The following is a 55,807-nucleotide window of genomic DNA, read 5'->3' as shown; positions in this document are numbered from 1 at the left end:
CGTCGTGGACCGCGTCAAGGAACTGATCAAATACAAGGGTTACCAGGTCGCACCGGCCGATCTCGAAGCGGTGCTGCTCGCCCACGACGGCATCGCGGACGCCGCGGTCATCGGCGTCACCGACGCGGACGGCAACGAGATCCCCAAGGCCTACGTCGTACGGCAGCGCGGCGAGGCGGGGGCCCGGCTCACCGAGGACGACGTCGTCGCGTACGTTGCCGGGCAGGTCGCCCCGTACAAGAAAGTGCGGCGGGTGGAGTTCACGGACGCCGTGCCACGCGCCGCCACCGGCAAGATCCTGCGGCGCGAACTGCGCGCCAGGGAAAGGAGTTCCACGGCCTCATGACCGACGCGACACCGGACCCCGCTCCGGACGCCCCGCTGGTACGGCACGCCCACGAGCGGGGCGTCACCACCCTCACCCTGGACTCCCCGCACAACCGCAACGCGCTCTCCCGGCGTCTGGTGGCCGAACTCCACGCGGCGCTGGCGGCCGCGGCCGCCGACGACGGCACGCGGGCCGTGCTGCTCACGCACACCGGGACGACGTTCTGCGCGGGGGCCGACCTCTCGGAGGCGGCGCAGGAAGCGGCCGCGGGGACCGACGCGCCCACCTCGGGACCGCTCGGCCTCGCCCGCCTCCTGCGCGTCGTCATCGAACTCCCCAAACCCGTCGTCGCCAAGGTCACCGGACACGTACGGGCCGGCGGCCTCGGCCTCCTCGGCGCCTGCGACCTCTCCGCGGCAGGGCCCGGCGCCACCTTCGCCTTCACCGAAGCGCGCCTCGGCCTCGCGCCGGCCGTCGTCTCCATGCCGCTGCTGCCCCGCATGGACCCGCGCGCCGCGGCCCGCTACTACCTCACCGGCGAACGCTTCGACGCCGCCGAAGCGGCCCGCACCGGCCTGGTCACCCTCGCCGCCGACGACCCGGACACCGCGCTGGAACCCGTCCTCGCCGGTCTGCGCAAAGGCTCCCCCCAGGGCCTGGCGGCGTGCAAAGCACTCGTCACGGCGGACGTCCTGCGGGCCTTCGACCGCGACACGGCGGCCCTCGCCGACACCTCCGCCCGCCTCTTCGCCTCCGAGGAGGCCCGCGAAGGCATGACCGCCTTCCTCCAGCGCAGGGAACCGTCATGGGTACGGTGACCCCGGCCCGCGCCCCCAAGGAACCGCAGCAGGAACGCAGCCGCGCCACCCGCCGCGCCCTCCTGGAGGCGGCCGTCTCCTGCCTCGCCGAACGCGGCTGGGGCGGCAGCACGGTCGCGGTCGTCGCGGAACGCGCGGGCGTCTCCCGGGGCGCGGCCCAGCACCACTTCCGCACCCGGGAGGACTTGTTCACGGCGGCCGTCGAACACGTCGCGGAAATGCGGCAGGGCGCGCTCCAGGCCGTCGCCCACGACCTGCCGCCCACCGGCTCCGCCGCCCGCACCCGGATCATCGTCGAGGAGATCGTCGGCCTCTACACGGGCCCGCTGTTCCGCGCCGCCCTCCACCTGTGGGTCGCCGCGTCGGACGAGGACCAGCTGCGCGACCGCGTCACGGCGCTGGAGGCCCGCGTGGGCCGCGAGGCCCACCGCACCGCCGTCGCCCTCCTCGGCGCCGACGAGTCCGTGCCCGGCGTCCGCGAGACCGTCCAGGGCCTCCTGGACATGTCCCGGGGCCTCGGCCTCGCCAACCTCCTGACCGACGACAAACCCCGCCGCGACCGCGTCGTCACCCAGTGGGCCCACATCCTCGACACGGTGCTGAACGGGGGACGGCAGTAGGGGGCGGCAGCAGGGACGAACGCCCCGCCACCGCCCCCCCCCGGCGGCCACTACGCAGGCAGCGTGTAGCCCTCCACCGCCTCCGGCCCGCGCGGCCCGGGGCCCACGTACTTGGCCGACGGGCGGACCAGGCGCCCCGTCCGCTTCTGTTCGAGGATGTGGGCGCTCCACCCGGCCGTACGGGCACACGTGAACATCGACGTGAACATGTGCGCCGGCACCTCGGCGAAGTCCAGCACGATCGCCGCCCAGAACTCCACGTTCGTGGCCAGGACCCGGTCGGGACGCCGGTTGTGCAGCTCTTCCAGGGCCGCCTTCTCCAGCGCCTCGGCGATCTCGAAGCGCGGCGCGCCCAGCTCGCGCGCGGTGCGCCGCAGGACGCGCGCCCGCGGGTCCTCGGCCCGGTAGACGCGGTGGCCGAAGCCCATCAGCCGCTCGCCGCGGTCGAGCGCCCCCTTGACGTACGCCGTCGCGTCGCCCGTCCGCTCGATCTCCTCGATCATGCCGAGGACCCGGGAGGGCGCCCCGCCGTGCAGCGGCCCCGACATCGCGCCGACCGCGCCCGACAGCGCGGCCGCCACGTCGGCACCGGTCGAGGCGATCACCCGCGCCGTGAACGTGGACGCGTTCATGCCGTGCTCGGCCGCCGAGGTCCAGTACGCGTCCACGGCCGCCACGTGCTTCGGGTCCGGCTCGCCCCGCCACCGCTTCATGAAGCGCTCGACGACGGTCCCGGCCTTGTCGATCTCCTTCTGCGGCACCATCGGCAGGCCCTGGCCGCGCGCCGACTGGGCGACGTACGACAGCGCCATGACCGCGGCGCGCGCCAGTTCGTCACGGGCGGTCTGCTCGTCGGTGTCCAGCAGCGGCTTCAGGCCCCACACCGGCGCGAGCATCGCCAGCGCGGACTGCACGTCCACCCGGATGTCGCCGGAGTGGACCGGGATCGGGAACGGCTCGGCCGGCGGCAGCCCGGGGTTGAACGACCCGTCGACCAGCAGTCCCCACACGTTGCCGAAGGAGACCTTCCCGACGAGGTCCTCGATGTCGACACCGCGGTACCGGAGCGCGCCGCCCTCCTTGTCCGGTTCGGCGATCTCCGTCTCGAACGCGACGACTCCTTCGAGTCCGGGTACGAAGTCGGACATCAGGCGGCTCCTCAAGATGTGGACGACATGCGGCTCATGACCAAGATGCCGTGCGTTCGAGATCTGTCAGGTGGATCCGGCCGGGCCGGGCCCGTGCGGCCCGCCCGTCTCCCGGTCCGGTTACGCGGCCGAGGGGCTCGCGGTCCGTACCGGTCACTGGCGTCATGCCCCGCGCGGGCGTTGGTCACCCGACCGTCACCCGTGGCGTCCCGCCCGGGGCACGTCACTTCGATCACTTCAGGGCGGACACGATATCCCGCGCTGTCGTGGGGCCGCAGTGGCTCGCGGGACGATTTTGGCCGGTCCGGCACGTGCCGTGAAGCGTGACGTCCGGCACACTGGTCGATCCGCTTACGGGAGGGTTACGCCCGGCCGTCAAGGGGCAGACTTCCCTGCCGACGGCTGCCCCAACGGGCCCGCATGCTGCAAGATGTGGCCGTGCACCCCGCCGACACGCCCACCCCGGACCCACTCGACCCTTCCGCCATGCGGGCGCAGTACCGCGCCGAGGGACTCGACGAGACAGAGCTCGCCCCGAGCCCCTACGACCAGTTCGCGCGCTGGTTCAAGGAAGCGGCCGCGAGCGGCCTGCACGAGCCGAACGCGATGGTCGTCTCGACGGCCGACGCGGCGGGCCGGCCCAGCTCTAGGACCGTGCTGCTCAAGCGCTTCGACGAGCACGGCTTCGTCTTCTTCACCAACTACACCAGCCGCAAGGGCCGCGACCTGGCGGAGAACGCGTACGTCTCGCTGCTCTTCCCCTGGCACCCGCTCGCCCGCCAGGTGATCGTGTCGGGCACCGCCGAGCGCATCGGGCGCGACGAGACGGCCGCGTACTTCCGTACCCGCCCGCACGGCTCGCAGCTGGGCGCCTGGGCCAGCGACCAGTCGGCGCCGGTCGCCTCCCGCGCCGAACTGGAGGAGGCGTACGGCTCCTTGGCGGCCCGCTACCCCGAAGGCGAGCAGGTCCCGGCGCCGCCGCACTGGGGCGGCATCCGGGTGACCGCGCGGTCCGTGGAGTTCTGGCAAGGCCGCGAGAACCGCCTGCACGACCGGCTGCGCTACGACCGGGACGGGGACGGCTGGTCCGTCGTACGGCTCGCGCCCTGAGCGCGGGCGGCCCGCGAACGCAGACGACCCGCGGGCCACACTCCGCGCGCCGTGGGCGCGCGGAGGCCGGTCGGACGAACCGGCAGCCCGCGGGTCGGGTGACTGCTGGGGATTGGCCGGCTGCGCGGTTGTTTCCCGCGCTGGTCCGGCGCTGCACACTGAGTGCGACGACGGGCCGCTAGCCCGCAGTCACCTCACGCGTCCGGTGCGAAATCATCTGCCGAACCACCTCCCTTCTCGTGTGCCGCACACCCTAGGAACCGGCCCCGCGGCCACACAACCGAATTTCCGGGGGCAGCGATTTCCGCGAATGGGGTGTGGGCTGCGTCACGTTCCAGTTGAATGATCCGGCATGCAGCACGTGCGGCCGCGTTCGTAGGGGGTGCCAGTGGCTGCTTCGTCTTCGTCGTCCTCGTCGCACCGCTCCGAGGCCGTACCGCCCGGGCGCCGGGGCCGGCCGGCGGACCGGGACCCATCGCCGGAGGACGCGCACGCGAACGAGACCTCCGGTGCCGAACCCGGGTCCCCGCCGGACCACGAGGACTCCGGCCTGCTCGCCGCCCTGCTGGACGGCATGGACGCCGCGCTGTGCGCCTTCGGGGCGGACGGCACGGTCACGCACTGGAACCGCGAGGCCGAGCGGATCCTCGGCTGGCCGGCGGCCGAGGCGGTCGGCAGGCCCGGACTGACCGGCTGGGCGGTACGCAAGGAGGACGCGGACGAGGTGGAGGCCGGGCTGCTGGCGGCGGCACGGTCCCCGGGCCGCCAGGTCCACGAGTTCGCGCTGCTGACCAAGGACGGGCGCCGGGTCCTGGTCCGCACCCAGTCCTCCGCCGTCCTCGGCCCCGACGGCCGCCCCGCCGGCGTCTACTGCGCGTTCAGCGAGGCGCACACCCAGATCGACCTGGAACGCTCCATCGCCCTGAGCGAAGCGCTGTTCGTGGACGCTTCCTGGGGCGTCGTGCTGGTCGACGCCGACCTGCGGCCCGCCGTCGTCAACGCGCACGCGGCCCGCGCCCTCGGGATGGGCCGCACGGCCGTGCTGGGGCGCCCGCTGGGCGACCTGCTGACGCAGGGCGTGGAGGAGCTGGAGGGCGCCCTGACGCACGTCCTGGCGGAGGGCACCCCGCCGGCCGCCGCCGAGCTGTGGGTGACGCTGCGGTCCGACGAGGCCGAGCCGACCCGCCGGTGCTGGCGCAGCGGCTTCCTGCGGCTCGCCTCGCCGCTGGCGGAGGAGCCGGTGCCGCTGGGCGTGGGCTGGCTCTTCCAGGACGTCACGGAGGCCAAGCGGGCGGAGCAGGAAGGCTCGCTGCTGCGCTTCCGCGCCCAGCAGCTGCACCGCGCCGGCCGGGCGGCGGGGGAGTGCGAGGACCCGATGGAGGCGGCGGCGGTCCACCTCGACTTCGCGCTGGCCGGATTCGCCGACCACGGGCTGATCGACGTGGTGGCGGGCGGCGGCGAGCGGCCGGACGGTGCCGTCGGCGCCTCCACTGAGGGCCCGCCGTCACTCGTACGGGCCATCGCCTCGCCGGCGGGCGCGCCGGGGCCCTCCGAGGCCGTACCGGCGACCGGAATCCCGGTGGCCTACGCGGCGGGCCACCCGGCCGGGCAGGCGCTGGAGCGGTGCGGCTCGGTGCGGGCCGGCGCGGGCCCCGGGGCCGCCGAGGGCTGGGCCGCGGCCCGCAAGTGGCCGGACGGCACGGTGCACGGCCTGTGCGTGGTGCTGCGCAGCCGGGGCCGGACGCTGGGCGTGGCGACGTTCCTGCGCGGGCCCTCGCGCCGCCCCTTCGACCGGGCGGACGCGGCGTACGCGGAAGACGTCGCCTCCCGGATCGCCGCGGCCCTCGACCTGGCGGGGCGGCCGGCGCCACGGTGACGCGGCGGGCCCGGGAGGCCGGTCGCCCTACTGCCGGTAGTAGATCCGGTCCGCGTACTCCCGCATCACCCGGCCGTTCCAGTCGTGGCCGCCGTCCACGTTCCCGGAGCGCAGCAGCGGCGGGTCGATACCGCGGTCGGCGAGCACCCCCGCGGCGGTCGCGACGACGGACTGCATGATCGCGCTGGTGACGACCGTCGAGGCGGGCGCGAACGGCGCCTCGATCCCGGGCAGCGTCAACTCCGCGTCACCCACCGGAATCTTGCTGTCCAGGACGATGTCGCAGTGGTCCCTCAGGTGGGTGCCGGACACGTGCCGGGACTTGGTCAGGTCCGCGTACGCCACCGACGTCACACCGATGACTTTCAGGCCGAGTGCCCGCGCGTTCACGGCCATTTCCACGGGCAGGGAGTTGCGCCCGGAGAGCGAGATGACGATCAGCACGTCACCGGCCTCCAGAGGGCTGGTGTCCAGCACGGCGCCGGCCAGCCCGTCCACCCGCTCCAGCGCGCTGCCGAGCGTCGCCGGCCGCACGTCGACACCGACGACGCCCGGCACGGTCAGCAGGTTCATGATGGCGAGCCCGCCGGCCCGGTAGACGGTGTCCTGCGCGGGGAGGGAGGAGTGCCCGGCGCCGAAGGCGAAGACCCGGCCGCCGGCCTCGACGGTGTCGGCGATCAGCGTCCCGGCCGCGCCGATCCGCTCGTCCTCCTCGTCGCGCACCCGGCGCAGCAGGTCGATCGCGGCGTCGAAGTACTGCCCGGCCAACCGGTTGCTCTCGCCCATCGCCGCGGGGCCCCTCTCGTCGCTGACCAACGATCTTGTACGTTGGTTCTCGTACTTCTCTGTACTTCTCCGTGGCGCGGATCACGTTGCGGTCTGGACCAGTGCCCTGTCAATACGGTGAACGCGCCGGACGGCGACCGGGTGGACACCTGCCGGCCGCCCGGATGCCGCCCGGGTGCCATCCGGCCGCCGGGCCGGGGGCGCCGCGGCGGGACTCCGGCGGGCGCGGCGGGAGCCGACGCGGGACCGTTGTCGGTGCGATGCGTCAGAATTGAGGTCAGGGCCACCGCACGACACATCAAGGGGCACGCATGTCCGGACTGATCGACACCACGGAGATGTATCTCCGCACCATCCTCGAGCTGGAAGAGGAAGGCGTGGTCCCGATGCGCGCCCGGATCGCCGAGCGGCTCGAACAGAGCGGCCCGACGGTCAGCCAGACCGTGGCGCGCATGGAGCGGGACGGCCTGCTCACGGTCGCGGGCGACCGCCATCTGGAGCTCACCGAGGAGGGCCGCCGGCTGGCGACCCGCGTCATGCGCAAGCACCGGCTCGCCGAGTGCCTGCTCGTCGACGTGATCGGGCTGGAGTGGGAGCAGGTGCACGCCGAGGCGTGCCGCTGGGAGCACGTGATGAGCGAGGCGGTCGAGCGCCGCGTCGTGGAGCTGCTGCGCCACCCGACGGAGTCGCCGTACGGCAACCCGATCCCGGGCCTGGAGGAGCTGGGCGAGAAGGCCGAGGCCGACCCGTTCCTGGACGCCGGCATGGTCAGCCTGATGGACCTGGAGGCCGGCGCGGACGGCAAGACGGTCGTGGTGCGCCGCATCGGCGAGCCGATCCAGGCCGACGCCCAGCTCATGTACACGCTGCGGCGGGCCGGTGTGCAGCCGGGCGCGGTGGTCAGCGTGACCGATTCGCCGTCGGGTGTCCTCATCGGCAGCAGCGGTGAGGCCGCGGAGCTGGAATCCGAGATCGCCGCGCACGTTTTCGTGGCCAAGCGCTGACCCGCCGCCACCCCCCGCCCCCCGGCTGACCTGGCCCGAAGGCCGGTCTCGCCGGGCCGTCAAGTCCTGCGTTCAACGACGGAGTTGGCGGAACGCGAGCGGTGCGCCCCGAGGCGTGTCACGCTGGCGCTGAGCATGCGCGCGGCCGGTCGCGAAGGCGCCCGGGCGCGTGGGTGCGGGCAGTGGGAACGCGACGTGTGGCGCCGAGACCTGGGACCAGGTGGCCGCGGGCGGCCAGGGCTTACCCGTGCCCGCCGCGGCCTTCCCGGGTCGGGAGGGGGCTCGGGTGAGGGCTTGGGCGGCTCTTGACGACTTCGGCACGTCCCCGGCCCCGGAAACAACCAGGGCCCCGGCGCTGCGAGCAGCCGGGGCCCCGCCTCCCCATGTCCCCCCGCCAAGACCCGGAGCCCCGAGCTCCCAGGGTCTTTCCCCGTGGGCCCCCTTCCCGGTGGGGCCCGCCTCCCGCTACGTGTCTCCCCTCGGCGCAGACCGGCAATCCTTGAGTGTGGTCACCCGTACGAGGGTTATTGGGCGCAGGAACGGTCTATTCGAATAGGGGTTCGATAGTGTGGGGCTGCTCAAGGACCGAATGGGGGTGCCAGGGCCCATGGTGCGGCGCATCGACGTGACAGGGACCGGCGGCGTGCGGCTCGCCGCCTGGGAGTTCACCGATCCCCCGAAGGCCGGCCGGGGCGGCGAGCAGTGCGAGCGGGGCCCCGGGGTGCTCCTCCTGCACGGCCTCATGGGCCGCGCGTCGCACTGGGCCGAGACCGCCCGCTGGCTCGGCTCCCGGTGCCGCCCCGTCGGCCTGGACCAGCGCGGCCACGGCCGCAGCGAGAAGCCCCCGGACGGCCCGTACGACCGCGAGGCGTACGTCGCCGACGGCATCGCCGCCATCGAACAGCTCGGACTGGCACCCGCCGTCCTCATAGGCCACTCCATGGGCGCCCTGACGGCCTGGCAGGTGGCCGCCCGCCGCCCCGACCTCGTCAGCGCACTGGTCGTCTGCGACATGCGGGCCTCGGCCCTGGGCGCGGCCTCGCAGCAGGAATGGGCGGACTGGTTCCGGTCCTGGCCGGTCCCGTTCGCCACGCTCGCCGACGTGCGCAAGTGGTTCGGCGAGGACGACCCGACCCTGGAGCGTCCCAAGCCCGCCCGCGGCGAGTTCTTCGCCGAGGTCATGGCCGAGCGCGCGGACGGCTGGCGCCCGGTCTTCTCCCGCCACCAGATGCTCACCGCCCGCGAGACGTGGGTCCACGACGCGCACTGGGAAGACCTCGCCCTGGTGCGGTGCCCCGCCCTCGTGGTCCGCGGTCTCGACGGCGAACTGGGCCGCGCCGAGGCCCAGGAGATGGTCCGCGTCCTTCCGCACGGCGTCTACGCCGAGATCCCCGACGCGGGCCACTGGCTGCCCTGGGAGGCCCCCGAGGAGTGGCGGGGCGTGCTCGGCCCTTTCCTCGAATCCGTCCTTCCGCCCTGACGCGTCGGTAATGTCCCTTCCATGCGCCTTCTCGTTCTCGGCGGCACGTCCTTCGTCGGCCGCGCCATCGTCGAAGACGCCCTGCGCACGGGCGCCGAGGTGACCTTGTTCGGCCGGGGCCGGACCAATCCGGAGCTGTTCCCCGAGGCGCCCCGGTTCATCGGCGACCGCGACACCGGCGACTACACCGCGCTCGGCGAAGGCGGTTGGGACGCGGTCGTGGACGTCAGCGGCTACGTCCCGCGCCACGTCGGACAGGCGATGGACGCGCTCGGCGACCGCGTCGGCCGGTACCTGTTCATCTCCAGCCACGCGGTCTACGAACGCGCGGGCGTGGGCCCCGGCAGCGACGAGAACACCCCGCGCCGCCCGCCCGTACGCGACACCGAAGAACTCGGCGAGGCCACGTACGGGCCGCTCAAAGTGGCCTGCGAGGACGACGTACTGGCCCGCTACGGATCGCGGGCGACGATCGTACGGCCGGGGAAGGTCGCCGGGCCGCACGACTCGATGGAGACGTTCACGTACTGGGTACGCCGTGCCGCGCGCGGCGGCCGGGTGGCGCTGCCGGGCGACCCCGCGCAACCGGTGCAGGTCGTCGACTCCCGCGACCTCGCGCGCCTGGTGGTGCGGTTGCTCGCCGACGACCGCCCCGGTGCGTTCCACGCGGTCGGCCCGGCCGAGCCGACGACGCTCGGCGGACTGATCGAGACCTGTGCGCGAGCGGCGGGCACCCAGGTGGAGATCGTGCCGGTGCCGCCCGACGGCGCGCCCCCGATGTTCCCGCTCGTCCGCCCGGACTGGTCCACCCAGCAACGCAGCGCGGCCCGCGCCCGGGAGGCCGGCCTCCCGGCAACACCCCTGGAGGTCACGGCCGCCGACGTCCTGGCCTGGGACCGCGCCCGCGGCGAGCCCCCGCTGCCCTTCGGCTACACCCCCGAACAAGAACGCGCGGCCCTCTCCGCCCGCACTTTGTAAGATCACGGCGTGGACTTCATGAGCACCCCGCACTGCTGCTTCCACTGACCGGGAGGCTGTGAGGGGTCGTTCCCCGACCTCCTGCGCTGCCCGACGTGCGGCGCTCGTCTCCGCCTCGACGGCGGCGCGCTGCGCTGCCTGGCGGGCCACGCGTGCCCGGGCGGAGCACCGTCTCCCTACTGGCCACTGCCTACCGGCCTCGGTGACCACACGTCGGAATCCGTCACCCCGGCTGCTGCTGCCGGCGCGGGAGCGGCGGTGCCGGGGTCACCCTTTGCTGACCGCCGTGAGGATCTCCGGCAGCCGCGCCGCCACCCGTGGCGCGGCCACCCGCATGCCCAGGACCGCGATGCCGACCCCGTACGCCGCGCCCACCGGCAGCAGCACCCACAACAGGCCTTGTAGCCCCGCGACGTGCAGCCACACCAGCAGCCCGAGCATCGGCGCGACGAACACGGCGCTGGCCAGCATGCCGCCGAACAGGCTGAACCAGGCGATGGCACCCTGCCCGGGGGCGAAGTTCTTGTTGCCCTCCGAGGGGATCGAGTACGGGAACTGCGCCGAGGCCAGCGCGCCGGTCGCCACCATGGCGCCGAGCAGCGCCAGCGACATTCCGTAGACGTCGCTGAACGCGGACCACGGCCCGAGGTAGGCCGCCGCGCCGACCACGACCACCGTCACGAACGGCACACCGATCAGCGCCAGGCCCAGCGCCCGCGCCCGCAGTTCCACGTACGCGTCGCGCGGCGACGAGATCGTCGAGGCCACCATCCAGAACGCCGAGGTGTCCTGCCCGAACTGGTTGTACATCTGCATGCCCAGCAGGGTCGACGCCGAGAACGCCGTGTAGATGCTGCCGCCGCCCTGCACGGCCGAGACGACCGGGACCAGCAGGCCCACGCCCAGCGCCGTAGCCCAGGCCATCTTGGACTTCGGGTCGCGCCACGCGTAGCGCATCATGCGCAGGACGACCGTGCCCGTACGGCCCTCGGGCAGCAGCCGTTGCAGGCCGCCCTCCGAAGAGCGCTGCTTACGCGCGCTGTCCTTCTCGACGGCCTGGAGGGTGGAGGAGTCGGGCGACGTCATCACCGTCGTCAACGTGCGCTGCCACCACCACAGCAGCAGGACGAGCGCCACCGCCGTCAGCGCCAGGCCGAGTGCGGCACGGCCGTACGAACCCTCGCTCGCCGCGCGTACCGCGTCGATGGCCGAGGCGGGCGGCACCCAGCGCACGATGCCGGCCGCGGGCTCCAGGGCGGACAGCCCGGCCCCCGACCCGAACAGCTTCTGCGCGCCGATGTTCACGCCCTGCGCGCCGATCGCGACGAACAGGCCGCTCAGCACGGCGAGGTCGCGGCCCCGGCGGCTGGTCAGCAGCCGTACGTTGGCGGTGGCCACGGCCCGCGCCAGCGCCACGCACACCAGGACGACCAGGACGGCGGCGAGCACGCCGACGACCGTGGCGGCGGCGCCGTGCGCCAGCATGATCACCGAGCCGACGACGAGCGCCAGGGTGAAGACCGGCCCGATGCCCACGAGTGACGCCAGCAGCAGCGAGACGATCAGCGGCCGGGGCCGCAGCGGCAGCATGACCAGCCGGGTCGGGTCGAGGGTCTCGTCGCCGGACGGGTAGAACAGCGGCATCGCCGCCCAGCCCAGCGCCAGGACCCCGGCGACCAGCACGCCCAGCGCGCCCGCGTGGCCGACGTCCCGCAGCGCGATCAGGCCGGCCAGGATGACCGCGGCGAACAGCAGGGACACCGCCAGTGACGTCACGTACACGGCGGTCCGCCCGGAGGACTGGCGCAGGCCGTTGCGGAGCAGGGAGAGCTTGAGGCGCACCAGAATCGGTGTCAGGGACACGCTGGGCACCGCGGCCGGTGCGCCGGCCGGTGTGCGGGCGGGCGCGGTACGGGGGGTGCTCATCGGGCGCCTCCGCCGCCCAGCCAGTCCAGGTTCTGCCCGGCCGCGCGGCCGCCCGCGCCGACCAGTTCGAGGAACGCGTCCTGAAGGGAGGGCGCGTCACCGCGTACCTCCGCGAGCGGCCCGTCCGACCGGATGCGCCCGCCGGCCATCACCGCGACCCAGTCGCACAGCGACTCCACCAGTTCCATCACATGGCTGGAGAAGACGACGGTGGCGCCGGAGGAGGTGAAGCGCTCCAGGACGCCGCGGATGGTCTGCGCCGACACCGGGTCCACGCCTTCGAACGGCTCGTCGAGGAAGAGCACCTCGGGGTTGTGCAGCAGCGCCGCCGCCAGCCCGATCTTCTTGCGCATGCCGGTCGAGTAGTCGACGACGAGCTTGTTCTGGGCGCCGGACAGGTCCAGCACCTCCAGCAGCTGGTCGGCGCGCTTGTCGACCTCCCCGCCGGGCAGCCCCCGCAGCCGCCCGATGTAGGACAGGAGTTCGCGGCCGGAGAGTCGTTCGAACAGGCGCAGGCCCTCGGGCAGTACGCCGATCCGGGACTTCACCGCGACCGGGTCGTGCCACACGTCGTGGCCGCCGATCTCCACCTGCCCGGCGTCCGGCCTCAGCAGGCCGGTCACCATGGAGAGGGTGGTGGTCTTGCCCGCGCCGTTCGGCCCGACCAGGCCGATGAACCGGCCGGCGGGCAGTGTCAGGTCGATCCCCGCGACGGCGATCTGCTCGCCGTACTTCTTCCAGAGGCCCTGGACGCGGACCGCGGGCGGCGCCGTGCCGTCCCGTATGACGGATCCGGCCGCCTGGTCGGTCTGTTCCGGTTCGTTGGCCACCGGTCCTGCCCTTCAACGTCCCCGCAGGGGCCGGTCGTGCCCCCGTCCGTCGTTCCACGATACGGGTGGGCGCACATCGGGGCCGGGGCGGCCATTCGGACGAGCGGGCGCGGCGGGGCGGGGCGCGTGAACGGACGTACGCGCCCGGGGCACACGCCCAGGCTCTTACCGCCCGCGTGCCGCCGCGGCCTCCCGCCCGCAGGCGTACGCCAGCGGGCTGATCAGCTCCTCCGCGTCCGGCAGCCACCGGTTGGCGGCGGTGGGCTGACGCGCCCACTGCACCGCGCCGTGCGCCCCCACCCGCGTCGGCGGCGCGGCGACGTAGTCGCCCTCGCCCCGTGCGACCAGGTCCAGCGTCGCGGGCGGCCAGCCCAGGTGCCGTACCAGGTCGGGCACCTTGACCGAGGCGCCCGGCAGGACGAAGAAGAGCATCCGGCGGTGCGGGGTGCGGGTCACCGGGCCGAGCGGCAGGTCCATGCGCTCCATACGGGCCAGCGCCAGGCAGCCCGCCGTCTCGGGCACGTCGAGCGCCTCGAACGTACGGCCTGTGGGCAGCAGGATGGAGGCGTGCGGCTGCTTGCCCCACAGGCGGCGGGCGGCCGTCGCGCTGCCCGTGGCCTGGGAGGCCCAACCGGCGGCCGTGGGGTGCGCGCCGGGCGCGGCGCAGCCGGCCGCGCCGCACGAGCAGCGCGGTGTCCCGCCGTCGTCCACGAGCCATGCGCCGGGCAATACGTCCCAATGCCGCTCTTCCGCGTAACGCACCGCAGTTTCGATCAACAGCTCGCCACGCTGCTTGGGGACCTGAGAGGCTCCTGTGACTCCGATGGTGTCTTCCACGTGCTGGACAACTTCCCTTGTCACCAAGGGTTACGGCCGACATGTGCACCACCCCGGCGCATCGTTCCCGCACGTGGGGCGCATGGATGCATGCCCGGGGGCGCGTGCGGGGTAGCGCCGGGAGAACGGGTAGCCACCTGCGTGACGGGCGGAGAGGCCGCCCGGTCCCGGTTTGCCGGTTCCCCGCCATCACCGCTCCACCCGATAGAACGGCGCAGCAGGACCACTGGGAGACCGGAGCGGCAGGACGTGCCGGACACCGCGATCCGGCGGAGCGATCCGCCGGCCGGCCGGCCCGCAGGCTCCGGACGGAAGATGTCAAGCCTTCGGCGGACATCACGCACATCCGAGATATCCCGGATATCCGGCATATGCGCGGGGAATCGATCAACGGGTACGGCGTTCGCTGGTGAACGCGCAGCAGTAATCAGGGGGTGCAGCATGGCCGCCAGGCCACTCGTCGCGCGGCAGCCGAACGAACGGCTGCAGGCGCTCATCCAGGAAGCCGCCTGCTCCAACGCCGGACTCGCCCGCCGCGTCAACATGTGCGGCGCCGAACACGGACTCGACCTGCGCTACGACAAGACCTCCGTCGCCCGCTGGCTGCGCGGCCAGCAGCCGCGCGGCCGTGCCCCCGCCATCATCGCGGAGGCGCTGGGGCGCAAACTGGGGCGCACGGTCACCATCGACGAAATCGGCATGGCCGACGGCAAGAACCTCGCCTCGGGCGTGGGCCTGCAGTTCTCGCCCACGGTCCTCGGCGCGATCGAACAGGTCTGTGAGCTGTGGCGCAGCGACGTCGGCCGGCGCGACTTCCTCAGCGGCTCCACCGTGGCCGCCTCCGCGCTGGTCGAACCGAGCCGCGACTGGCTCATCACCAGCGCCGACCCGCAGGTCGCCCGCAACGCCGGGGCCCGCGTGGGGATCTCGGACGTCGAAGCCGTACGGGCCATGACCTCCGCCCTGAGCGAGCTGGACCACCGCTACGGCAGCGGCCACGTCCGGCCGGTCGTCGTCCACTACCTCAACAGCGTCGTCTCCGGGCTGCTGGCCGGCTCGTACCGGGAGTCGGTCGGCCGCGAACTGTTCGCGGCCGTCGCCCGGCTGACCGAACTGGGCGGCTACATGGCCGTCGACACCGGCCAGCCGGGGCTGGCGCAGCGCTACTACATCCAGGCGCTGCGGCTGGCGCAGGCGGCGGGCGACCGCGGTTACGGGGGCTACGTGCTGGCCGCCAGCATGAGCCACCTCGCCGCGTCGCTGGGCAACCCGCGGGAGATCGCGCAGCTCGCGAAGGCCGCGCAGGAAGGCGCGCGCGGGCACGTCACGCCGCGGGCGGAGGCGATGTTCTTCGCGGCGGAGGCGCGCGGGCACGCCCTGATGGGTGACGCGCGCGCCTTCCAGGTCGTGGCGGGCCGGGCCGTGGGCGCGATGGAACGCGCGGGCGCGGCCTCCGGGCCCGGCGACGACCCGGTGTGGATCGCGCACTTCGACGAGGCGTACCTCGCCGACGAACTCGCCCACTGCCACCGCGACCTGGGCCAGCCGGGCCCGGCGCGCCAGCGGGCGCAGGAGGCGGTGGACGGGCATCCCGAAGGGCGGGCGCGGCGCCGCGCCATCGGGCTCGTCCTGCTGGCCAGCGCGCAGGTCCAGCAGCGCGAGATCGAGCAGGCGTGCCACACCGGCACGCAGGCCGTGGAGTTGCTGAGCGGGCTGCGGTCGAACCGCGGCGCGGAGTACCTGGAGGACTTCCAGCTGCGGCTGGAGCCGTACCGGGACGAGCCGGTGGTGCGGGAGTTCGGTGCCCGGCTGGAATTGCGGGCGGCCGCGTAACGGAACTCGCGGCCCGCGGCAGCCGGGGGGAGGGCTCGCCGGCGCCCGGGCCGCCTCGTCCTCCGGCCGGGCGGGCCGCGTGGGCCCGCCCGGCGCTCAAACTGGGCTCGAACGGGCGGTGACCAGGGGACATGGTCGAACGCGACTGCGACCCGGTAGCGTGAGCGCGCTTCCGTAAGTCAGCAGATCGTAGGAGTCCCGGTGACGCAGAGCGGACAGGGCAACGACCCGCACAATCCTGCGGGCGTGCCCGCGCGAGAGGGCGTTGTGCTGCCCGCGCACGGTGATCCGTGGGCCACCGACCAGCAGGCGGCACCGCCCGCGGGCCAGCCCTGGGGGCAGCCGTGGGGGCCGGACCAGCAGCCGGCACCGGGACAGCAGCCTGCTCCCGGACAGCAGCCTGCGCCTGGGCAGCAGCAGCCGTTTCAGCAGCCTGCGCCCGGACAGCAGCCGCCGTTCCAGCAGCAGTCGTACGGCGGGCAGCAGGCCCCCGGCCAGAACGTTCCCGGACAGCCCTACGCCCAGCAGCCGCAGCCCCCGTTCCAGCAGACCCAACCCCAGCCCCAGCCCCAGCCCCCGGCGCACGGCCCCGCCCCCGTCCCGGATGCGGAAGCGACCGCGCTGATACCTCCGTTCACCGCACAGCAGGGTGGCCAGGCACCGCCCGCGGGAGGACGGCAGGCGCCGCACGGGCAGCTCGTCCGCGCCACGCCGCAGGCCGGCGCGCCGATGCCGCCCGCCGCCGGCGACCCGGAATCGACGACGCTGCTGCGCCCGGTGGGCGGACGGCACGGCCAGGCGGCCAGCCGGCCGGGGCCGATGCCGCCGGCGGCCGGCGGCCGGCCCGAGACGGCCGGCGAGTCCACCACCACGCTCCGCGCGATCAAGCCGGCCACGCCGCCGCCCGGTGCCGACGCCGAGGCCACGCAGTTCCTGCCGCCGGTCGGCGGCGGCGCGCCCGCCGGCGCCGGACCGTCCGCGCCGCCGCCCGCCGCCCCCTTCGGCGGACGCCCCGGCGCGCCCGGTGAGCGCGCGACACCGGCCGAGTTCGACGGCCTGTTCCGCTCCGGGCCCGGTGGCGCCGTGCCGCAGGCGAACCCCGGCGGGGTCCCGGACGCCACCGCGCAGCTGCCCCGCTTCGACGAGCCGGAGCAGCAGCGTCCCGGCGGCCCGTACGGCCAACAGCCCTACGGGCAGCAGCAGTACGACCAATACGCCCCGCAGCCGGGCCACGACGCGGACGGTGGCGGCCGCCGCCGGCGCCTCGCGCCCGCCGTGGTCATCGGCGTCGGCGTGGTCGCCCTCGTGGGTGCCGGGCTGGGCGTCGGCTGGGCCATCAGCGGCAGTGACGACGGCGAGACGAAGCAGCAGCAGAGCACCGGCAGCGGTTCCCAGGGCGCGGACAAGGACGACAAGGGCGCCAAGGGCGGCGGGGAGGGCAAGCCGTCGGCCGCCGACCCGGTGGCGGCGCAGGCCAAGGACCTCGACACGCTCCTGAAGGACAGCAACAACAGCCGCTCCGCCGTGATCGACGCGGTCAACAGCATCAAGTCCTGCGACGACCTCGACGCGGCCGCCAAGAACCTGAGGGACGCCGCCGGGCAGCGCAACCAGATGGTGGACCGCCTCGGCAAGCTCTCCGTGGACAAGCTGCCCGGCAGCGGCGAGCTGACCGCGTCGCTCAACGAGGCGTGGAAGTCCTCGGCGGCGGCCGACAACCACTACGCGGACTGGGCGGGCCAGGTGAAGGGCAAGAAGGGCTGCCCGAAGGGCAAGGCGCGCGGCGGCAAGGAGGCCGCCAAGGGCAACGCGGCGAGCGGGCAGGCCACGAAGGCCAAGCAGCAGGCGGCGAAGCTGTGGAACCCGATCGCCCAGAAGTACGGCCTGACGGAACGCCGGCCGGAACAGCTCTGAGCGCGCCGCCGGGGCCGGGCACGCCCGGCGGCTCAGCTGTCCGCGCGCGGCCGTTCCAGCGTCCCGGCGACGTTCACGAAGCCCTCCTTCGCCGCCACCAACTGCCCTTCGCGTACGGCCTGGTACGTCACCAGGCCGTTGACGATGCGCGGGAAGTCCTGCACCGCGAGCATGTCCTCGGAGCGCCAGCGCAGCCCGGGCGTCAGCCCGCCGGTGTCCACCGCCCGGTCGCCCTGGTCCAGCGCCTGCCGCACGGTGTGGGCCGTGATGTCCTCGACGCCCTCGTCGTCGAGCTGTGCGACGACCGCGCGGAGGGCCGTGTAGGCGATCCACGTCGTCTGCACGCCCGGGTCGGCGGTGTCGATGCGGTTGTCGTTGAAGGCGTGGTCGCGGACGACCTTGCGCATCGGGTTCCACCGCGGGTCGCTGGCGACCGGGTACCAGCCGGTCAGGTACGCGCCCTCCAGCGGCCCGTACCGGCCGCCCGTACGGTCCACCAGCGCCTGCCCGACGCTGCCCAGGACCGAGGCGATGCGTACCTTCGAGCCGCCCGGGGCCAGCCGCCGGAAGGAGTCGAAGAACGTGTCGGTGCGTTCCCCGAGGGCGGCCGTCACGCAGCCGCCCGCGCCCTTCGACGCGCCCGCCGAGGCGCCCACGCCGTCCAGGGCGCGCCGGGCCGCTTCGCCGTAGTCGGTGCCGTCCTCGGGGGCGCGGACGTCCGTGGCGGCGTCGCGGCTGCCGTCGGACAGGCCCGCGCCGAGGAGGGCCGGCATCTGGTCGCCCTGGATGGTGTCGGGGCGTACCAGCGAGACCCGCTCGCAGACGCTCGCCAACTGGCGCCCGTTGCCGGCCAGCAGGGCCGCCGGGCCGCCGTTGACCGGGTACGACAGCGGGCTGGCGAACTCCTCGTCGGAGACGCCGTAACCGCCCAGGTAGGGGATGCCGTTGCGCTCCAGGGGCGAGATGAACGAGCGGCCGAACTGGCTGTACGAGCCGACGACCGCGATCGCCTTGGCGTCGACCGCGCGCTGTGCGCAGCGCGCGGCGGCCACCGAATCGTTGTGCTCGTTGCACGTGAGCACCTTGAGAGGGTGGCCGTTGAGGCCGCCCTGGGCGTTGGCCCAGCGTGCGTACGCCTCCGCCATGGCGGGCATACCCGGCATATTGGTCGCTTTGGTGTCCATCGGCGCCCAGGTCATCACCGTGAGCGGCTCCTTCTCCCCGGAGCCCCCGGAGGCTCCGGGGAGGGAGCCGCAGGCCGAGAGCAGGGACGCCAGGGCCGCCGTGCAGGCCGTGACAGTCGTGGCGGCTGCGGAGGCGCGGGGGAAGGGGCGGGGGGAGGGGCGTCGCCGTCCGGTCATGTGCACGGAGCCTTCCGCTTCGTCCGGAACGCGCGAGTGACGTCCGCGCAACGAACGGTGACGGCGGAGTGAACTCCAGGGGGCCGGCGATGATCATCGGCCGAGAACGTACGATCGAATACTGTGCAAGGTTCGGAGAAGTCTTCCCGTCGCGGCCGTCGCTCGACCACCATGGGCGCCATGCCGCTCAACGACATGCCGTGGTGGCGCTGGCGCAGCAATGTGCGCTCCGCGCTGCACATGCTCTCCGACCCCGGCTTCCAGCAGGAGACCTGGCTGGCCGGCCGCCCGGGGTACGGGGACGTCACCGACGCCGTCTACCGGCTCGTCGAGGACACCTGGCTGGACAACTGGTCCGCCGAGAAGTACGTCGGCACGATCTTCCGGGACTCCCAGGAGGCGTCCCTCGTCGACGTCGCCGTGCTGCGGGTGCTGCGGATCATGCACCAGGTCGGCCCGGACGCGCCGGTGACCGCGTACCTGGAGCACCACGGCTGGCCGGAAGCGGTGCGCGCCGCGCGTGACGCACACGTACGGATGGCGACGGCGGACGGCGAGGACCCGGACGTGCCGCCGCACTCGCTGGAGGTCCTGGCGATCATGACGCGGGGCCGGCGGGCGCCGGTCTAGAACCGGGCGTGCCGGGTGCGGGACGGATCACGGCCGGGAATGTGCGACCCTATGAGGTCATGAGCGACTCGCAGCCCAGTACCCCCGACCAGTACGTCCTCACCCTCTCCTGCCCGGACAAGCAGGGCATCGTGCACGCGGTGTCCAGCTACCTGTTCATGACCGGTTGCAACATCGAGGACAGCCAGCAGTTCGGGGACCACGACACCGGGCTCTTCTTCATGCGGGTGCACTTCGGCGCCGACGCGACCGTCAGCCTGGAGAAGCTGCGCGCCAGCTTCGCCGCGATCGGCGACTCCTTCCAGATGGACTGGCAGATCCACCGCGCCGACGAGAAGATGCGCATCGTCCTGATGGTGTCCAAGTTCGGGCACTGCCTCAACGACCTGCTCTTCCGCTCCCGGATCGGCGCGCTGCCGGTCGAGATCGCGGCCGTGGTCTCCAACCACACCGACTTCGCCGAGCTGGTCGGCTCGTACGACATCCCCTTCCACCACATCCCGGTCACCAAGGACACCAAGGCCGCCGCCGAGGCGCAGCTGCTGGAGCTGGTGCGGGAGGAGAACGTCGAGCTGGTCGTGCTGGCTCGCTACATGCAGGTGCTCTCCGACGACCTGTGCAAGGCGCTGTCCGGGCGGATCATCAACATCCACCACTCCTTCCTGCCGAGCTTCAAGGGCGCCAAGCCCTACCACCAGGCGCACGCGCGCGGTGTGAAGCTCATCGGCGCCACCGCGCACTACGTGACGGCGGACCTCGACGAGGGCCCGATCATCGAGCAGGAGGTCCAGCGCGTCGGGCACGGCGTCACGCCCGACCAGCTCGTGGCCGTCGGCCGGGACGTGGAGTGCCGGGCCCTGGCGCGCGCCGTGCAGTGGCACAGCGAGCGCCGCGTCCTGCTCAACGGCACGCGCACCGTCGTCTTCGCGTAACCCGTCGGGGCGCGGTCACCGATGAGGTCTCCGCGCCCTCACAGGCGCGACAGCGACGCCGTGGCGAACAGCACGTCGCGGATCGCCTCCGGCTCGCCGTGCTGCCCGGCGACCGCCTCCTCGGGCGGTACGTGGCCCGCTGCCAGCTGGCAGAACTCGAAGCTGTCCAGAGCGATGTGCGCGACCGTGCGGTCCGGCGTGCCGAGGGCGGCCGGGGAGTCCAGGGCTATGTACCAGTGGCCGCCGCCGCAGCCCTCGATCTCCAGGTGCAGCGTCCGGCCGGGGGCGCCCGCCGCGACCAGGCGCCGCGGCGGCGTCGCCAGCCCGGCTCTGCGCCGTTCGGCGAGCACGCCGGGCAGCAGCCGGGCCGCCAGGTCGACCAGCAGGCCCAGGTGCCCGGGGGCCGGCGGCTCGTACGGGTAGTCCACGGCGTCGGCGATGTCGCCCGCGTGCACCCAGCACTCGAAGGCGCGGTCCAGGAAGGAGTCGCGCAGCGGCAGCCGGAAATCGCCGTACGGAACGGCCAGTTCGGCGACGCCGCGGCCGGCGAAGGACACCGTGCGGATGAGGGTGTGGCTCTGGTCGCGCCACGGGGAGCGAGTGGCGAACGGGGCGCGCTCGTCGGTGACCGCCTGCCAGCAGGCTTCCGTACGGGCGACGGGTCCGGCCGGCGCGGGCGGTGCCGCTGCGCCCAGCGGGTCGCCGAGGCCCAGCGCCGTGGCGACCAGCCCGTCCACGGCCATCAGGTGCCCGAGGACGCCGGCGACGGTCGTCCGCCGCTCGACCGGCCGGTCGCCTTCGAACCAGCGCAGCCGCACCGGCGCCCGCCACTCCGCCTCGCCCATGTCGCTCAGCAGCGCGTCCAGCTTCGCCGCCTCGGCGTCGTACGGGGCCGCCCAGTCCGGTACGGGGATGCGGGCCGGGCGGCGGCCGAGGCAGCCCTCCAGGACGCGCGAGCGCAGCAGCGGGTCGAGGTCGAGCGGGGCGGTAGGCCGCAGCAGGCCGACGGCCTCGCGCAGGCGCAGCGCCTCGTCGGCGCAGGCCGCGCAGTCGGTGAGGTGCTCTTCGACGGCGGCCGTCTCCTCGGCGGAGCAGGCTGCCAGGGCCCAGGCGCCGAGCAGCGACTTCAGCACGCGGTGCGGGGGAGGGGCGGACGCCGGTGCGGGCTCGCCGGTGCCGTCGGCGGGCGTGTCCGTACCGTTCGCGGGCGTGTCCGTGCCGTCGGCGGGCGGCTGTGGCGCCGGAGGCGGCGCGTCGGGCAGCGACCCGTCGTCCTCGGCGGCGGACCTCGGCGACGGTATGCGCGGACGGCCGCCCGGGTGGGCCGCGCCGCCGGTGTCCGGGCCCGGCGGGGTGCCCGGACCGTGCGGATCTTCCGGGTCGTGGCGGTCCCACTCCTCCGGGCCGTTCACAGCGTCCGTCCGTAGCCGGTCCCGTGCGGCGGGGACGCCTGCGGCCTGGCGGGCGGCAGGGCCTGGTGGTTGTGCGCGGTGGACAGCAGCTGGAGGCCCAGGCGCAGCCTGCGCCGGGCCTCGTCCTCGGTGACACCCAGGTCGGCGGCGGTCTGGCGGTAGTCGCGGCGCTGGAAGTAGGCCAGTTCCAGCGCGGCGCGGAGCGGGGCGGGCATGGACGTGACGATGTAGTCGGCGCGGGCGGCGGTGGACGCCTCGCGGATCTGGCGCTCCACCTCGGCGGGCTCGGGGGCGTCCGCGCCGCGGTCCCTGGCCGAGGCGGTCTCGGACTGGCGCAGCCGGTACACGGACTGGCGGTGGGCGAGCTGGGCCACCCAGGAGCGCAGGGAGCCCTGCTTGGGGTCGTAGGAGTCGGGGTTCTCCCATATGTAGCCGAAGACTTCGCGGGTGATGCGGTCGGCGGCCGTCTCGTCGTCGAGGACCCGGCGGGCGAGGCTGTGCACAAGCGAAGCGAAGCGGTCGTACAGCTCGCCGAGCGCGGCCGCCTCGCCGCGCGCCAGCCGTTGCTGCATCCGCCTGTCCCAGCGCGGTGGTGCGTCATGTCCCATCTGGCCCCCATCCCTCGACGCCGCCGTGCCGCCGGCGCGGCCCCGCTCTCCACCGTGCCATCGAATGTAGTCGGCCGGTCCGACAATGACGTCTCTTTGCGGCAAATCCGCTCTCGTGGGGCTGACGGATGGTATGGAGACGGTCACTTTGTGGTGGTAATGCCCGCGGAGCAACGATCGAAGCGGAGCGTTCGCTTCTGTATCTGCCGATGTGTTACCCGTGTGTGACCGGTTCCAGGGGAAAGTTCACCGCTGAGTGGGCATAGCCTTGGAAGGGAACGGCCCGTTGCGCAAAGAATTCTGAAGAGTTTCAGGGGAGAACGGCCGGGCAGTCGAGGCGGGAAGGGCGCATTCCGGTTGGTTCCGGGGGTGTCCGGTCCGCAAGCGAGCGAAAGGCTTCGAGCGCGTGTCGTTGAAGGTGGCAGAGGGTGAGCAGGGCCGCTGGGCCGTACTACAGGTCTCCGGCGAGATGGACCTGGTCACGTCGCCCGCGGTGCGCCAGCATGTGCACGACGCGGTCGCCGAAGGGCGCCGCAGCCTCGTGCTCGACCTCTCCGAGGTGCGGTTCTGCGACTCCAGCGGCGTCGGCGTGCTGATCGCCGCGCGGCGCCTGATGCGCTCCTGCCAGGGCCGGCTGCGGCTGATCCTGCCCGCGCAGGGCGCGGTGGACGGCTCGCACGTCAACCGGGTGCTCGCGGCGCTCGGCGTGCGCCGCCTCTTCGAGGTCTACCCGGACCTCAGTACGGCCGTCGACGAAGCGGCCGCGCCCCTTTCCGCGTGAACCGCGCACCCCTCCCCGCCGGAAAAGGGCGGCCGCCCGGAACTACGGCTCACTCTGGGTGATTGGCCTATCGCGTACGGGTTCGTCGCCCGCGTCGCGCGGGAATTCGGCCCGTACGAGAAATCCGCCGTCCGCCGTGTGCCCGGCCTCCAGCAGGCCGCCGAGGCTCTGCGCACGCTCCCGCAGGCCGACCAGGCCGTGGCCGCCGCCCGGCAGCGCCGGGGCCGGTGCCGAGGCGTCCGGCGGCCCGTTGCGCACCTCCACCCGCAGCCCGAGCGGCTCCGCCGCCCCGTCCGCTGCCGCGCCGCGCGGCGCGCCCACCGCGGCGACCCGCACCCGGACCCGCGCGCCCGGCGCGTGCTTGCGTACGTTCGTCAGCGCCTCCTGCACGGTCCTGAACGCCGCCCGCTCCACCGCCTTCGCCCCGCACGTACCGGCCGGCACCTCGTCCTCGTAGGTGACGTCCAGCGCGCTCGTCTCGATCAGCCGCGGCAGCTCGGCCAGATCGGGCTGCGGCACCAGGTCCCCGGCGTCCGCCGTGCCGCCGCCGGCCGCCCGCAGGATGCCGACCATGTGCCGCAGCTCCTCCAGGGTCCGCACGGACAGTTCGCGGATCGTGCGGGCCGACTCCCGCGCCGCCTCCTCCTCCGCGCTGACCTGCACCGCCCCGGCCTGCAGGCTGATCAGGCTGACCTGGTGGGCGACCACGTCGTGCATCTCGCGGGCCAGCCGCGCCCGCTCGGTCGCCAGCACCCGGTCCGCGATCAGCCGGTCCTCGCGGCGCAGGCTGCGGGTCAGGTCGTCGACCCGGGCGGCGAGTTCGCGGCGGGTACGCACCAGCAGGCCGAGCGCGATGGGCGCGGCCGAGGTCACCATCGCGTCGATCAGCACCTGGACGTTGTCGCGGTACGCGCCCGGGTCCAGGTCGGAGAGCGGGTACGGGAAGAAGTGCGCGGCGATCAGGAGGCCGGCGCAGACGCCGAGCCGGGCGCGCCCGCGCCGGAGCGCGGCGAGGGTGTAGAGGGCGATCATCGGCGCGAACCAGATGTAGCCGATGTACAGGCCGGGGAGGGTGACCAGGAAGACGGCGAGCGGCAGCCGGCGCCGCAGCAGCAGCGCGCCGGCGGCGACCAGGGAGACGGCCGATTCCAGTCCGAGGTCGAGGCCGTTGACGAGGAAGGCGTCCACCATGGACAGGAGCACCGGCACGACGAGGGCCGCGGCCGTCCGTATGCCGCCGCGCGTCCGTATGCCGCCGCGCGCGCTCACCGGGGCCCGCCCGAGACGAGGCCCGCACGGTCCGCGAGGATCGCCGCCTGGACGCGGTTGAGCCCGCCCAGCTTCCCCAGCAGCGCCCGCACATGGTCCTTGACCGTGCTCGGCGCCAGGCCCATCCGCTCCGCGATACCGGCATTGCCCAGGCCCTCGCCCAGCAGGGCCAGCACCTCGGCCTCCCGGGGCGTCAGCGCCTGTACGGCACGCGCCGCCGCGGCCTGGTCCTCGGCGGTCAGGAAGCCGCCGATCACGGCCCGCGTGACGCCCGGGTCCAGCACGCTGCCGCCCGCGGCCAGCGTGCGTACCGCGCCCACCAGTTGCCCGGGGTCCGAGTCCTTGAGCAGGAACCCGGCCGCGCCCTCGCGCAGCGCCGCCGTCAGGTACTCCTGTGCGTCGAACGTCGTCAGCATGGCGACGGCGGGTGGCGCGGCGGCGGTGCGCAGCCCGCGCAGCACGGTCAGCCCGTCCACGTCGGGCATCCGTATGTCGAGCAGGACGACGTCCGCCGCGCTGCCCAGCACCGTGTCCACGGCCCCGGCGCCGCCGCACTCCGCGACCAGCTCGATGTCCGGGGCGGTGCCCAGGATCATCCGCAGGCCGGATCTGACCAGCCGCTCGTCGTCCACCACCGCGACACGGATCACCGGCCGCCCCTCTCTGCATCGCGCCGTCCCGGTCCTGCCCGCCGCGCGCCGCGGCCGACCCCCGCCGGTCGGCGGGGGTCGGAGCACGACCTGCGGAGGATGCCGAGCAGCGGCGTCCGCGGGCAGAGTGCCTCTCATGCTGCACCACCAACCAGGCCACAAGCCGACCACGCGGTGCAGCTCACAGTGAGAGCCGGTGTCTGGCACAGGTTCTGACGGCCGCCGCGACCCCCACACGCGGCGGCCGTCGCCGGTAGGCCCGCCGGCCCGCTTCGGGGCTCGCTCCCGGGCCCGCTCCGGGCCTCCGTCCGATCCCCCCCCGGACAACTTCTGCCTCACCCGTTGTCTCCCGTCACTGCCGCCTCTAGGTTGTCCGCGATCCGCCGCACGTCCGCCCGTTGGGCGTCGCGCGGGCCACCCCCTCGGAGCACGGCCCCCTCCCGGGGCACGGCTCGGCATCGCTTCGGAAGGCAGCCTCGTGCACAGACCCCGGCGTACCCCCACACCGCCCGGCACTTCCATACGGGCCCGAATACGGCAGCGGTCCGCCGCCCGCGGCCGTACGGCGATCCGCGTGGCCGCCGCCGCGTCCGGCCTCGCGCTCGTCGGCGGCATGGCCGTCACCGCCCCCGCGGCCTCGGCTTCCCCCTCCGCCACACCGCCGCCCTCGCCCTCCCGCACCCAGCAGGTCGAGTACTTCACCGGGCCGCAAGGCCACCCCCGCCACACCACCGTCCCGGCCGCCACGCCCAAGAGCCTGGTGAGCGCCCACCGCGCGCGGTCCGCCGCCGAACTGGCCGCCGACGGCGAGGTGACCTCGCTCGTCCGCAAGGGCCCCACCGCGAAGAAGGTCGACGTCGTCTTCATCGGCGACGGCTACACGCTCGCCCAGCAGAAGGGCTTCCACGCCGACGCGAAGGCGAAGTGGGCGCAGATCTCCGCCGTCCAGCCGTACGCCGCGAACCGCGCCCTGTTCAACGTCTGGACCGTGGACGCCGTCTCCAACCAGTCCGGCGTCTCCGGCGACCCGGCCAAGAACGTGGTCCGGGACACCGCGCTGGACTCCCGCTTCTGGTGCGACGACATCGAGCGCCTGCTCTGCGTGGACACCGGCAAGGTCGAGTCGTACGCCTCAAAGGCCCCGGACGCCGACCTGGTGATCGTCCTGAGCAATTCCGCCAAGTACGGCGGCGCGGGCTACAACGACATCACCTCGCCCGTCGGATACGACGGCATCGCGACCGCCTCCTCCGACCACCGCGACTCCGCGCAGGTGGCGGTGCACGAGACGGGGCACTCCCTCGGGAAGCTGGCCGACGAGTACGTGTACGACACCAACGGCGCGTACAGCGGTCCCGAGCCGGCCGCGCCCAACATCACCAAGATGAGCGCCGCGCAGCTGAAGGCCAAGAAGGCGAAGTGGTACCGCGACCTCGGCAAGGAGTCGCCGGACGGCGGCAAGGTCGGCGCGTACGAGGGCGGCGGCTACTTTCCGCGCGGCCTCAACCGGCCCACCAAGGACTCGATCATGCGCACCCTGGGCCGGGAGTTCAACCTGCCCGGCCGTCAGGCCATGATCGAGGGTTTCCACCGCCATACGGGCCGCTCCGCTGAGCCCCGGGAGCCCCGTACGCACTGAACGAACGGCCGGTCGCCAGGACCACCACCGAGGTCGTGGCGGCCAGTTCGTACGCCGTCGTGACCAGCGAGACCACGCTCTCGCCGGTCACGAACGGGCCCCCGAAGAAGCCGGTGACGGTCAGCAGCACCACCGTGCGCACGGTCAGGTACAGCTCCACGGCGGCGAACACCAGGAGCGCGCCGCGCACGTCCCGGCGGCCGCGGACGGCGAGGACGCCCAGCACCGCCAGGATGATCACCGCCGACAGCGTGGTGAACTCGGTGGAGTTGGAGAGCTGGACGGACGCGTTGCGGGAGGCGTCCACCGCGCGGTGCAGGTAGGGGCCCACGTCGAGGCGGTCCTGGGCCATGCCCCAGACCGTCCAGGCGAGCCGCACCGCGCCCAGGACCAGGAAGAGCACTCCGCAGATACGGGAGAGCCTGCGCCGCCACCAGGAGTCGGCCCCCGGGGCGTCCGCCCGTTCGGCGGCGGGCAGCAGCGACACCACCACGACCAGGGCCGCCACCAGCCCCAGGCCGCGCGTCGCCAGCACCAGGCCGCCGAGGTGCTCCACGGCGTACAGCTGCCGGTAGCCGGCGTGGCACAGGCCGGCGATCTCGCGCGCCGACTGGGCCAGGATCACCCAGCCGAGCAGCAGCGCACCCGTACGCGCCACGCGCCGCCGGGCGAGCGCGCAGCCCGCGACCGCCAGCAGCGCGACGACCAGGGCCCATTCGCCGGGCCCGAGCGTCCACATGAAGAAGGAGGCACGCGGGTTGAAGAGCCCTTCGAAGAAGTCCCAGACGCTGCCGTCGCCCTGGACGATGCCGTACACCGTCCAGGCGGTGAGCGCCGCGCCGTAGAGGCCGAGGGCCGCGCCCGCCGTGCGGTAGGCCCGGTCGTGCTCGGCCGCCGCCCGCCCGGGGCCGGGGCCGGGCCGGACGTCCACCACACCGCCGTCCTGCATCACCATGTCCGACCCCCGATCCGCCGCGCCGTGCCGTGCTCGCCCTCGCCGGCCCGCGTACGGCCGACTGCCCTGTGTCGTGTGCCCGGTTCCTCCTGCCGCCTCACTGTTTCAAGGACGGCGGCGGAGGCGGCGGAGGTTCCCTTCCGTGTGTCGTGGGGCACTGCCGTACACCGGGTGACCGGCGCCCCGCCCGCCACCGGGCACTACACCCTCTGCCCCGGGTCGCGCCGGACAATCTCGTGGCACGCCGGCACCTGTCTCCCGCACGCCGCCCGTCCCCCGTCTGCCGAGGTCGGTTCGGCGGCCGGTGGGGCAAGATGACCCCATGGGGAGCTTCGGGGGCGAGGGCCGGCTGCTGGCCGGCCGCTATCGCCTGGGCGAGCGGCTCGGACACGGCGGTATGGGGACCGTCTGGCGCGCCACCGACGAATTGCTGGGGCGTCAGGTCGCGGTGAAGAAACTGCACTTGGACGACGGCCGGGACGGGCCCGCGCCGACCGTCGGGCCCGAGGCGGCGGACCGGCGCGAGCGGACGATGCGCGAGGCCAGGGCCGTCGCCCGGATCAGGCACCCGAACGTGATCGTCCTCCACGACGTCGTCGAACAGGACGAACGTCCCTGGATCGTCATGGAACTGGTCGACGGCGGCTCCCTCGCCGACCGGCTGGCCGGCGGCGGACCGCTCGCGCCCCGGGAGGCGGCCCGGATCGCGATCGCGCTGCTCGGCGCGTTGCGGGCGGCCCACGCGCGCGGTGTGCTGCACCGCGACATCAAGCCCGCCAACGTCCTGCTGGAGGCGGGCACCGGCCGTGTCGTGCTCACCGACTTCGGCGTCGCCCAGGTACCCGGCGGCCCGACGCTGACCGAGGCCGGCGGCTTCGTCGGCTCGCCCGAATACACCGCGCCCGAGCGGATGTCCGGCCGCGACGCGGGCCCGGCGGCGGACCTGTGGTCGGTCGGCGCGCTGCTGTGCGCGGCGCTCAGCGGCGAGTCGCCGTTCCGGCGCGACTCGTTGGGCGGCGTCATGAACGCGGTCGTGGACGAGGAGATCGAGCTGCCGGAGCCGGCCCGCCCCCTTCTGGCGGTCGTCCGCGGCCTGCTGGAGCGGGACCCGGACCGGCGGCTGGACATCTCCGGGACCGAGCGGCTGCTGCGCGGTTACCTCCAGTCGGGCCGCGCCCCCGGGACGCCGCACGGTACGCCGCCAGGAGCGTCCACGGGCCCCGAGCGGCTGCCGCACGAACCCGCCGCCCCCGGCCGCCCGTACGGTGTCCCGATACCGGACGCCCTGGCGGACCGCGCGCTGGCCGCCGCGGCCCGCCCGCACACCGGCCGCGCGCGCACCGCGTTCCTCACGGGCCTGGCCGTGTGTGTGCTGGCCGGTGCGGGCCTGGGGATCGCGGCGCTGGTCCTCGACGACGGTGGTGCGGACGGCAAGGGCGGCGGCCCCGGCGCCACGCGGACGCAGGAGCACCCGGGCGGGTCCGGCAGCGCGGGCAAGAGCGCCACTGCCCCGCCCGGGTACCTCCTGGTGCGCGACCCCATGGGCTTCGCCCTCGCCGTACCGAACGGCTTCTCGCGCTCGTATGAGAATCCGCGCGTCTACTACTACTCCGCGGGCAAGCGCTACCGGCTCGGCGTCCACGTACAGAAGCAGGTCCCGGCCGGGCCGCTGGGCACGCTGCGCGAGGCCGACGCGAAGGGCCCGGACGACTACCCCGGCTACCGCGACGGCACGGTCACGAAGGCGACGCACCACGGCCTGCCTGCCGCGCTGTGGGAGTTCACCTGGGACGGCGGTCCCGGGGACGGCGGCGCGCGGCACACCTACGAACTCAGCTGGGAGGAGGGCGGGAAGATGTACGACGTGTGGGTCTCGGCACCGCTCGGCGAACGCGCTCAGGCGAAACGGCACTTCACCGTGGCCCTGCGCACTTTCCAGCTGGCGGTACCCGGCCAGGTCGGCTGACCCCGGCCCGCGCCCCGGCCCCGGGAACGGCGGCCGCCGGAGTGCGGGGCAGCCGCAAGGTCCCAGAACAGCGGCCTTGTGGCCAGTGAATACTGGCGCGATTGTGCGCACGGCGTGAAAACTCGTTACCGGTGGGTACCCAAAGCGTCCGACGCGTCATACGCTCGCCCGCATGACGGACTCGCAGGACACCGGAACCAGCCCCTCCGCCACCGCAGCGCAGGACGCGCCCGCCGGCGGCAACCCCGTCGTCCGCGCCGCCGCCGGTACCCGTACCGCGGCCGACGTGGTCACCCCGCACCTGGCCGCCCGCCTCGCCCGCGGCGTGACCGGCAGCGGCCGCACCGCCAACCACACGCCGTTCACCGGCGAGAAGCTGGCGGACCTGCCCGAGTCCACCCCCGAGGACGTCGCCACCGCCTACGAACGCGCCCGCGCCGCCCAGCGCGCCTGGGCCGAAGTCCCCGTCCGGCAGCGCGCCGCCGTCCTGCTGCGCTTCCACGACCTCGTGCTGCGGCGCCAGGCCGAGGTGCTGGACCTGATCCAGCTGGAGACCGGCAAGGCCCGGCTGCACGCCCACGAGGAGATCCAGGCCGTCGCCGTCGCCGCCCGCCACTACGGCCGCAAGGCACCGGCGTACCTGCGGCCCCGGAGCCACACCGGCGTCGTGCCGACCCTCACCAAGGTCACCGAACTGCGCCGGCCGCGCGGCGTCGTGGGGCAGATCGCGCCCTGGAACTACCCCTTCGAGCTGTCCGTCGGCGACGCGCTGCCCGCCTTCGCCGCCGGCAACGCCGTCGTCATGAAGCCCGACACCGAGACCGCGCTGACCGCCCTGTGGGCCCGCGAGCAGCTCATCGAGGCCGGGCTGCCCCCGGAGGTCTGGCAGGTCGTCCTCGGCGACGGCCCGGTCGTCGGCCCCGAGGTCGTCAAGCACGCCGACTACGTCTCCTTCACCGGCTCCACCCGAACCGGACGCGAGGTCGCGCAGGGCGCCGCCGCCCGCCTGGTCGGCGTCTCCCTCGAACTCGGCGGCAAGAACGCCATGCTGGTGCTGCGCGACGCCGACGTGGACAAGGCCGCGGCGGGCGCCGTACGCGGCTGCTTCTCCTCGGCGGGCCAGCTCTGCATCTCCATAGAGCGCCTGTACGTCCACGCCTCCATAGCCGACGCCTTCGTGGAGCGTTTCGCCGCCCGCACGAAGGCGATGCGCCTGGGCAACGCCCTCGCCTACGGCGCCGACATGGGATCACTCGTCGGCGAGCGGCAGTTGGAGACCGTCACCCGGCACGTGGAAGAGGCCGTCGCCAAGGGCGCCAGGCTGGTCGCCGGCGGCCGCGCCCGCCCCGACATCGGTCCGCTGTTCTACGAGCCGACCATCCTCGACGGCGTCGAGCCCCCGATGGCCGTGTGCGAGGAGGAAACCTTCGGCCCGGTCGTCTCGATCTACCGCTTCAGCGACGAGGACGAGGCGATCGCCCGCGCCAACGCCACCGCGTACGGCCTGAACTCCAGCGTCTGGACCAAGGACGGCCGCCGCGGCCGCGCCGTCGCCGCGCGGCTGCGCACCGGCACGGTCAACGTCAACGAGGCGTACGCCGCCGGCTACGGCAGCGTCCAGTCCCCGATGGGCGGCATGGGCGACTCCGGGCTCGGCCGCCGCCACGGCTCCGAGGGCATCCTCAAGTACACCGAGGCGCAGACCGTCGCCCACCAGCGCCTCATGCCGCTCGCCCCGTCGTTCGGCATGGACGACGAGAAGTACGCGGCGTTCATGACCCGCAGCCTGCGCGCGATGAAGGCGTTCCGCCTCCGCTGAGACGCCTCCGCTCAGACGCCTCCACTGAGAGCACGGGCCCGCGAGAGCCCGCCCGAGAACAAGGGAGTGCCAGTGCCCCAGGACCACCCTGCCCAAAAACAGCGCGACACGCCCGAGGACGGGTACGACTACGACGTGCTCGTCATCGGATCGGGCTTCGGCGGCTCCGTCTCCGCGCTCCGCCTGACCGAGAAGGGCTACCGCGTCGGCGTCCTGGAGGCCGGGCGCCGCTTCACCCGCGCGACCCTGCCCAAGAACTCCTGGGACATCAAGAACTATCTGTGGGCGCCCGCCCTCGGCTGCTACGGCATCCAGCGCGTGCACCTGCTCGGCAACGTCATGGTCCTCGCGGGCGCCGGGGTCGGCGGCGGCTCCCTCAACTACGCCAACACCCTGTACGTGCCGCCGAAGCAGTTCTTCGAGGACCGGCAGTGGGGGCACATCACCGACTGGCAGGACGAGCTGCGGCCGTACTACGGGCAGGCGCAGCGGATGCTCGGCGTACGGCTCAACCCGACCACGACCCCCTCGGACGTCCACCTCAAGGCCGCCGCGGAGAAGATGGGCGTCGGCGACTCCTTCCACCTGGCACCGGTCGGCGTCTTCTTCGGAGACGGCAAGGACACCGACGGCACGGCGAAGGCCGCGCCCGGCACCGAGGTCCCGGACCCGTACTTCGGCGGCGCGGGCCCGGCCCGCAGCGCGTGCACCGAATGCGGCGAGTGCATGACCGGCTGCCGGCACGGCGCCAAGAACACCCTCACCGAGAACTACCTCTACCTCGCGGAGCGGGCCGGTGCCGTCATCCACCCGCTGACGTCCGTCGTCACCCTCACCGAGGACTCGCGCGGCGGCTTCGCCGTCGGCACGCTGCCCACCGACGACAAGCGCAAGGGCAAGGGCCGTACCTTCACGGCCCGGCGGGTGGTCGTCGCCGCCGGCACGTACGGCACCCAGACGCTCCTGCACCGCATGAAGGACAGCGGCCTGCTGCCCCGCGTCTCCGCCAGGCTGGGCGAGCTGACCCGCACCAACTCCGAGGCCCTGGTCGGCGCGCAGACCGACGACCGCCGCTACCGCAAGGCGCACGGCGCGCCGAAGGCCGACTTCACCCGCGGCGTCGCGATCACCTCGTCCATCCACCCGAACGCCAGCACCCACATCGAGCCGGTCCGCTACGGCAAGGGCTCCAACGCGATGGGCAGCCTGTCCATCCTCCAGGTCCCGGTCGCCACCCGCGCGCCCCGCGCCCTCGCCTGGGCGGCCAACTGCGTCCGCCACCCGCTGCTGCTCCTGCGCTCGCTGTCCAACCGCCGCTGGTCGGAGCGGACCATCATCGGGCTGGTCATGCAGTCCCTGGACAACTCCCTGACGACGTACCGCAAACCGGGCGGCCTCGGAAAGGGCCTGCTCACCGCCCGCCAGGGGCACGGCGCACCCAACCCGCAGCAGATACCGGAAGCCGCCGAGGCCGCCACCCTGCTCGCCCGGGAGATCAACGGGTTCGCGGGCAGCAACGTCGGCGAGCTGATGGGCACCCCGCTGACCGCGCACTTCCTGGGCGGCTGCCCGATCGGCGAGGACGCCGACCACGGTGTGATCGACCCGTACCACCGGCTCTACGGGCACCCCGGCATCTCGGTGGTCGACGGCTCGGCGGTCTCCGCCAACCTCGGCGTCAACCCGTCGCTGACCATCACCGCGCAGGCGGAACGGGCGATGGCGTTCTGGCCGAACAAGGGCGAGGACGACGCGCGCCCCGCGCCGGGCCGCCCGTACCAGCGGCTGACCGCGGTGGCGCCGCGTTCCCCGGCCGTCCCCGACGACGCGTTCGCGGCCCTGCGGCTGCCGCTGCTGCCCGTACCGGCCGTCCCGCGGAAGACCGGGGCCGCGGCCCCGGCGGAAAGCTGACGCGAGGGGTACGGGCCGCACCGCCGCGGATGCGGCCCGCTTGCCTCCGCCCGCGTGCTCAGGAGGCGCCGGCCCCCTTGCGGCGGCGTACGACGAACACCGCACCGGCACCGAGCGCGACCGCCGCCGCGCCGGACAGCGCGACGGCCGGCAGCGCGGAGGACGCGCCGGTCTCGGCGAGCTTCCCGGTGACCGGCAGCTGTGCCTGCTGCTTGGAACCGCCCTGCGGCGACGGCCGGTTCGGGCGCTTGCCGGGTTTGCCCTGGGCGTCCGGCACGTGGCCGGGCTTGCTGCTGCCGGCGGGCAGGATGTCGAAGGAGTAGTCGGTGGCGTCCGAGTAGCCGCATTCCAGGTCGGCGTTCAGGTACCAGCCCACGCTGACCGCGCCGCCGTAGCCGGCGGGCGTCTTGGCGTCGGCCTTGATCCGCAGCTTGGCGTCCGCGTACTCCCCGGGGCGCAGGCCGTCCGCGCCGGCGATCTGGGCGAAGTACCCGTCACCTTCCTCGGCGCCGGGCACCCGCTTCCACACACCCGCCCGCGCGTCGAACCATTCGAAGGCCAGGTGCCCGGAGATGTCGTCGGTGGTCTTGTTGTCCAGCGCGTACACCTGCGCGAACGCGTCGACGGATCTGATGTGCTTGCCGGAGACGTTGGTGGCCCGGAACGTGAAGCCCACCCAGCCGGAGCCGGCCACGATCTTGGTGGGCAGGCCGAGCAGCTGGGCCTTGACGGCCCGCTCGCTGGAGAAGTCCTCGCACGTCGGGCTCTCGGACGGCGTCTGGGGCAGCGTGGGTGTCGGCTCGGCCTTCCCGGCCTGCCGGCCGGCGCCGGGAGCGGCGGACGACGCCGTCGGCCCGGGAGTCGCGGTGCCGGAGGACTCCCCGTTCTGCGGCGCCGGACTGCTTTGGCCGGGCGCCGGGGAGGTCGCGGTCTGCGACGCGCCGGGCGTCGGCGTCGCGGTGGGTGTGGCCGCCGGGGCGCCGCCCGGCGGCTCGGCGGCGTACGCGGCGGGGGCCGCCAGCAGGGCGGCGGGGGCGAGGGCGGCCGTCGCGGTGACGGCGGCCAGGGCACGGCGGAGCTTCATCGTGAAGACCTCTCGGGGCCGAAGTGCCGTCGTGGCGGCACGAGTTCGTGAGGGCCGTCGCGGTGGGGCGCGGTAGGGCCGGGCGATTGCAGATACTGACCGGCCGTATCCGGAAAAGGTTGCGCGGCCCGGCGCGGACCACCGCAGTGACTCCCGTCACAGAGCGCCCGGGCGCGGCGGCGCGGCGAAGGGCCCCGGGACGCCGTCCGCGCGGGAACGCGGGCGGTCACGGGGCCCTTGGCGTTCGGCGCCGGCGTCAGGGCAGCGGCGGCACCGAGGGGCGGCGCCGGGGGGAGCGCCGCTGGCTCTCAAGTTGTCGGGGGCCGTGGGTGCCCCGGCGCCGGACGCGCCGCGTCCGGCGCGGTCTCTCCGACTCTCCGACCGGATGCGGTCGGTCCCAGGCGTCCCCGGGACCGACCGCCCCATCGGATGTGACCGGGCTGCTGTCCCCTGCTGACCGGTCACGGCGCCACAGCGAGGTCCCACGACGCGGACCGCTTCAACTCGGTCGGCGTCTCATCGCTGCGGCGGTTCCGCCCACGAGGCGGCGTCTACGCGTAGTCCTGCAGACCGCACCTGGCTGGCGTGGCATCCGGAACAACGAAGCCCGGCGGCGGCCGGTCACGGCGCCGTACGGGTGACACGGACTCGTGCCGCCCGCGGCTCAGATCCGGCCCCTGCACAGCTCCAGCAGCGTCATCGCGAGCGCGGTGCCGGGCCGCCCGAGCTGGCTCCTGTAGTGCTCCAGGACCTCCATTTCGCGTGCGAGGTTCACCCGCCGCCCGCCGGAGCCGATGCGCTCGCGCTGGATGACGGCCGACACCGCCATGCGTTCCTGTACGAGGCCGATGATCCGGCCGTCGAGATCGTCGATCCGCTGCCGGGCGTCCGTGATCACACCGGCCGCCGCCTCGGTACGCGCGCCCGTCTCGGGCTTCACCGTGGCCCTGCCCGTGGCCTTGGCCACAGGAATCGTCGCCGGGTCCGTGACCGCCTGGATACCGCTCATGTCCGTCACTCCTACGGATCATGACCCCGCAGCCGCCGTCCGTACCGCCTACGGCCCCGCCACCCGCAGAAAAACCGAGCGCCCCGGGCCTGTACCGGCCCGGGGCGCCTGGGAAGTCGCTCGTCAGATGATCAAGCAGCACGACCATGGCAGCCGGACGGGCCGGTGCCATAGGTAAAGACGAAGGTCAGCTGCTTGTACATGGCGCTCAGTATGAGCCCGTTAGAATCGAAAGTCCAACCCCTGCACCACCACCGCCGGAAGGCCGCCGAAGTGCCATCAGCGTCACCTGCTGCCGCCCCCGACGTCGTCCTGGTAGTCGACTTCGGCGCGCAGTACGCCCAGCTCATCGCCCGCCGCGTACGCGAAGCCCGGGTCTACAGCGAGATCGTCCCGTCCACCATGCCGGTGGCCGAGATGCTCGCCAAGAACCCCAAGGCGATCATTCTCTCCGGCGGCCCGTCGTCGGTCTACGCCGAGGACGCGCCCAGCCTGGACCGCTCCCTGTTCGAGGCCGGCGTCCCGGTCTTCGGCATGTGCTACGGCTTCCAGCTCATGGCCACCACCCTCGGCGGCACGGTCGACAACACCGGCGCCCGCGAGTACGGCCGTACCGACCTGCACGTCTCCAAGAACGCCTCCACCCTCTTCGAGGGCACCCCGGCCGAGCAGCCGGTGTGGATGTCGCACGGCGACGCCTGCTCCGCCGCGCCCGAGGGCTTCACCGTCACCGCGTCCACGGACATGGTGCCGGTCGCCGCCTTCGAGAACGACGAGAAGAAGCTGTACGGCGTGCAGTACCACCCCGAGGTGATGCACTCCACGCACGGCCAGCAGGTCCTGGAGCACTTCCTGTACCGGGGGGCGGGCATCGAGCCGGTGTGGACCACCACCAACGTCGTCGACGAGCAGGTCGCGGCCATCCGTGAGCAGGTCGGCAGCGCGCGGGCGATCTGCGGCCTGTCCGGCGGCGTGGACTCCGCGGTGGCCGCCGCCCTCGTCCAGAAGGCCATCGGCGACCAGCTGACCTGCGTGTACGTCGACCACGGCCTGATGCGCAAGGGCGAGACCGAGCAGGTCGAGAAGGACTTCGTGGCCGCCACCGGCGTCCAGCTCAAGGTCGTCGACGCCTCCGAGCGCTTCCTGGACGCGCTGGCCGGCGTCTCCGACCCGGAGGAGAAGCGCAAGATCATCGGCCGGGAGTTCATCCGGGTCTTCGAGCAGGCCCAGGCGGAGATCGTCGCCGAGTCCGGCGCGGCCGGCGAGCCCGTGAAGTTCCTGGTCCAGGGCACGCTCTACCCGGACATCGTGGAGTCCGGCGGCGGCACCGGCACCGCGAACATCAAGTCCCACCACAACGTCGGCGGCCTCCCCGAGGACCTGGAGTTCGAGCTCGTCGAGCCGCTCCGCCAGCTCTTCAAGGACGAGGTCCGCGCGGTCGGCGCCGAGCTGGGCCTGCCGGACGAGATCGTCCAGCGCCAGCCCTTCCCCGGCCCCGGCCTGGGCATCCGCATCGTCGGCGAGGTCACCCGCGAGCGCCTCGACCTCCTGCGCGAGGCCGACGCCATCGCCCGCGAGGAACTGACCGCGGCCGGCCTGGACCGCGAGATCTGGCAGTGCCCGGTGGTCCTCCTCGCCGACGTCCGCTCCGTCGGCGTCCAGGGCGACGGCCGCTCCTACGGCCACCCGATCGTGCTGCGCCCGGTCTCCTCCGAGGACGCGATGACCGCGGACTGGACCCGTATGCCGTACGACGTCCTGGCCCGCATCTCCACCCGCATCACCAACGAGGTGGCCGACGTCAACCGCGTCGTCCTCGACGTCACGAGCAAGCCCCCGGGCACCATCGAGTGGGAGTGACCCCCTCGTAGGTCCCCACCGCGGGTCAACGCCGCAGCCGTCGCTCATCAGTTTGAGCGGCGGCTGCGGCGTTTCTGGTGGGTAGGCTGGCCGTACGGCCCAGAATCCCGTCCATGGGAGGACTCATGACCGCTGAGACCACACACCACTGGCCCGTGCCCCCGCCGGACGGTTACACCGTGGACGACCTGCTGACCCTGCCCGACCTCCCGCCGCATACGGAGTTGCTCGACGGGAGCCTGGTTTTTGTGAGCCCACAGAGGTTTTTCCACAGCGTGGTGGTCGACTCGTTGGTCAGCGGGCTGCGCAGCACCGCACCGCCGGAACTGACGGTTGCGCGCGAGATGACCGTGTTGATCGACGAGCGCAACGGTCCCGAGCCGGACATCACGGTGGTGCGGGCCGCGGCGGTGCGCCACTCGGACCAGACGCACTTCCAGGTGCGGGACGTACTGCTCGCCGTTGAAGTGGTTTCTCCTGAATCCGAGGCGCGGGACCGCGACACCAAGCCGCACAAGTACGCGAACGCGGGCATTCCGTACTTCTGGCGGGTCGAAAAGGCCAGGCCGGGCGGTCACCCCGTGGTGCAGGTCTTCGACCTCGACAGGGAGGACCGGATCTACCGTTTGGCCGATACCTTCCGGGAGCGGCTGAAGCTCGGCACTCCCTTCGACATCGACATCGACCTGGCCGCGATCGCCCTTCCCTGAGCGTCGACGTGCGCCGACGAGGCTTCCGTGCTTCCCGCCGGCGCCGCCGTCACCGGAGCCAGAAGCGGGTCCGCTCCAGCCAGATGTCGAGCAGCTGCCGGTCGCCGAGGGTTTCGATGCCTCCGGCGACCGCGGGCCGGCCGTAGAGGAAGAGCACCAGGTCGGTGAGTGTGCCGCGGACGGCGACCGCGGCCTTCTCGTGGGCGTGGCGCCAGACGGGCGCGTCCCCGGTGAGGTCGACGAACCACTCCGCGGGCGCGTCGGTGGCGTGGAAGTGGAGGGTGCGGCCGGGGCCGAGCAGGGCGGGCGCGCCGGGCTGGTCCTCGGCGATCTCCTCGACCTCGTGGAATCCCATCCACTCGTCGAGGGCGTCGCGGGCGATCTCCTCGTCGAGGGCGTACGTCCCGCCGGCCGCCAGTACGGCGTCGGCCCGGTGGAGCGCCGTCTCGTGGGTCATCCGGCGGGCCCAGAACACCGGTGTGCCGCCGGGGGCCACGGTCCACACCGGCGTGCCGGGCCCGGCGGCCCGCAGGGCTTCCGAGAGGCGGGCGGCGCCCTCGGCGAGCCGGGCGTCCAGTTCGGCGGGGTCTTCGCCGGTGAGCCGGGGGGCGTCGTTGACCAGCTCGTCGGAGACGGGTTCGGTCGCCCGGGTCCGTACGATCGTGTCGACCCAGCGGTGGGCGCCGTTGAGGTGCCGGATCAGCTGCCCCAGGTTCCAGCCGGGGCAGGACGGCACGGTGGCGGCCGGGTCCACGCCTTTGACGGCGGACCTCAACAGGTCGGTCTGGTGGACGATTTCGGCGCAGTAGCGGTCGTAGCTCAGGGGGGTACCGGTCGTGGCGGACATGGCAGCACGGTACTGATTCGTCCCTGCGGGCAGAAACGAATTCCCGCCGGGGAAACCGCGTCGCGCCCCTGGCCACCTCCGCTACCGGCAGGTAGCTTCCGCTACGAGTCGTCCGTGCGAGGAGGAAGCCGCCATGCCCGAGCAGCCGCCGTCCGTTTCGCCGCCCGCGCCGGTGCCCACCGACCGGCTGCACTTCGCCATGCCGCCGCGGCACGCCACCGTCGAGGAGGAGCGGCGGTACCGCAAGGAACGGCTCGCCGCCGCGCTGCGGCTCTTCGGGCGGTTCGGGTTCGAGGAGGGCGTCGCGGGCCACATCACCGCCCGCGACCCGGAGTTCGCCGATTGCTTCTGGGTGAATCCGTTCGGCATGTCGTTCAAGCACATCACGGTCGGCGATCTGATCCTGGTGAACCACGAGGGGAAGGTCGTGGAGGGGCGCTACCACGTCAACCAGGCGGCCTTCGCGATCCATTCGCAGGTCCACCGGGCCCGCCCGGACGTCGTCGCCGCGGCGCACAGCCACTCGGTGTACGGGCGCGCCCTCTCCACCCTGGGGCAGCTGCTGCACCCGATCACGCAGGACGCGTGCGCCTTCTACGAGGACGTCGCACTGTTCGACGACTACACGGGCGTCGTGGTGGACGAGGAGGAGGGGCGGCGGATCGCGACGGCCCTCGGGCCGCACAAGGCCGTGATCCTGCGTAATCACGGCCTGTTGACGGTCGGCGACTCGGTGGACGCGGCGGCCTGGTGGTTCATTACGATGGAACGTTCCTGCCAGGTGCAGCTGACCGCGCGAGCGGCCGGCAAGCCCGTGCTGATCGACCACGCGAACGCCGTGCACACGCGCGAGCAGCTGGGCAACGACCTGGTCGCGTGGATCAACTACCAGCCGCTGTACCAGCAGATCACCCGCAGTGAACCGGACCTGCTCGGCTGACCGGCGCCGGCCGGGGCGGGCTTCCGGGGCCCGCGTCAACCCGCCGTACGCGCGTCACCGCCCGTACGGCCGGGCGTCCGGGGGCGCACGCCCGCCACGTACGGCACAATTCCCTCTCAGTACGGTGAAGTTGGCGGCGACCGGAGTCGGGGCGGAGCGGACGTGTCGGTGGAGACGGCGGGCGGTGTGACAGGGGTGTCCGGATCGCCCGGGACACCCGGGGCGACCGGAGGTGCTGGAGGGACCGGAGGGTTCCCGGCGACCGGGGCTTCCGGGGCCGGTGAGCTGGGCGGCGACGACGAGTGCACCTGCGGGAGGTGCCCGCGGGGTGCGCGCGAGGGGCATCGCAGGGCGGTCGCCGCGTTCGTGGCGCTGCGCGAGGAGTACGCCGCCGGCCGCGGCGTCCCGGCGGCGCTCGCCCATTCGGCCGGGGCGGCGCGGCAGTGGGTCTCGGACGAACTGGCGCTGTCGGCCCGCGCGGTCGCCGAGCGGGCCGCCGCCGAGGGCGCGGCCTGGCGGGACGCCGTGTGGCGGTACACGCTGCTGGTGCTGTGGGGCGGCGTCGGCGTCCTGGTGCTCGTGCAGGCCCTCACCGCGATCGGCACCGGCTGGACGGTGGCGCGTACGGCGGGCCTGGTTGCGGCCGTGGTCCTGGCGCTCGCGCTGACGGTCGCGGCGTGGCGGCACCGCGCGCGGGGCGGCGTGCTGGCGCCGCTGATCGGTGAGGACAACCGGCTGTCGACCTCGCGCACGGTCGCGGCGGGCTGGCTGCTGCCGGTGGCGTACACCGTCCTCGTGCAGGCCGTCCAACTGGCGGTGGCGGACGCGGACGGGCGCCGGGCCCTGATGGACGGCCTCGCACTGCCGCGCGGCGCCGGGCTGCTGACGGTGCTGGCGGTGACCTGCGCGGTGGCCGTCCTGGTGCGCCGCGTGGTGGCCGTACGCATCCAGGCCCGCCGGCTCCAGAAGGTGCGCGCCGAGCGGCCGCGCGCCGGCGACCTGCTGACGGACGACGCGGGGCGCGGCAGCCTCACCGACATCCAGTACCTGCTGCTGAACGTGGCGGCCGTGTCGTTCGCGCTGGTCAGGCTGGCCCGCGATCCCTCCAGGCTGCCGGACCTGCCGTGGTCCGGCACCGCCGTCGTCGTGATCGGGTCGCTCATGTACCTGGCGGGCAAGTACGCGGAGGGCGGTCGTCCGGTCGTCCTGTCGGTCGTGCGGGCCCGGGAGCCGGGCGATCTGGCCGCGCCCATCAGGACCGGCGACGACATCGAGATCCGCGGCGCCGGTTTCGTCCCGCCGGGCGCCGAGGACCCCGATCTGCTGGCGCGCACCGTCGTACGGATCGGCGCGGTGCACGTGCACGTGCCGCTGGTCCCGGTCGCCGGCGGCTTCGGCAACCCGACGGACGGCGTGCTGACCGTGCCCGTACCGGCGGACGTCGAGCCGGGCCGGGTGGAGGTCAGGGTCGTCACGGCGGCGGGCGTGGAGACGAACGCCTGCACGATCGACGTGCAGGACTGACGCGGGGCGCGCCGCGCGGAGATTCGGTCAGACGGCCCTGCGGGCTGAACACCGGGTACAAACACGTCCGTATCCCTTGTGGGACATGTGGTCGCGGGCACCTTCGTCCGCGTCCGGCGGCGACGGAGAGGCGGATGCCATGAGCCACGCGGATCGTGCGGTCGGTACCGGGCTGGGCGGGGCGGCCCGCGGCGGCGGCCCGCGGCGGACGATGGCGCAGTACGCGCTCCTGCCGCTGCGGATCTTCCTCGGCGTCACCTTCGTCTACGCCGGGCTGGACAAGCTGACCGACCCGGCCTTCTTCGCGTCCGGCGGCACCGGTTCGGTCGGCGAGCTGATGCGGCAGGTACGGGACACCTCCGCCGTGCCCCAACTGGTGGACCTCGCCCTGAAGAACCCGGCGGGATTCGGGTACGCCATCGCCGCCGGCGAACTGGCGGTCGGCATCGCCACGCTCCTCGGGTTGGTGGCCCGCCTCGCCGCGCTCGGCGGCGCGCTGATCTCGCTGAGCCTGTGGCTCACGGTGAGCTGGGCGGCCGAGCCGTACTACTACGGCAACGACCTGGCGTACCTGATGGCGTGGCTGCCGCTGGTACTGGCAGGTGCGCCGATGCTGTCCCTGGACGCGGTCCTCGCGGCACGGCGCAGCAGGCAGGGGCGGCAGCTGTTCGGATAGATCCGGAGACGGCCCGCCGGCCACGGGCCGCCCCCTCTCTTGTACGGCCCCGAGCCGATCGACGGCATGGCGGCACTCTTCCCGCCTCACGCGGACTGCCCCGGCCTGCGGCAGACCGACCCGGCCCATGTTCCTCGCTCCTTGATCAGCTGGGCGGCCGGTGGTCGCCGGCCGGCTCCACGGCCTCGTCGGCCGCTGTGATCGGGGACTGTACGGCGCGACGTCCGGCCCGTGCCGGTGCCGCCGTCAGTTCTGGGGTGTTCCGAGTGCGCGGACGAGGTGGGGGAGCGCGCGGCGGGCCAGCGGGGTGGGGTCGGTCTCGGCGGTGGGGTGGGTGACGCGCATGGCGGTGAGCCCCTCGTAGAGGGCCACGACCAGGCGGGCGAGGGCGGTGGAGGAGATGTCGGTGGTGTGCCCGGAGGAGGCGAGGCAGTGGTCCAGGACCTCGGCCAGACCGGCGTTGAGACGCTCCTCGTGCTCGGCCAGGGCCCGCGCGACCTCCGGGTGGCGCGCCGCGTGCAGCGTGAACTCCATGGAGACCAGGAACCAGGAACGCTCCTGCGCGTCGTGCGTCGCCAGGAGGTCGAAGACGCGCGCGACCGGGTCGGCGTCGTTCGTGAAGGACTCGACCTGGTGCCGTAGTTCGGCCAGGAGGCGGTCGGTGTGCGCGTCGTACAGGGCGAGGAACAGTTCTTCCTTGTCCCGGAAGTTGGAGTAGAAGGCGCCGCGGGTCAGCCCGGCCCGCTGGACGATGTCACTGATCGACGTGGCGTGGAAGCCGCGCTCGGCGAAGAGGGTGAGCGCGCTGCCGGTGAGCGCGGCGACGGTGGCCGGCCGGCGCTTGGTGGGTGACTTGGGCACGTACCGCTCCCTGCAGGTGATGGTTCCTCCCGAAGGGTACGTGCCCGCCCGTTCCGGGCCTTCCGTCAGCCCTGCTGCCGGTAGTCGTCGTAGAAGCCGGCACCGGTCTTGACGCCGAGGCGGTTCGCGTCCACGTACGTGTGCAGCAACTCACGGGGTCCTTCGGGCAGCCCGGGGCGTTCGGCGGCGTAGTGGTTCTCGATGTCCAGGACGACGTCCAGGCCGATGGCGTCCATCAGGCGGAACGGACCGGCCGAAGCACCCGTGTTGACCTGCCACATGCGGTCGATGTCCGCCGGGGTGGAAACGCCGTCGGCGACCACGGCGAGGCATTCCCGCTTCATGGCGGCCCAGACGCGGTTGAAGATGAAGCCGGTGCTCTCCCGGCGGGCCTCGAACGGGTGGATGCCGTAGTCGGGCAGCACCTTCAGCAGCAGTTCGACGGCGCCGGGGTCGGTGCGGCCGCAGGACATCACGTCGGCGGCGTTCTGCCGGGGCGGCATGTAGAAGTGCAGGTTCAGCAGGCGCTCGGGGGTGCGCACGCTGTCGACGAGGTGGCTCGTCGCGTAGGAGGAGGAGTTGCTGGCCAGGATGGCGTCCGGCTCGGCGAGCGCGTCCAGGTCCGCGAAGAGACGCTTCTTCAGGTCCAGGCGCTCCGGTACGGCCTCGATGACCAGCCAGGCGTCCGCGAGGGCGCGCGTCAGGTCGGTCGAGGCCTCGACGGTTCCGGGCCGGCCGCCGTCGATGGTCCGCACCACCTCGGGCAGTTCGCGGGCCACATAGGCGCAGGCCGCTTCGCCGGCTTCGGCGGCGGGGTCGTGGATGCGGACCAGGCCGCCGCGGGTGGCGAACATCAAGGCGATGCGGCGGCCGAGCGTGCCCGCGCCGACGACGGCGACCGGCCGGTCCTGGTGGTGGGAGGGAGGGGTGAAGCTCATGGCTGCTCTGCTGCTCCTGTCTCGTGGCCCCGCGGGGGCGGGTGCGGGGCCGGACGCGGGTGGATGTACCGCCCAACTTCTGGATACAGTGTGTATCCGATACACCTTGTATGCAACTGGAGGGGCGTCCGCCGCCCTAGCGACCCGAGGAGCAGCCCATGCGCGCCGACCAGGTGACCGCCGCGGTAACCACCCCCCTGACCGTCCCGCTCTATCCCCCGCGGCCCACCCGCTTCACGGGCCGCGAGTACTTCAACGTCGTCTACCGGACCGACCCGGACGCCCTGCGCGCGGTGGTCCCGGAGCCACTGGAGATCGACGAGCCCCTCGTGCGCTTCGAGGTCATGCGCATGGGCGAGGTGGACGGCTACGGTCCTTACACGGAGTGCGGCCAGGTCATCCCGGCCCGGTACGGAGCCGAGCACGGCGAGTACCTGCACGTCATGTACCTGGACTCCTTCGGCGCCACCGCAGCGGGCCGCGAACTGAGCGCCTACCCGAAGGTCGCGGGCGAGCCAGCACTGCGCCACGAGCGCGGCGCCCTCATCGGCACCCTCGACTACGGCAGCGAGCGCGTCGCCACCGCCACCATGGCCTACAAGTGGCAGCCGCTCGACCCGGAGGAGGCCCGCGCGCAGATCACCGTGCCCACCTTCGCCGTCAAGACGGTCCCCGGCTACGACTTCCGGCCCCGCGTCTGCGATCTGGTCCGCATGCGGATCACCGACATCACCGTGCGGGAGGCCTGGCGCGGCCCGGCCCGACTCCAGCTCTTCGAGCACGTCATGGCGCCGCTGGCCGACCTGCCCGTCCGCGAGGTCGTCGACGCCAGCCACATCCTGACCGACCTCACCCTCGCCCCCGCCGAGCCGGTCTTCGACTACCTCGCCGCTTGACCCTCGGCCTTGGACGGCGCCGCCCGGTGCCTGCGTACCGCGCTCCAGACGGCCGCCGTGATCCCCGACAGGCACAGGCCCGCCGGTACGGCCAGCACCGGTGCCGCGCCCGGCAGGTCCCACGCCCCGGCCGCTTCGAGTCCGTAGGCGCCGCCCACGCCCAGCGCGGTCAGGCCGGTGATCAGCCGGGCGGGCTCGAAGGGGTGGCGCTTCACTGCTGTCCTCCGGGGGCGGTCGTCGCGGGCGGGGCCGGGGTGGGGGCCGCCGACGGGGCGGCGCGCCGTACGTCCACCTGGCCCGCGCCGACCTCCAGGTCGAGGTCCAGTGTTCCGCGCGGCTTCTCGCCCGGCTTCAGGCCCTCGGCGGGCAGTGTGACGGTCTGCTCCTGGTCGGCCGAGAGGCGGAAGTCCTCGGACGTCTCGCCCGGCAGCCGTACGTCGCCGAGGCCGACGTCGATGTGCAGCCGCGCCGTGACGCCGGCCGGCACGACCACCTGGAGCTGCCCGGCACCGACCGAGGCCCGGGTGCTCACCGTCTGCCCGTTCTTGAACGGCACCTCGCTGAGGTCCAGTTCGCCGCGCCCCGCCCCGAGGTCGTAACGCGGCTGTACGGAGGCGGCGTCCAGCGGGAGCCACGTCTGGTCGCTCCAGTCGGCGGAGACGTTCTCGGGCAGTACCGCGGCGCCCGCCAGCAGCACGGACGTGAGGATCACCATGAAGACCGTGCCGCCGCCGGTCCGGCCGAACCAGGCGCTGACGACCAGCCCGAGGCCGAAGACCACGAGGGCGGCGGACAGCCCGGCGACCAGGACCGTGGACAGGCGGTGGTCGTTCGAGACGGCGCCGGCCACCGACAGGCCCGCGACCAGTGCCAGCAGAAACGTCCAGCCGCCGATCGAACGGCCCGTACGGCGGCTTCGGGCCGGCACCGAGGGCCGCCGCTCCCCGGGAACGGCCCACGCGGTCGCCCCCGCGCGCGTCCTGTGTGCGCCGTACCCCTCCCCGTACGCGGCCGGAGCGTCGCCGGGCCCCCACAGGTATCCCGTATGGGGCAGCCCCTCCTTGGAGAGCGGGTCGCGCCACCAGGACGGGCTGTTCCGCGTGGGCGGCGCCGTCGTCTCGGGCGGCGCGTCCGCGACGGCCTGCGCGGTCACCGGGTCGGCGGCCCCCGGCCCTTCCGTACCGGCGGCGCGGCGCTGCCGCGACCAGTACGCCGAGCCGCCCACCGCCAGCGCGAGCATGACGGTGAAGGTCAGCACGCCGCGGTTGGCCAGGGAGGTCAGGAAGAAGCCGCAGCCGACGAGCGCGAACAGCAGCGCGGTCAGCGCCGTGCCGTCGACCCGGCCGGACAGCAGCTTGCGGCCCTCGTTCTCGTCCTCGCCGTCCAGCGGGATCAGCAGCCAGGCGAAGCCGTACACGATCAGGCCGATGCCGCCGGAGGCCGCCAGCACGGCCAGCACGATCCGGAAGATCACCGGGTCCAGGTCCCAGTGCCGCCCCAGGCCCCCGCACACACCGGAGACCACCTTGTGCCGCCGGCTGCGGCGCAGGGGCGTCTGCGGCGCCGGGCGGCCCGCGGCGTCGGTGTCCGGTGGGGTGCCGGCGGGGGCAGCATCGTTCATGCGCCCATGGTGGCAAGCGGCACGGGCAGGCGGCATCGGTGGGAACCCTGGTTGGTCCCTGAGATCACCGAATGGGCGTCCGTTACCCATCGAGGACACGCCCTGTCCTCGATGAGAGGCAAGGTAGCGACACCCGGCATCCGGCGCCCGGCATTCGGCACCTGGTAGTCGGCATCCGGTCCAGCACGCGATCGAAAGCAGGGAAGCAACAGTGACGGTTCTCGACGCCCGAGCGCTCAACCGCGCGACGCTCGCCCGGCAGCTGCTTCTCGACCGCGCCGACGTACCGGTCCTCGACGCCGTCGCGCACCTGTGCGGCCTCCAGGCGCAGGAACCGCAGGAACCGTTCGTCGGGCTCTGGTCGCGGCTGCACGCGTTCGACCCGGCCACCCTCTCGGACCTGCTGACCGGACGGCGCGTGGTGCGCACCCACCTCATGCGCCGCACCGTCCACCTCCTCACCGCCGACGACGTCCTGGCCTGGCGCGCCCGCCACGACGCGATGCTGCGCCAACGGGTCCTCGCCACCTACCGCCGTGAGCTGGACGGAGTGGATCTCGACGAACTCGCCGCGGCGGGCCTGGCCGTCATGGCCGACGGCGAGCCCCGCTCGATGCCCGAGCTGGCGCGGGCGGTCGCCGGGCGCTGGCCGGGGCCGGGGCCGCGGCCGCTGGGGGAGATGCTGGTCGCCGCCCTGATCCCGATGGTGCAGCTGCCACCGCGCGGCCTCTGGCGTACGAAGGGCGGCGTACGCAACGTCCCGCTCGCCTCCTGGCTCGGCCGCGACATCGACCCGCCGGGCGCGAACGGTGCCGATGCGGCGGGTGAGGCGCTGGTACGCCGCTACCTGGCCGCCTTCGGCCCCGCCGCCTCGGCCGACCTGCGCGCCTGGTGCGGCCTCGCCGGGCTGCCGGCCGCGGTCGCCGCCGTACGCGACGAACTGGTCACCTTCCGCGACGAGCGGGGCCGCGAACTGCTGGACCTGCCCGACGCGCCGCGCCCCGACCCCGGCACGCCCGCGCCGGTGCGGTTCCTGCCGGCGTTCGACAACGCGATCCTCGGCTACCAGGACCGCGGCCGGATCATCGATGACGTCCACCGCGGCCTGTCGGTCGCCGGCGCGCGCGTCGTCCTGGTCGACGGCCGGGTCGCCGCGACCTGGACCGTCACGGACGGCACCGTGACGGTCACGCCACTGCGCCGCTTCTCCCGGGCGGAGCGCACCGGCGTGGCCGACGAGGCGCAGGCGCTGGCGTCGTTCCTCTCCGACCGCGAGAGCCAACGCGCGGAGATCGCCGCGCCGCCCGGCTGAGCGACGGGCACAGACCGGCACGAACGCGGCGCGCTTCGTGGCAAAGGCCGTGGGACGCGTCCGGCGGCCGCGCCCCGGCCCACCTCCGGCGGCCCTCGGACGACTATCGTTGCGCCGGACACCTGTACGGGGGGAACCGAAGGGGCGCGGCGCGGTGACGGAGGCGGCGGTGGACGACGGGCGGCTGGTCGCCGGGCGGTACCGCCTGGTCGAGGAGATAGGCCGGGGCGGTATGGGCACCGTCTGGCGGGCCCACGACGAGCTGCTCGGCCGGCAGGTCGCGGTCAAGCGGCTGCACGTCTCCCCGGAGCTGGACGCCGACGAGCTGGCCCGCCGCAACGAGCGCACCCGCCGCGAGGCCCAGGCCGCCGCCCGCATCAACCACCCCAACGTGGTCAGCGTCCACGACGTCGTGGACGATGCCGGGCTGCCGTGCATCGTCATGGAGTACGTGCCCTCGGTCACCCTCGGCGACGTCATCAAGGAGGCCACCGCGGCGGACGGCGCGGTGCCGCTGGGCGAGACGGCCCGGATCGGCCGCGGCATGATCGCCGCACTGCGCGCCGCGCACGCCGCCGGAGTCCTGCACCGCGACGTCAAGCCGGGAAACGTCCTGCTCGGCGAGGACGGCCGGGTCGTGCTCACCGACTTCGGCATCGCGGTCGCCACCGGCACGTCCACCCTCACCAAGACCGGCGAGCTGGTCGGTTCCATCGACTACCTCGCTCCCGAGCGGGTCAAGGGCGGTACGCCGGGTCCCGCCTCGGACCTGTGGGCGCTGGGCGCGACGCTCTACCAGGCGCTGGAGGGGCGGCCCCCGTTCCGCAAGCTGACGGCGGTCGAGACGGCGTACTCCATCGCCATGGACCCGCTGGACCCGCCGCGCAGCGCCGGCCCGCTGACCGCGCTGATCGAGGCACTGCTCGCGAAGGAACCCGCCGACCGTCCCACGGCCCAGGCCGTCGAGCAGGCGCTGCGCGCACCGGCCGCCGACCCGGACACGGCGTGGGTGAACCCGGCGGCGGCCCGCGCCCGCGCGGCGTCCGGCGAGGACGGCACGGAACACACGGGCCGTACGGACGACACGGACCCGACGGGCGGCACGAACCCGACGGGCGGCACGAACCCGACGGGCGTCACGTCGGCGACGGGCTTCGGACCCGCGACCGGCTACACGCCCGCGACCGGCCATACGTCCGCGACCGGTGGCACCACCGGAGCGGCCCGAGCGGACGGCGTGACCGCCCCGGTCCACCCCGCCCTGGCCTACCCGGCCACCGCTGCCCCCGCCACCGCCTCCACCCCCGCTGCCACCAAGAAGCGCGGCCGCGCGTTCGTGTGGAGCGCCGTCGCCGTGGTCGCCGTACTGGGCATCACGGGCGGCGCGCTGTACTCCGCCGGCCTCTGGCAGAACGACGGCGCCCAGGCGTCCGACGGCGCCCCGCAGACCCCCGAGACGTCGCCCACCACCCCGAAGCCCAAGCCCACCCCGCGGCCGGTCCCCAACGGGTACCACCGCGTCACGGAACCGGCGTCCGGCCTCCCCTTCCCGCTGCCGGACGGCTGGACCCGCACGGAGAAGCAGGGCGGCGGCGGCTCCAACTACCGCGACCCGGCGAACCCGCTGGTCAGCCTGCGTATCGAAGTCCTCGACTTCGCGAACACCGACGCCCTTCAGCACTGGAAGGACAACGAGAAGGCGGCCCTCAGGGAGGGCAGATTCCCCGGCTACCAGCAGCTGCGGATGCACCGCACGGCCTTCCGCGGGCAGCCGGCGGCGCTGTGGGAGTGGAAGTGGGCGGGGAGCGCGCGCGAGTACCGCGCCATCGACCTGGGGTTCGGCAAGCCCGGAGAGAAGGAGTACGCGGTCTACCTCTCCGCGCCGGCCGCCGAGTGGGAGAAGTACAAGAAGGTCTTCGACGCCGTCCAGGCGGGCATCCAGCTGCCCGAGGACCGGCAGCAGTAGAGGGCCGGCAGCAGTAGAGGACCGGCGGCAGTAAGGGACGTACCCGGCACGGAGCGCCCCGGGTACCAGGCGCCGGGTACCCGGGCCCTCCGTACCGGGCGCGCCGACTGTCAGGGGTGCCGTCAGGGTCGACCCTGATGCCACCGCCCCGCCTTACGTGTGACGATCGGTGTCATGACCACCGCTCCGTCCCGGCCCGAGGCGAGCTATGCCCCGGCGCCCGACCCCGACGACCCGCCCCTGCGCAAGCTCTACCGCAGTGCCGACGGCCGGTTGCTGGGCGGTGTGGCGCGCGGGCTGGCCGGGCATCTCGGGCTGCCGGTGTCCTGGGTGCGGGTCGTCTTCGTCGCGCTGTTCATGGCCGAGGGCATGGGCGCGCTGCTGTACGCCGCGTTCTGGTTCATCGTGCCGCTGGGCGTCGGGGGCGTGGACGCGGCCCGTGTGAACGTGAACGGGGCGGCCGGGCGCAAGCCGTCAGAGCGGGGCGGCGGCCGCCTGTCGGCCGTGCGCAAGGCCGACAAGGGGCAGGTCTTCGCGCTGTTCACGCTGCTCGCGGGCGCGGCCGTGGTGGCGTCCAGGTTCGAGCTGGGCCGCGCCAACGCCTATGTGTGGCCGGTCCTGCTGATCGGCGCGGGTGTCGCGCTCGTCTGGCGGCAGGCGGACAACGCGCGCCGCGCGCAGTGGCTGGAGATGGGCCGCCGCAAGGGCGTGCTGCCCGTGCTGCGCGGCGCGGCCGGTGTGGTGCTGGTCTGCGTCGGCGTGACCGGCATCTTCGTCCTCCAGGGCTCGGTCCGCCATCTCGGCGCGGTGCTCCAGGCCTCCATCGCCGTCGTGGTGGGCATCGCGCTGCTCGTGGGCCCCTATCTCGTGCGCATGATGCAGGACCTGTCCGAGGAACGGCTGATGCGCATCCGCGCGCAGGAACGCGCCGAAGTCGCCGCGCATGTCCACGACTCCGTCCTGCACACGCTCACCCTGATCCAGCGCAACGCGGAGGACCCCCGCGAGGTGGCGCGGCTCGCCCGCGCCCAGGAACGCGAACTGCGCGCCTGGCTCTACAAGCCGGAGGGCCGGGGCAAGGACGAGGCGCAGGAGCCGGACACTCTCGCCGAGGCGGTGCGCAAGGCCGCCGCCGAGGTCGAGGACCACCACGGCGTGCCCATCGAGGTCGTGGTCGTCGGCGACTGCCCGCTGGACGAGAAGCTGAGCGCGCAGTTGCAGGCCGCGCGCGAGGCCATGGTCAACGCGGCGAAGTACGGCGGCGAGGGCGGCGCCGTGCAGGTGTACGCCGAGGTCGAGGGCCGTACCGTCTTCGTCTCCGTACGCGACCGCGGCCCCGGCTTCGACCTCGACGCGGTCCCCGGCGACCGCATGGGCGTACGGGAGTCGATCATCGGCCGCATGCAGCGCAACGGTGGCACGGCCCGGCTGCGTTCCGCGCCGGACGGCGGCACCGAGGTCGAGCTGGAGATGGAACGCGTGCCTGAAGGCGGATGACGGATGATGAGAGACGAAAGCGGAGCCAACCCCAGCCCAAACACCCACACCCACACCAACGACGGACGGACGGACGAGATGAGCAGCGACGCCGCACAGGATGAGCCGACCGGCGGCCCCACCCGCACGGTACGGGTCGTCCTCGTCGACGACCACCGGATGTTCCGTACGGGCGTCCAGGCCGAGATCGGCCGCACCGACGAGACGGGCGTGGAGGTCGTCGGCGAGGCCGCCGACGTCGACCAGGCCGTCACGGTCATCACCGCGACCCGCCCCGAGGTCGTCCTGCTGGACGTGCACCTCCCGGGCGGCGGTGGCGTCGAGGTGCTGCGCCGCTCCGCCGCCATGATGGCCGACCCCGAACGTCCCGTGCGCTTCCTCGCGCTGTCCGTGTCGGACGCCGCCGAGGACGTCATCGGCGTCATCCGCGGCGGCGCCCGTGGCTACGTCACCAAGACGATCACCGGTAAGGACCTGGTCGACGCGGTCTTCCGGGTCTCCGACGGCGACGCGGTCTTCTCCCCGCGCCTGGCCGGCTTCGTCCTGGACGCCTTCGCCTCCACGGACGCCCCGCCGGTGGACGAGGACCTGGACCGCCTCACCCAGCGCGAGCGCGAGGTGCTGCGCCTGATCGCGCGCGGCTACGCGTACAAGGAGATCGCCAAGCAGCTGTTCATCTCCGTCAAGACGGTCGAGTCGCACGTCTCGGCGGTGCTGCGCAAGCTCCAGCTCTCCAACCGGCACGAGCTGACGCGGTGGGCTACGGCCCGGCGGTTGGTGTAACGCAGGCGGCTCCGGAAGCCGGCGCGCTCGTACTCGTAGGGCCGCCGCCCGCGTCGGCGCGCTCGTCCGGTCGCGGCACGCCCACGGCCGCGCACAGCGCCGCGCCCACCGTGAGGACGGCGATGGCCCAGCCGCGTACCTCCGGGTGGGTCAGCTGGGCGCACAGCGACAGGGGGCCGATAAAAGAGCGCGCTAAACCCCTGAACGAGCGGGCGAAACCCCGCGCGCGGGCGGGGCTTGCCGGTGAACTCGTCAGCGCAGCACGGTCATCGCCTGCTCGACCGCGTCATTGATCCGCCGCTCGTCACCCGTCTTGCCGATGACCCGCAGCCCCTGGACGAACGTGACCAGGAAACGGGCCTGCGCCCGCACATCCGCCTCTTCCGCCAGCTCGCCTTGCGCCTTGGCCCGGATCAGCATCCAAGAAAACGGCCAGCTTGAGCTCGAACCACACGACCTTCCCGATGCCGTACGGACGCGGGTACGCCCCCCACTCGTCCGCCAGCGCCGCGACCAACGCCAGCCCACGCCCGCCCTCGTCGTCAACGCCCGCCACCCGGGGCTCGGGCATCGCGGAACCGGCATCCGCCACCTCCACGCGAAGCCGTCCCGCGTACAGCAGGCACCGCACCCTGACGTAACGCCCGCGCGGAACGCGCGCGTGGACACAGGCATTGGCCGTCAGTTCGTTGAGGACGAGCACGGCCGTGTCCGTCACATCGGCTTGCAGCTGCCACACCTCCGCCAGTTCACGCAGGTACTTGCGGGCCCGCTGTGCGCTCCGGGGATGGCGCGGCAGCCACCATTCGTTCTGAAGGGGGGAATTTCCGTCGTTCACGGCACTGAGCATGTCGGCGCGGGCGTACCGTCAGCAGCCGCGACAAGGGTACGCACCCGGCTGTACCGGTCGTGCCGACGAAAGGGGGGCACGGTGACGAACGAACCATCCCAACCGCCGATGGCATGGCGCTACTGCGGAAACCAACTCAAGTTGTGGCGCACGTATGCGGGGATTTCCCGCGAGGCCCTCGCCGAGGAAGCGAATTACGACGCCGAGTACGTAAAGTCCATGGAACAGGGCCGCCGACGTCCGACCCTGCGCGTGCTCCAGGTTGCGGATCAGATGTGCGGGGCACATGGGATGTTGGAGGCGGCGCAGGATTATTTGAGGCCGGAGAAGTACCCGGAGCGCAGCAGTGAGTACATGGCCCTTGAGCGCGATGCGATCGCGCTGAACTGGTATGAAACCCTTTACATTCCGGGCTTGTTGCAGACCGAGGAGCACGCGCGCGAGCTGATGAGTCACGCGTTCCCTCCGGTGGACGACGAGGTTGTGGAGACGCGTCTCAGTTTTCGGCTTCAACGCCAGCAGCGGCTTGAGGCCGAGTCAACCGTACTGTTCAGCTTCGTGATCTACGAGGCCGCATTGCGCACGATGGTAGGAGGCGCCGAGATGATGAAGCGGCAACTTGACCGCCTGCTGGAGTGCCAGAGACTGCGCAACGTATCGATCCAGATCCTGCCGGCCGACCGCGCTCCCTACCAGGCGCTCGATGGGCCGGTCGTGTTGCTCGAAACTGCCGCGCACGAGACATACGCATATTCGGCAGGCCAGGGCGTCAGCACGCTGCAATCGGAGGCGAGCAACGTAAGTGAACTGGCCCACCTGTACGGCATGATTCGCATGCAAGCGCTGGACGTTGAGGACAGCGACGCGTACATCCGAAAGGTGGCGAAGGACCTGTGAGTGCTACGAGCGCGTGGATGAAGTCCAGCTACAGCTCTCCGGGCGGCGACGCATGCGTGGAGATAGCCATTCGCCCCCAGGCCATCCACGTCCGCGACTCCAAGAACGCGGCCGGGCCCCGACTCACCATCACCCCGCACGCATGGGCGGCCTTCATAGCCTTCGCCGCCTTCGGGGGCTGAGCCCCGAGCTCCGGGGGGCGGGCCCCGAGCCCCTCCTCTAAGGAACGGGCGGGATGGAACAACCCACCCACCCTCCCAACCCCGCACGCACCAGCGCGCATCACTTCCCGTGACCGGCTTGCCACCGACCGTCGTCACCCTCTACCGTCGCGACTGCAAGCCCACACAACACACAAAACAACCCCGGCTGGTGCTACCAACACCGAACCGGGGTCTGACCTCCAAGATCGAAAGCAGCGATCTCGTGGCTGACACCCAACCTACTACGGTGCCCTGCGCGCCCGTAGCTCCCCACCCCCGCGCCGCCTCCGGCTACGGAAAACGCTCCGCCCCGGACCAGGACCGCCCCCGGCCGGACGCCTTCTCCCACCTCCCGGAACGCGAAGCGTTCCTCGCCGCCTTCATCGACCGGCTGCCCGACGGCGCCGCGATGGACGTCAAAACGCTCGCCGCCGCCCAGCCCCGCTACGGCCAGCAAGCCGTACGCTCCGCGCTCACCCACCTCTCCACCGCAGGCCACCTGCGCCGCGTCCAGGAGACCGTCGGCAACGGCCGCTCCCAGTGGGTGTACCGCACGTACTTCACCCGCACCGCCCGCGACGACACCTGGTGGCACCGCTTCTTGACAGGCGCCACATCCCCACAGGTTCAACCGGACGAGCGACCGCAACCCGCCCGCCCCGTGGCCCACGCCAACCCCCGCCCGGCCCCACCGGCCCCCTCACCGGCGTACGCGGCCCTCGCCGCCCTCGGCACCGCCGACCCGCGCATGATCCTCTCCGCCGCCGAATGCGCCGCGCTCGAAGGCCTGGCCGCCGAATGGCTGGCGCGCGGCGCAACGAGCGCATACCTCGTGACAGCCCTCACCGCCGGCCTGCCACCCGAGGTCCACTCCCCAGGCGCCCTGGCCCGCACCCGCCTAACCGCCAAACTCCCACCCACACCGCCGTCGACGCCCACTCCCACCCCCACCCGCATCATGGAATGCACCGAGTGCGGCGTACCGGGCCGCCCCGAAGCCCTCCCCGGCGGCCTCTGCCGCCCCTGCCGAGGCGACTCCCCACCCCCGAACCAGCCCGCCGCCCACCTCCAAGCCCAACGAACCCACCACTACGCCGCCCTATGCCGCGTCCGCGAATAACAAACGCACCCGGCTCCAGGGACCGCGCTGGTCTGGACCGGGGTGGCGTTGCCGTGGCGTTGCCCTGGTTCTTCCGGGGCCAGATGCGGAAGCGGCTGCCGTCTTTCAGGTCCAGCCGGATCGAGCCGTAGGGATTGGGGTTGGATTCGCCGTTGTTGACGAAGTCGATCCAGAAGTCGACGTGTGCCTTGGCCGGCGTGAAGCCCGGCGCGGGCGTGGAGGCGGCGAACTCGGTCCCCTTCAGGCCGGGCCACATGTCGGCGATGCTGCGGCTCGGGCCGGTGCCCATTTAACGGGCATGAAGAAAGCTCTGCCCTCACCACCGCACCTACCCAGGCCCGGCCGGCCGCACCGGCTACTCCCGCCAGTGGGATGACCGCTATCTGTCACCCTCAAGGTCTTCGAGGCTGCCCCGATCCTGGGCGCGACCGCGTCTTCGGCATCCTCCACTGTCGACTCGGACGGCCTCCGTTGCCTTCTCGTGCGGCCTCGCCCCCAACCGAAAAAGCCCCCGCGCGTGAACACGCGCGGGGGCTTTGTCAGGCGCAAGCCGTTAGAAGATGCCGACGATGGCCGTGGTCCAGGACCCGTCGCCGATCTTCACGGGGTCGCCGTGGACCGTCCGGCCGCCCGGGTAGAAGCGCAGGATTCCGGAGCCGTTGTTGCCGCCGGGCAGGGTGGCCCAGAAGTCCGGTGTCTCCTGGCCCGCGGTGGGCACGAACTGGCGGTAGCCCTTGCCCGTGTCGACGACCTTGCCCTGGGCGTTGCCGGCGGACGCGAGGGCGGGGACCC

The 55,807-nt window shown here is 73.3% G+C and carries 50 protein-coding genes and 1 pseudogene (1 of these 51 cut by a window edge); 30 read left to right on the top strand and 21 right to left on the bottom strand.

The features are described 5' to 3' along the window. The 3 genes in view from ACH4K4_RS33445 to ACH4K4_RS33435 are tightly spaced (each overlapping or abutting the next) and all read left to right on the top strand, a layout consistent with a single transcriptional unit that may run on beyond the window. On the top strand, nucleotides 1-346 hold the final stretch of the coding sequence (locus ACH4K4_RS33445; protein ID WP_398172670.1) for a 4-coumarate--CoA ligase family protein. It extends 1,247 nt beyond the left edge of the window; the window shows 346 of its 1,593 coding nt (coding positions 1,248-1,593); the start codon falls outside the window, past its left edge; it ends in the stop codon at nucleotides 344-346. Then, nucleotides 343-1,146, top strand: coding sequence for an enoyl-CoA hydratase family protein (locus ACH4K4_RS33440; RefSeq protein ID WP_398172668.1), 804 nt, complete (start codon nucleotides 343-345; stop codon nucleotides 1,144-1,146). Before ACH4K4_RS33445 ends, ACH4K4_RS33440 begins: the two co-directional genes overlap by 4 nt. After that, nucleotides 1,134-1,766, top strand: coding sequence for a TetR/AcrR family transcriptional regulator (locus ACH4K4_RS33435; protein WP_398172666.1), 633 nt, complete (start codon nucleotides 1,134-1,136; stop codon nucleotides 1,764-1,766). The genes ACH4K4_RS33440 and ACH4K4_RS33435 overlap by 13 nt, the downstream gene beginning before the upstream one ends. 50 nt (nucleotides 1,767-1,816) lie before the next feature. Here the strand turns inward: ACH4K4_RS33435 and ACH4K4_RS33430 are convergent, their stop codons facing one another. Next, a complete protein-coding gene (locus ACH4K4_RS33430; RefSeq protein WP_398172664.1) occupies nucleotides 1,817-2,914 on the bottom strand; it encodes a citrate synthase 2 in 1,098 nt (365 codons plus the stop codon). A 420-nt stretch (nucleotides 2,915-3,334) separates the two neighbouring features. On the opposite strand from ACH4K4_RS33430, the gene pdxH reads away from it, so the two are divergent. Both pdxH and ACH4K4_RS33420 read left to right on the top strand, forming a co-directional pair. Beyond that, a complete protein-coding gene (pdxH, locus tag ACH4K4_RS33425; RefSeq protein WP_398172662.1) occupies nucleotides 3,335-4,024 on the top strand; it encodes a pyridoxamine 5'-phosphate oxidase in 690 nt (229 codons plus the stop codon). Nucleotides 4,025-4,574: 550 nt separating this feature from the next. Next, a complete protein-coding gene (locus ACH4K4_RS33420) occupies nucleotides 4,575-5,900 on the top strand; it encodes a PAS domain-containing protein (protein ID WP_398172741.1) in 1,326 nt (441 codons plus the stop codon). 27 nt (nucleotides 5,901-5,927) lie between these two features. Here ACH4K4_RS33420 and ACH4K4_RS33415 read toward each other — a convergent pair whose 3' ends face one another. Then, nucleotides 5,928-6,686, bottom strand: a complete 759-nt coding sequence (locus ACH4K4_RS33415) for an SIS domain-containing protein (protein WP_398172660.1) — start codon at nucleotides 6,684-6,686, stop codon at nucleotides 5,928-5,930. A gap of 311 nt (nucleotides 6,687-6,997) precedes the next feature. Here ACH4K4_RS33415 and ACH4K4_RS33410 point away from each other — a divergent pair, with 311 nt between their 5' ends. From ACH4K4_RS33410 to ACH4K4_RS33400, 3 genes are all read left to right on the top strand, one after another. After that, a complete protein-coding gene (locus ACH4K4_RS33410; RefSeq protein ID WP_360125884.1) occupies nucleotides 6,998-7,690 on the top strand; it encodes a metal-dependent transcriptional regulator in 693 nt (230 codons plus the stop codon). 607 nt (nucleotides 7,691-8,297) lie between these two features. Further along, nucleotides 8,298-9,170 (top strand): alpha/beta fold hydrolase, encoded by an 873-nt coding sequence (locus tag ACH4K4_RS33405; protein ID WP_398172658.1) that lies wholly within the window; start codon nucleotides 8,298-8,300, stop codon nucleotides 9,168-9,170. Nucleotides 9,171-9,191: 21 nt separating this feature from the next. Further along, the gene (locus ACH4K4_RS33400) at nucleotides 9,192-10,148 is read left to right on the top strand and encodes an NAD-dependent epimerase/dehydratase family protein (protein WP_398172656.1); all 957 of its coding nucleotides are present in this window, start codon (nucleotides 9,192-9,194) and stop codon (nucleotides 10,146-10,148) included. Nucleotides 10,149-10,415: 267 nt separating this feature from the next. Here the strand turns inward: ACH4K4_RS33400 and ACH4K4_RS33395 are convergent, their stop codons facing one another. The 3 genes from ACH4K4_RS33395 to ACH4K4_RS33385 form a co-directional block, all read right to left on the bottom strand. After that, nucleotides 10,416-12,074, bottom strand: coding sequence for a transporter (locus ACH4K4_RS33395; protein ID WP_398172654.1), 1,659 nt, complete (start codon nucleotides 12,072-12,074; stop codon nucleotides 10,416-10,418). Continuing rightward, nucleotides 12,071-12,904 (bottom strand): ABC transporter ATP-binding protein, encoded by an 834-nt coding sequence (locus ACH4K4_RS33390; RefSeq protein ID WP_398172652.1) that lies wholly within the window; start codon nucleotides 12,902-12,904, stop codon nucleotides 12,071-12,073. Before ACH4K4_RS33390 ends, ACH4K4_RS33395 begins: the two co-directional genes overlap by 4 nt. A 165-nt stretch (nucleotides 12,905-13,069) precedes the next feature. After that, the gene (locus tag ACH4K4_RS33385) at nucleotides 13,070-13,741 is read right to left on the bottom strand and encodes a bifunctional DNA primase/polymerase (RefSeq protein ID WP_398172650.1); all 672 of its coding nucleotides are present in this window, start codon (nucleotides 13,739-13,741) and stop codon (nucleotides 13,070-13,072) included. 441 nt (nucleotides 13,742-14,182) lie between these two features. Between ACH4K4_RS33385 and ACH4K4_RS33380 the strand changes: the two genes are divergently transcribed. Both ACH4K4_RS33380 and ACH4K4_RS33375 read left to right on the top strand, forming a co-directional pair. Continuing rightward, complete coding sequence (locus tag ACH4K4_RS33380) at nucleotides 14,183-15,574, top strand: transcriptional regulator (RefSeq protein WP_398172648.1); 1,392 nt, start codon at nucleotides 14,183-14,185, stop codon at nucleotides 15,572-15,574. Nucleotides 15,575-15,775: 201 nt separating this feature from the next. Continuing rightward, entirely contained in the window at nucleotides 15,776-17,488 is a 1,713-nt protein-coding gene (locus ACH4K4_RS33375) for a hypothetical protein (protein WP_398172646.1), read from the top strand. Between the two features lie 32 nt (nucleotides 17,489-17,520). Here the strand turns inward: ACH4K4_RS33375 and ACH4K4_RS33370 are convergent, their stop codons facing one another. Continuing rightward, nucleotides 17,521-18,849 carry an ABC transporter substrate-binding protein gene (locus tag ACH4K4_RS33370; RefSeq protein ID WP_398172644.1) on the bottom strand — a complete coding sequence of 443 codons (1,329 nt, stop codon included), beginning with the start codon at nucleotides 18,847-18,849 and terminating at the stop codon, nucleotides 17,521-17,523. Between the two features lie 180 nt (nucleotides 18,850-19,029). On the opposite strand from ACH4K4_RS33370, the gene ACH4K4_RS33365 reads away from it, so the two are divergent. Further along, on the top strand, nucleotides 19,030-19,479 hold the full coding sequence (locus tag ACH4K4_RS33365; protein WP_398172642.1) for a hypothetical protein: 450 nt from the start codon (nucleotides 19,030-19,032) through the stop codon (nucleotides 19,477-19,479). Nucleotides 19,480-19,538: 59 nt separating this feature from the next. Then, nucleotides 19,539-20,411: a formyltetrahydrofolate deformylase gene (purU, locus tag ACH4K4_RS33360; RefSeq protein ID WP_360125900.1), complete on the top strand. Its 873-nt coding sequence runs from the start codon at nucleotides 19,539-19,541 to the stop codon at nucleotides 20,409-20,411. Nucleotides 20,412-20,449: 38 nt separating this feature from the next. Here purU and ACH4K4_RS33355 read toward each other — a convergent pair whose 3' ends face one another. Together ACH4K4_RS33355 and ACH4K4_RS33350 are read right to left on the bottom strand one after the other, a co-directional pair. After that, nucleotides 20,450-21,823: a zf-HC2 domain-containing protein gene (locus ACH4K4_RS33355; protein WP_398172640.1), complete on the bottom strand. Its 1,374-nt coding sequence runs from the start codon at nucleotides 21,821-21,823 to the stop codon at nucleotides 20,450-20,452. After that, complete coding sequence (locus ACH4K4_RS33350; RefSeq protein ID WP_398172638.1) at nucleotides 21,820-22,431, bottom strand: sigma-70 family RNA polymerase sigma factor; 612 nt, start codon at nucleotides 22,429-22,431, stop codon at nucleotides 21,820-21,822. The genes ACH4K4_RS33355 and ACH4K4_RS33350 overlap by 4 nt, the downstream gene beginning before the upstream one ends. 406 nt (nucleotides 22,432-22,837) lie before the next feature. Here ACH4K4_RS33350 and ACH4K4_RS33345 point away from each other — a divergent pair, with 406 nt between their 5' ends. After that, a complete protein-coding gene (locus ACH4K4_RS33345) occupies nucleotides 22,838-23,212 on the top strand; it encodes an STAS domain-containing protein (RefSeq protein WP_030184807.1) in 375 nt (124 codons plus the stop codon). A 42-nt stretch (nucleotides 23,213-23,254) separates the two neighbouring features. On the opposite strand, the gene ACH4K4_RS33340 is transcribed toward ACH4K4_RS33345, so the two are convergent. Together ACH4K4_RS33340 and ACH4K4_RS33335 are read right to left on the bottom strand one after the other, a co-directional pair. Further along, nucleotides 23,255-24,403: a sensor histidine kinase gene (locus ACH4K4_RS33340; protein WP_398172739.1), complete on the bottom strand. Its 1,149-nt coding sequence runs from the start codon at nucleotides 24,401-24,403 to the stop codon at nucleotides 23,255-23,257. A 74-nt stretch (nucleotides 24,404-24,477) separates the two neighbouring features. Beyond that, nucleotides 24,478-25,131, bottom strand: coding sequence for a response regulator (locus ACH4K4_RS33335; protein ID WP_398172636.1), 654 nt, complete (start codon nucleotides 25,129-25,131; stop codon nucleotides 24,478-24,480). A gap of 478 nt (nucleotides 25,132-25,609) precedes the next feature. Between ACH4K4_RS33335 and ACH4K4_RS33330 the strand changes: the two genes are divergently transcribed. Beyond that, on the top strand, nucleotides 25,610-26,770 hold the full coding sequence (locus tag ACH4K4_RS33330) for a M64 family metallopeptidase (protein WP_398172634.1): 1,161 nt from the start codon (nucleotides 25,610-25,612) through the stop codon (nucleotides 26,768-26,770). Here ACH4K4_RS33330 and ACH4K4_RS33325 read toward each other — a convergent pair. After that, nucleotides 26,682-27,725: a hypothetical protein gene (locus tag ACH4K4_RS33325; protein ID WP_398172632.1), complete on the bottom strand. Its 1,044-nt coding sequence runs from the start codon at nucleotides 27,723-27,725 to the stop codon at nucleotides 26,682-26,684. The two genes, ACH4K4_RS33330 and ACH4K4_RS33325, sit on opposite strands and share 89 nt — an antisense overlap. 322 nt (nucleotides 27,726-28,047) lie before the next feature. On the opposite strand from ACH4K4_RS33325, the gene ACH4K4_RS33320 reads away from it, so the two are divergent. The 3 genes from ACH4K4_RS33320 (at nucleotide 28,048) to ACH4K4_RS33310 (ending at nucleotide 33,421) form a co-directional block, all read left to right on the top strand. After that, the gene (locus tag ACH4K4_RS33320; protein ID WP_398172630.1) at nucleotides 28,048-29,691 is read left to right on the top strand and encodes a serine/threonine-protein kinase; all 1,644 of its coding nucleotides are present in this window, start codon (nucleotides 28,048-28,050) and stop codon (nucleotides 29,689-29,691) included. A 172-nt stretch (nucleotides 29,692-29,863) separates the two neighbouring features. Continuing rightward, nucleotides 29,864-31,510: a succinic semialdehyde dehydrogenase gene (locus ACH4K4_RS33315; protein WP_398172628.1), complete on the top strand. Its 1,647-nt coding sequence runs from the start codon at nucleotides 29,864-29,866 to the stop codon at nucleotides 31,508-31,510. 72 nt (nucleotides 31,511-31,582) lie between these two features. Beyond that, on the top strand, nucleotides 31,583-33,421 hold the full coding sequence (locus tag ACH4K4_RS33310; protein ID WP_398172626.1) for a GMC family oxidoreductase N-terminal domain-containing protein: 1,839 nt from the start codon (nucleotides 31,583-31,585) through the stop codon (nucleotides 33,419-33,421). A gap of 58 nt (nucleotides 33,422-33,479) precedes the next feature. Here ACH4K4_RS33310 and ACH4K4_RS33305 read toward each other — a convergent pair whose 3' ends face one another. Together ACH4K4_RS33305 and ACH4K4_RS33300 are read right to left on the bottom strand one after the other, a co-directional pair. Further along, nucleotides 33,480-34,505, bottom strand: a complete 1,026-nt coding sequence (locus tag ACH4K4_RS33305; RefSeq protein ID WP_398172624.1) for an LAETG motif-containing sortase-dependent surface protein — start codon at nucleotides 34,503-34,505, stop codon at nucleotides 33,480-33,482. Nucleotides 34,506-35,169: 664 nt separating this feature from the next. Then, complete coding sequence (locus ACH4K4_RS33300; protein ID WP_398172622.1) at nucleotides 35,170-35,514, bottom strand: chorismate mutase; 345 nt, start codon at nucleotides 35,512-35,514, stop codon at nucleotides 35,170-35,172. 273 nt (nucleotides 35,515-35,787) lie between these two features. On the opposite strand from ACH4K4_RS33300, the gene guaA reads away from it, so the two are divergent. Both guaA and ACH4K4_RS33290 read left to right on the top strand, forming a co-directional pair. Continuing rightward, nucleotides 35,788-37,374, top strand: coding sequence for a glutamine-hydrolyzing GMP synthase (guaA, locus tag ACH4K4_RS33295; protein ID WP_398172620.1), 1,587 nt, complete (start codon nucleotides 35,788-35,790; stop codon nucleotides 37,372-37,374). A gap of 125 nt (nucleotides 37,375-37,499) precedes the next feature. Further along, complete coding sequence (locus ACH4K4_RS33290) at nucleotides 37,500-38,084, top strand: Uma2 family endonuclease (RefSeq protein ID WP_398172618.1); 585 nt, start codon at nucleotides 37,500-37,502, stop codon at nucleotides 38,082-38,084. 49 nt (nucleotides 38,085-38,133) lie between these two features. Here ACH4K4_RS33290 and ACH4K4_RS33285 read toward each other — a convergent pair whose 3' ends face one another. Further along, complete coding sequence (locus ACH4K4_RS33285; protein WP_398172616.1) at nucleotides 38,134-38,931, bottom strand: maleylpyruvate isomerase family mycothiol-dependent enzyme; 798 nt, start codon at nucleotides 38,929-38,931, stop codon at nucleotides 38,134-38,136. 133 nt (nucleotides 38,932-39,064) lie between these two features. Between ACH4K4_RS33285 and ACH4K4_RS33280 the strand changes: the two genes are divergently transcribed. The 3 genes from ACH4K4_RS33280 (at nucleotide 39,065) to ACH4K4_RS33270 (ending at nucleotide 42,071) form a co-directional block, all read left to right on the top strand. Further along, complete coding sequence (locus ACH4K4_RS33280) at nucleotides 39,065-39,871, top strand: class II aldolase/adducin family protein (RefSeq protein ID WP_398172614.1); 807 nt, start codon at nucleotides 39,065-39,067, stop codon at nucleotides 39,869-39,871. A gap of 285 nt (nucleotides 39,872-40,156) precedes the next feature. Next, nucleotides 40,157-41,395, top strand: coding sequence for a hypothetical protein (locus ACH4K4_RS33275; RefSeq protein WP_398172737.1), 1,239 nt, complete (start codon nucleotides 40,157-40,159; stop codon nucleotides 41,393-41,395). Nucleotides 41,396-41,534: 139 nt separating this feature from the next. Then, the gene (locus ACH4K4_RS33270) at nucleotides 41,535-42,071 is read left to right on the top strand and encodes a DoxX family protein (RefSeq protein WP_398172612.1); all 537 of its coding nucleotides are present in this window, start codon (nucleotides 41,535-41,537) and stop codon (nucleotides 42,069-42,071) included. Between the two features lie 246 nt (nucleotides 42,072-42,317). On the opposite strand, the gene ACH4K4_RS33265 is transcribed toward ACH4K4_RS33270, so the two are convergent. Next, a complete protein-coding gene (locus tag ACH4K4_RS33265; RefSeq protein WP_398172610.1) occupies nucleotides 42,318-42,932 on the bottom strand; it encodes a TetR/AcrR family transcriptional regulator in 615 nt (204 codons plus the stop codon). Nucleotides 42,933-42,997: 65 nt separating this feature from the next. Further along, nucleotides 42,998-43,870, bottom strand: coding sequence for a 3-hydroxyacyl-CoA dehydrogenase family protein (locus ACH4K4_RS33260; RefSeq protein ID WP_398172608.1), 873 nt, complete (start codon nucleotides 43,868-43,870; stop codon nucleotides 42,998-43,000). 158 nt (nucleotides 43,871-44,028) lie between these two features. Between ACH4K4_RS33260 and ACH4K4_RS33255 the strand changes: the two genes are divergently transcribed. Continuing rightward, nucleotides 44,029-44,766, top strand: coding sequence for an acetoacetate decarboxylase (locus tag ACH4K4_RS33255; RefSeq protein ID WP_398172606.1), 738 nt, complete (start codon nucleotides 44,029-44,031; stop codon nucleotides 44,764-44,766). On the opposite strand, the gene ACH4K4_RS33250 is transcribed toward ACH4K4_RS33255, so the two are convergent. Both ACH4K4_RS33250 and ACH4K4_RS33245 read right to left on the bottom strand, forming a co-directional pair. Further along, nucleotides 44,751-44,981 carry a hypothetical protein gene (locus ACH4K4_RS33250; protein ID WP_398172604.1) on the bottom strand — a complete coding sequence of 77 codons (231 nt, stop codon included), beginning with the start codon at nucleotides 44,979-44,981 and terminating at the stop codon, nucleotides 44,751-44,753. The two genes, ACH4K4_RS33255 and ACH4K4_RS33250, sit on opposite strands and share 16 nt — an antisense overlap. Then, the gene (locus ACH4K4_RS33245) at nucleotides 44,978-46,387 is read right to left on the bottom strand and encodes a PspC domain-containing protein (RefSeq protein WP_398172602.1); all 1,410 of its coding nucleotides are present in this window, start codon (nucleotides 46,385-46,387) and stop codon (nucleotides 44,978-44,980) included. Before ACH4K4_RS33245 ends, ACH4K4_RS33250 begins: the two co-directional genes overlap by 4 nt. A 211-nt stretch (nucleotides 46,388-46,598) precedes the next feature. On the opposite strand from ACH4K4_RS33245, the gene ACH4K4_RS33240 reads away from it, so the two are divergent. The 4 genes from ACH4K4_RS33240 (at nucleotide 46,599) to ACH4K4_RS33225 (ending at nucleotide 51,945) form a co-directional block, all read left to right on the top strand. Beyond that, nucleotides 46,599-47,699 carry a winged helix DNA-binding domain-containing protein gene (locus ACH4K4_RS33240; RefSeq protein WP_398172600.1) on the top strand — a complete coding sequence of 367 codons (1,101 nt, stop codon included), beginning with the start codon at nucleotides 46,599-46,601 and terminating at the stop codon, nucleotides 47,697-47,699. Nucleotides 47,700-47,853: 154 nt separating this feature from the next. Then, nucleotides 47,854-49,665: a serine/threonine-protein kinase gene (locus ACH4K4_RS33235; protein WP_398172598.1), complete on the top strand. Its 1,812-nt coding sequence runs from the start codon at nucleotides 47,854-47,856 to the stop codon at nucleotides 49,663-49,665. A 174-nt stretch (nucleotides 49,666-49,839) separates the two neighbouring features. Further along, nucleotides 49,840-51,162, top strand: coding sequence for a PspC domain-containing protein (locus tag ACH4K4_RS33230; RefSeq protein ID WP_398172596.1), 1,323 nt, complete (start codon nucleotides 49,840-49,842; stop codon nucleotides 51,160-51,162). 78 nt (nucleotides 51,163-51,240) lie between these two features. After that, complete coding sequence (locus ACH4K4_RS33225; RefSeq protein WP_398172594.1) at nucleotides 51,241-51,945, top strand: LuxR C-terminal-related transcriptional regulator; 705 nt, start codon at nucleotides 51,241-51,243, stop codon at nucleotides 51,943-51,945. Nucleotides 51,946-52,197: 252 nt separating this feature from the next. Here the strand turns inward: ACH4K4_RS33225 and ACH4K4_RS33220 are convergent, their stop codons facing one another. Continuing rightward, on the bottom strand, nucleotides 52,198-52,365 hold the full coding sequence (locus ACH4K4_RS33220) for a hypothetical protein (protein ID WP_398172743.1): 168 nt from the start codon (nucleotides 52,363-52,365) through the stop codon (nucleotides 52,198-52,200). Nucleotides 52,366-52,387: 22 nt separating this feature from the next. Then, nucleotides 52,388-52,795: pseudogene (locus ACH4K4_RS33215) on the bottom strand (ATP-binding protein); the annotation flags it as partial. 108 nt (nucleotides 52,796-52,903) lie between these two features. Between ACH4K4_RS33215 and ACH4K4_RS33210 the strand changes: the two are divergent. The 3 genes from ACH4K4_RS33210 (at nucleotide 52,904) to ACH4K4_RS33200 (ending at nucleotide 55,015) form a co-directional block, all read left to right on the top strand. Beyond that, a complete protein-coding gene (locus tag ACH4K4_RS33210; RefSeq protein ID WP_398172735.1) occupies nucleotides 52,904-53,692 on the top strand; it encodes a helix-turn-helix domain-containing protein in 789 nt (262 codons plus the stop codon). Further along, nucleotides 53,689-53,874: a DUF397 domain-containing protein gene (locus ACH4K4_RS33205; protein WP_398172592.1), complete on the top strand. Its 186-nt coding sequence runs from the start codon at nucleotides 53,689-53,691 to the stop codon at nucleotides 53,872-53,874. The genes ACH4K4_RS33210 and ACH4K4_RS33205 overlap by 4 nt, the downstream gene beginning before the upstream one ends. Before the next feature lie 244 nt (nucleotides 53,875-54,118). Further along, nucleotides 54,119-55,015, top strand: coding sequence for a hypothetical protein (locus ACH4K4_RS33200; RefSeq protein WP_398172590.1), 897 nt, complete (start codon nucleotides 54,119-54,121; stop codon nucleotides 55,013-55,015). Between the two features lie 553 nt (nucleotides 55,016-55,568). On the opposite strand, the gene ACH4K4_RS33195 is transcribed toward ACH4K4_RS33200, so the two are convergent. After that, nucleotides 55,569-55,807 (bottom strand): hypothetical protein (locus tag ACH4K4_RS33195; protein WP_398172588.1); only part of this gene is annotated, 239 nt, incomplete at its 5' end.

This window comes from Streptomyces sp. NPDC017529 (assembly GCF_044329785.1).
GTDB lineage: Bacteria > Actinomycetota > Actinomycetes > Streptomycetales > Streptomycetaceae > Streptomyces.
This window is presented reverse-complemented; position numbering and strand designations above follow the sequence as displayed.

What these genes read in the sequence shown, in the direction of transcription:
- ACH4K4_RS33300 (WP_398172622.1), bottom strand. Translation starts at nt 35,514, where the DNA reads ATGAGCGGTATCCAGGCGGTCACGGACCCGGCGACGATTCCTGTGGCC.
- pdxH (WP_398172662.1), top strand. Translation starts at nt 3,335, where the DNA reads ATGCTGCAAGATGTGGCCGTGCACCCCGCCGACACGCCCACCCCGGAC.
- ACH4K4_RS33230 (WP_398172596.1), top strand. Translation starts at nt 49,840, where the DNA reads ATGACCACCGCTCCGTCCCGGCCCGAGGCGAGCTATGCCCCGGCGCCC.
- ACH4K4_RS33370 (WP_398172644.1), bottom strand. Translation starts at nt 18,849, where the DNA reads ATGACCGGACGGCGACGCCCCTCCCCCCGCCCCTTCCCCCGCGCCTCC.
- ACH4K4_RS33350 (WP_398172638.1), bottom strand. Translation starts at nt 22,431, where the DNA reads ATGGGACATGACGCACCACCGCGCTGGGACAGGCGGATGCAGCAACGG.
- ACH4K4_RS33325 (WP_398172632.1), bottom strand. Translation starts at nt 27,725, where the DNA reads ATGGTGATGCAGGACGGCGGTGTGGTGGACGTCCGGCCCGGCCCCGGC.
- ACH4K4_RS33400 (WP_398172656.1), top strand. Translation starts at nt 9,192, where the DNA reads ATGCGCCTTCTCGTTCTCGGCGGCACGTCCTTCGTCGGCCGCGCCATC.
- ACH4K4_RS33225 (WP_398172594.1), top strand. Translation starts at nt 51,241, where the DNA reads ATGAGCAGCGACGCCGCACAGGATGAGCCGACCGGCGGCCCCACCCGC.
- ACH4K4_RS33440 (WP_398172668.1), top strand. Translation starts at nt 343, where the DNA reads ATGACCGACGCGACACCGGACCCCGCTCCGGACGCCCCGCTGGTACGG.
- ACH4K4_RS33290 (WP_398172618.1), top strand. Translation starts at nt 37,500, where the DNA reads ATGACCGCTGAGACCACACACCACTGGCCCGTGCCCCCGCCGGACGGT.
- ACH4K4_RS33270 (WP_398172612.1), top strand. Translation starts at nt 41,535, where the DNA reads ATGAGCCACGCGGATCGTGCGGTCGGTACCGGGCTGGGCGGGGCGGCC.
- ACH4K4_RS33320 (WP_398172630.1), top strand. Translation starts at nt 28,048, where the DNA reads ATGGGGAGCTTCGGGGGCGAGGGCCGGCTGCTGGCCGGCCGCTATCGC.
- ACH4K4_RS33285 (WP_398172616.1), bottom strand. Translation starts at nt 38,931, where the DNA reads ATGTCCGCCACGACCGGTACCCCCCTGAGCTACGACCGCTACTGCGCC.
- ACH4K4_RS33305 (WP_398172624.1), bottom strand. Translation starts at nt 34,505, where the DNA reads ATGAAGCTCCGCCGTGCCCTGGCCGCCGTCACCGCGACGGCCGCCCTC.
- ACH4K4_RS33210 (WP_398172735.1), top strand. Translation starts at nt 52,904, where the DNA reads ATGGCATGGCGCTACTGCGGAAACCAACTCAAGTTGTGGCGCACGTAT.
- ACH4K4_RS33380 (WP_398172648.1), top strand. Translation starts at nt 14,183, where the DNA reads ATGGCCGCCAGGCCACTCGTCGCGCGGCAGCCGAACGAACGGCTGCAG.
- ACH4K4_RS33365 (WP_398172642.1), top strand. Translation starts at nt 19,030, where the DNA reads ATGCCGCTCAACGACATGCCGTGGTGGCGCTGGCGCAGCAATGTGCGC.
- ACH4K4_RS33255 (WP_398172606.1), top strand. Translation starts at nt 44,029, where the DNA reads ATGCGCGCCGACCAGGTGACCGCCGCGGTAACCACCCCCCTGACCGTC.
- ACH4K4_RS33245 (WP_398172602.1), bottom strand. Translation starts at nt 46,387, where the DNA reads ATGAACGATGCTGCCCCCGCCGGCACCCCACCGGACACCGACGCCGCG.
- ACH4K4_RS33260 (WP_398172608.1), bottom strand. Translation starts at nt 43,870, where the DNA reads ATGAGCTTCACCCCTCCCTCCCACCACCAGGACCGGCCGGTCGCCGTC.
- ACH4K4_RS33340 (WP_398172739.1), bottom strand. Translation starts at nt 24,403, where the DNA reads ATGGTGGACGCCTTCCTCGTCAACGGCCTCGACCTCGGACTGGAATCG.
- ACH4K4_RS33410 (WP_360125884.1), top strand. Translation starts at nt 6,998, where the DNA reads ATGTCCGGACTGATCGACACCACGGAGATGTATCTCCGCACCATCCTC.
- ACH4K4_RS33435 (WP_398172666.1), top strand. Translation starts at nt 1,134, where the DNA reads ATGGGTACGGTGACCCCGGCCCGCGCCCCCAAGGAACCGCAGCAGGAA.
- ACH4K4_RS33430 (WP_398172664.1), bottom strand. Translation starts at nt 2,914, where the DNA reads ATGTCCGACTTCGTACCCGGACTCGAAGGAGTCGTCGCGTTCGAGACG.
- ACH4K4_RS33315 (WP_398172628.1), top strand. Translation starts at nt 29,864, where the DNA reads ATGACGGACTCGCAGGACACCGGAACCAGCCCCTCCGCCACCGCAGCG.
- ACH4K4_RS33395 (WP_398172654.1), bottom strand. Translation starts at nt 12,074, where the DNA reads ATGAGCACCCCCCGTACCGCGCCCGCCCGCACACCGGCCGGCGCACCG.
- purU (WP_360125900.1), top strand. Translation starts at nt 19,539, where the DNA reads ATGAGCGACTCGCAGCCCAGTACCCCCGACCAGTACGTCCTCACCCTC.
- ACH4K4_RS33220 (WP_398172743.1), bottom strand. Translation starts at nt 52,365, where the DNA reads ATGCTGATCCGGGCCAAGGCGCAAGGCGAGCTGGCGGAAGAGGCGGAT.
- ACH4K4_RS33280 (WP_398172614.1), top strand. Translation starts at nt 39,065, where the DNA reads ATGCCCGAGCAGCCGCCGTCCGTTTCGCCGCCCGCGCCGGTGCCCACC.
- ACH4K4_RS33415 (WP_398172660.1), bottom strand. Translation starts at nt 6,686, where the DNA reads ATGGGCGAGAGCAACCGGTTGGCCGGGCAGTACTTCGACGCCGCGATC.
- ACH4K4_RS33405 (WP_398172658.1), top strand. Translation starts at nt 8,298, where the DNA reads ATGGTGCGGCGCATCGACGTGACAGGGACCGGCGGCGTGCGGCTCGCC.